This is a genomic window from Shewanella corallii, from assembly GCF_023349125.1.
Classification (GTDB): Bacteria; Pseudomonadota; Gammaproteobacteria; order Enterobacterales; family Shewanellaceae; genus Shewanella; species Shewanella corallii.
Window position 1 is genome coordinate 57,672 of sequence record NZ_JAKIKT010000010.1, and the last position, 57,671, is coordinate 115,342.

Below are 57,671 nucleotides of genomic sequence, written 5' to 3' on the forward strand. Positions count from 1 at the left end.
GCTTACTGACCTATCAACTAAGCTACCCGTAAACTTTTGCAGATGTTCACTGCCCTCACCTTCGCGATCAGCGTAGCTTGATTACTGTTCAATATGGTTTGACCAAGAAGGCAGTTTGACGAAATTACGTGCCATGATTCAGCCCCCTTTAACCAATTACACGGCGAACAGCCGGGATCTTGTTGGAGGTTTGGCTTTGATGTTGGTTACGAAACCTGGAAGGTATCTAAAGCGATAGCGTTAAGAATTAGCGCATAGTGATATCCCCAAGGGAAAGTGGCGCCTCACGGCGTGTATTGGGGATACTATAATCAAGTATTCTATTTTACTACTTTGTCTGTTAACGGTTCCGGCGGTTGGCTCTTGACCTCTTTGCGTACTAATTCAGTTATTGCATCAATCAGTTTTTGATGCGTCTTACTCTCAAAATCTGGCTCTTTTAGCTTGGTAAACGCACTATCGCTATTTAAGTTCCAATTCTCAAATATAGACTTTACATCCTGTTGGTCAACCTGAGAACCATATATTTCTAAATACATTTTACCGAATCCAATAGCGTGAATCCTGTCAGTTCTTTTCAGAGACTCATGTGTATAAGCGCTGGCTACTCCATATGAGTATTTAGCGACTGCAGCCAATATAGAAACAACCAACATTTCTTTAAACAACATGATTCCATACAACCCCCAATCTATATCGTCGGAATAAAATAATGTTAGAATCAGTGAGATGATCACAAACGTAGCAGATACCCCCACGGCCACCCAAATAGCTTTCGTGCCTTTAGCATTCCATTTTCGCGCTAACAGCCTGAAGTACCTTTCATGTTTCTCCAAATCATTTTTAGCTCTATCAACAAACAATGGTACTTCGGTGTCAATCTTAGACTGTAATTGCTTTTCTTTTAGTTTCTTATTTTCTAACTCTAGCTTACTGTTACTTCCTTGTAAGCTGTCTATATTAGACATTAATACAGCGCGTTCAGTAGCAACTTTATAATTCTCTTGCTCGGCCTCGTTACATTGTTTCTCTCGCCTGGCCAAAGTGTCTTTTAATGTTTGCACCTCTCTTTCATAGCTACTTTTTAGGAGAGATATTTCTCTTTTATAGTTATTTACATCACTTTCATAGCGCTCGGCCAAAGTATTTTCAGTGTTATCATTATTAACGGTTTGTAGTTGCTCTCGATGATGTTGGATTGCTCCCGTTAAGAATAGTTGGTCTAAGGCTTTCTCAGCTCGGAATATATTTAGGCTATCTAAGCATCGACGTTTCACCAGATCGAAATTTAGAATAACGGCTTTCTGTTCCGAAGGTGATAATTTGGTTAACTTACTTTCTAAATAGGTTCGACTGAAACTGCTTAATGTAGTCCAGAATCGTACAGCAAACTCAAAGTCCTTGTCAGACTGGTCAGTAGTTGTATCGGTGGGGTTGAAATTTGTCTTTGGTTTCTTGGTTTCCATTACCTAACAATCATTAAATTAGTCCTTTCCTGATTGGATGCTATCATTATTTATGTTGCCTTTGTATGGCATATCTGTGCATTAGGTCTCAGAAGTTACTAAAAACTATGGTTTTATCCTGATTTTTTGTAAGGAAGTTTTAATGTTAAGCGCCATCTATCTAGCGATCACAGTACAAGTTGTATCAGTATCTGACGGGGATACGGTGAGGGTTGTAATTCCTGATTGGCCAGATGTAGTTGGTCTTAATATCCCGGTTCGAATAAGGGGCATTGATACTGCTGAGACTGTCGGTGGATGTCCTAAGCCTAGAAAAATGGCATTAGAAGCAAAGACTCTTCTGTCAAAGATTTTGTCTAAAGCTCAAAATATTGAAATAAAAAACATTGAAAGAGGAAAATGGTGAAAGAAATAGATAGTGTGATTAATGTCTAATAAGCTTAATCACTCCGAAATCTTAATTTTGCGGTGGTTTAGGCGGAGCTTTAACTCCCCGACGCAAAGGCTTTATTTTGGTATGTTCTTCCAGATTTTTATTAATTTTATCGCGAAGATAGTTTTCTGCTTCTGTTTTAGTGTAATCCTCTACCAAGTTCTCAGGTGTAGATCTATGGGCTGAAAGAATCCCCCCAACTAAGGATTCCAGTTCATCTTGTTTAACGTCAGTTCCCTTCATCAAGGATTGGATGAAAATAGCATCTGACATATTTCCATCTCTCATTAAACTATAAAGTTTATGCATGGCATTGAGATTTCTCTCAAGTTGATGAGTTTTATCTATATAGTTGTTCAATGCCTCTTTTAGCTCTTTTCTATTGGTAGACTGATGATCTATTTCTCGATCCGCTTCTTGCAGCGCCTGTTTAGTTGCATCCAATTCTTGAGACATAGTACTGAGTTGGTTGCTTAGTTGGACAGAGTTGGTTCTTAGCTGATCTCGATCGTCTACAACTTTGTCATAATCCGTGCTAAAGCTTCTCTCACGTTCTTTTTCGATATATATCTTGTCAACTCTAGTCTTCTCATTTATAAAGCTTTTTTCTTCTCGCTCATTAGAACGCTCTAGTCTAGAGATCGCCATCTTATGATTAACAGAATCAAGCCATTGCTGATATTTTGAGTTGAAAAACACTGGGAGATAAAGTAACGCGACAAACAAAACGGCCTGAATTAAAAAATCATAAATAGTCGTATAGTCCTTTATCCAGTCAATTTTATTGGCAGCAGTCCCATCACTTGCCAATAAGTAATAGTACACCTCCCAATGAACAAATATGGATGATATTAGTAGCGCACTGAAAAACGGAGTTTTCATTCGTTCTTGCTGGGAATCCATTAACTGAAGCAAAAATTCTTTCAAAATAAGGTACCAAAATGCCAAAGTAGACAGATTTTATTCAAGTTAAAAGTAACTTTCAATGATTCCATTGCTTTTCAAATATCCAGTAGTGCTACCAATCATCTAATAAAGCCTATTGTTGCGGTGTTATATATCGCATCAAATGTGAAATGCTGGAGTGAAATAAGGTTTTTTATTTCAACATCAGAACCATCTATCTCATTGGCCATGTATTTTCTATCCTTAGATCTACTCATTCGTCCAACAACCATTAAAGTCGAATTACCTATAGTAGTTTTATCCGATTCACTTGGCCTCTGAGTTAGCGCAAAAATGGGTGCTAAACCTCTTGCCCTGCCCCTCCGAATTACCATTCCCCAGTGGGGTGGCGCTTTGCCTGCTGTAGTCATGTTTGCCAGATCCCTAGGACTGGTTAGCCTGACGTTTGCTCACTTCCACTGGTAAATGCGAAACTATTAGCAGTAAAGCCTGAGTAAATGCATTCAAGCCACCGGGAAACGATATAAACCGGGATTCTGAAGGGAATAAGTACAGGGAGATTTTTTGACAATGGATAGAGCTTTAATCACTCTGACAACGGTTTTGGTATTAACCTCTTTTACCGGTTGTGCGGATAACAAGTTGCTCATGGCTAAGTTTGGCAATGCTGGAACTACAGACGGTCGCTACAGCATCAGAGAAATAATGGTTTCTGATACCTCAGGTTGGTTTTCAGATTTTGGTTATGGAGCCGTAAGTGGCTACCCTGGCGCTTACGCAACGATTTCAGGCTTAGGCATACCCACTCACGTTAAGGGTCACTGGAGCAAGAACCCGGAATCTACAACAGACTCCTTAGTTTATTATCGAATTGATAGTGTCATAGACAGCACATTGGCTCTTGAAAAGATGAAAGCACTTAACAATGCGTATGAAAACTTTGAGCCTTCAAATGCAACTGTACAAGTCGTGGTAGATAAGGCTCATCTCAGGATTTTTTATACCTTTAATTGCTTCGACTCTTATGATGACTGCTCTAAAAAAGAAGGGAGCGACCCAAACGGTTGGATAGTGAGAAGCCCGACAGACTTGACCGATGTCGTTGTACTCTTCTCTGGCAATGGAGAGAGTTCACTTACTCCCTTCCCTACCTCCCCCTATGACAAGCGGATAATAAGAGCCGTCAATGTAGGCGAAACCGTTGTCAGCGAAGCCACTTTTCAGGATGTCGATTCAGTAAATCACCAAGTCACCGACCAGATTGTATTACCTACTGCATTCTCGGTAGTGTGGCGGAAGAAGCTGAATCCAGACGCTGGATTTTCTGATTGGCAATTTGATAACTACCAGCTCGATGGCGACTTTCCTGCACAGGATATGATGGAGGAAAGCATTCAGGCCTACCGTAACGCCATGGTGGGTTACGTCAAAACCAGCACATTTGATATCTTCGCTGAAGAAGACAACCTGTTTATCACCTACAGCGCGGCTTGTTTAACTGAGAAAGCTGGAGAGCGCTGTAAAGTCATCGAAGACCCACAAAAACGCTGGCGCTACTTTGACGAGCTTGGTCGTTATGCCCTTGTACTGTTTGAAGGAAAAGGCGAACAATTCGCTGGTGAGTAAGGTTAGCATCAAACATAATTCACCCTTATTAACACCTCACATACCTTACGACTCGTCGTCAGCAGGTGCCAAAATCTATCAATTAAAGTGATCTATCCGGCGGGAACGCCGTATCGAGATAAGTTAACGAGACCCATCCCAATTCCTCGTTAACGCGGCCCCTGCGATTGGTGCTGTCAGGGGCCGCACCTAATGCCCCCTTAACCGTTTTAAAAGACGGGAACTCGTTTCCCGGTTAAACCCCGATTGGGCACTCTCTGCTGACGTTCAGCATCAACTTATCGAATGAAATGGCGTGCAGGACATACTTGGCGACAGACTCCTGAGAGTTGTTGTAGCGGTTGATCATCTGCTTGGGGTCACCATCATGGTTGTGTTCAAAGAAGTACCACTTTCTGATTTTTGAATGGCCCTGGAACTCATAGGTGCGCAGGCTCTCTTCCCCCAGTATCGACTTTAAGCCCATGGCGTACTGCTCGCCTGAGGGGCTGATCTCTATTCCCAGAAAGCCACTGTCCCACAAAATTGAGATAGCTTCGTTGGTGTCGATACTCAAAGGCTCCAGCCTGTCCTTAAGGTCTTTAAACTCGAACGGGACTTTAAGGCAGTACAGGCTTTCCATTATCTTTTTGAGTACCGGATAGCGGCGCGTACCTTCAATCACTCGCTCATCGTAGAGCACAGCGCTCTCTTTCTTGATGGCGTCTTGAATGGTGGTGAAAGGGATTTTCCAGCCCCCTCTTCCAATCAGAACGTCTTCAACATCCTTATCGTGTACTTCAACGGCGTGTTCGACGATTTTCCTGGCGAGGCGCTGTATATCCCGTGATCTGTGGTGGGTGTGTCTGAGCACATATTTGAAGCTGCATTCTGCATAACCCACATGACAGTGGTCGTTGCGGACGGTAGCACCATACAGGGTATTCCAGGGGTCTACATTTTTGCGGTTATAGCCCCGGGCGGCCTGCCTGAACTCATACTCGATGCGCTTATTGATGAACTCGCGAAGATCTGTCTCGTTCCAGCGCATGCGTTTGACCTTTGAGGTCATCTTTTGCGGGAAATTCAGGTCTTCTTTGCGGTATCTGTGCCAGGGAATGGTAATAAAGATCTCTGCGCCATTGAGCTTATTGGGAGTGAAGTAAGCCTGGTAGGTGTTCAACAGGGACGAAACCGTAAGCTGGGCGATACCTGATTGTGCTTCAAGGGGTGAATTGGGTGTCTCTATGGGTTCAATGGCGATTTTGGGCTTTATCTTTTCGGAGCTGATATCACCAATACACTTGATCACATCGGAATAGGTTTTGTGGTGAAACACCGCAGACAGGTCGGACTTAACCTCATCGGCTTTGTTCAGATCCACTGCCGAGTTGGTGGCGATTTCCACGGCGATTTTAATGCTTTTCCAGATAGGGAATTTAATCCTCTCGATAAGGGACAGCTTATGAATCGCCTTCCAGTGCAGGCTGTTCTCCAGGTTGTAGTATTCCTGAAGTGCGCCCAACTGAATCACCAGGGCCCGGATGATCTCAGCCCTCCACAGGTCCTGCAGTGCCACCTCAAGGTTGTAATTGCTGTCGGCGTGAATGGCTTTGAGGGCGACCATCTCTTTGATATCGAACGCGTGCTCATTCATATACCAAAGATCGAGAGGATTATCCGCCTTCAGCTGTTTCGCCAGCTCTTTGCAACTGTCAAAAATCGATGCGGTTTTACCTGTTCCCCACTTACCTGTGATGATAGGTTTTGAAATCCGGAAACTCTTTCGGTCCAGAAAACACTCGGACAGAAGATCATCATCTTCTGCATTATCATCCCCAAAAATCAGCCGCATACACTCCCCTTATTTGTATAACACCACTCACCCTATTAGTGAGGGCCGGGAATTGTCCAGTATGCGTCTCTCTATATTTGTCAGGCCGAACTGTGCATTTGTACTAACCCAGCCATAGTTGTTTCGCACTATATGCAAGCGGGTTTTCATTACTTTTCGAGGCGGGTTGCGGCTCGTTGTAACATCATTTTCGCTCCTTAATCAGTGAGGGCTTTCAGGCAATTGCGTTGATTAGCTGTTGAATCCTGCGTTTGCTTTTACCGGGATAAAACCAGGCTCAATGTTGATTTGCGAAACAACGATTGTCAGCCGCTAAATACCTATAGGTGCTGCAGGAATGGCAAAAAATCATAAATTAGTGGGAGAAGATACCGACTGGTCCTTGCCCTGCCCTTACCAGTAATGCAATAAGCCACCCAATCAGCTATTGCATTACCGACAAAAAGGACAGATCAGCTGGCGGGTCGCCAGGCAGAAACACCATAGTAGGCAGCAACGATGGCGGTGAGGAAGCCCTCTATCCAGCCAATGATGGTCGCGTTTTCATGTATCTCAGTCAGTATGCTGGTATTGGCGAAGTCGTCGACCACGGCGGCAATCAACATAAATATCAGCGAACCGATAATGGTATAGAGGGACATATAGGCCATTTTGCGACGGTTTTTAAATCTTTCCTGTGAGTATTGGATAAGCGCCGTTTTATCTGCGGGAGAAATATCCGGGTCCTTCACAATCTCAATCATAATCCTAAGCGGATCTCTTGCGGCATCTGTGGTTTCTATCTTTACCGGGAATACGGATGCGCTCTGATTGTCCTGATCCTGAGCATTGTTATCGCCAGTGTTTGTATCAGTCATATCAAACTCCAATTGTTTTTTGGGGAGATGAATACTGCTTGGTGGGTTTACCGAGATAACAAGCTACATGACACAAAAGCAAAATGCCCGAGCTAAGCCGGGCATAAACGGGGAAGATTCATACGTCTTTCTGAAAGCACTGGCGCTATTTTTACCCAGTCATCTGGCGTTGTTTAGTTTATGAGTGAGCCAGCTCAATATTAAACTTCAGTGTGTCTAACGCTGTGTCCGTCTCCGATAGCCCAGCTTGTATCAGGTTATCCATCGTCAATTTTGCACACTCCTGGTTCAGGATAAGTCCTAATAGCTCAAGCCTGGGAAGGTGCATTTGGTTGATGATTTTTTCTCTGTTATCACCAAGGACTTCGCTCATTTGACTGATAAAGCGAGTGTAGGTTGGGGACGCTTTAAGATCGGTGGCTGACAGCCAGTCCCAGGGAAGAGGACTGACATTCCATAACTGATCGACCATCAATCCCGCCGGCGCAGATCTTAACAGTTGAGAGATCAATGCCTGTTGCTGCTGAAGACTGAGTCTTGTGGCCAGTGTTTCCAATTCAATTCGAAGATCAAGGTTATCTTCAATCATACTGGTGACCAGATTGTCGAGTAGTAACGCCAGATTCTTGTTATTCAACGCAGTGACAGCGTTGTTGACTAACACACGGTTGGGATTTGAAGTGCCCTGTATACGGTTATCCATGAATGACCAGGCTCCCAAAAATTGCTCCATCGAGAGTGACATCTTTTGGGCCAACATGCACAGTGGCACGCTTGCAAGGATATTGGAGAGATTCCGGATATGTGCGCTATTGAGCATGGGCGCGTAAATCTGCAGCCGTCTTTTGAACAGCCCTTTATGTTTTTTGACCAACCACTGACTGACTTCCATCAGATCTTGAGAATAGTCAGCGTCGGGATACTCACCAAGCCGTAACAGCATAAGCGCGATGACTGCTCTCACTTTAGCTGATTTGTCCTTCATTGCGTGATGAAGCAGTGGCAAGTCGTCGTGATTCAGACCTTGATGTAATACTTTATAAAGGGCTGCACGATTATCGGGCTTCTCCCCCAACACAAACTGCTCAATGAGCGCTCTGGCATATGCCGGGTTGCGCTTTCTGATGTATTGCAGCAATCTGAGCCGGATTGACGGCATGAGAGCCTGCCATTGGTCATGTTCCAAACCATTTTGTTCTGTTAGTTGTACATTGTTATTGTTCCCGACCAGCTCAAACACAAGAGAGTCTGGTATCAGGGTGAACTGTGCGTTGGGAGACCAGTCCTCAGGATGCGGCGTCCATCCCCTGCTCTCAATCAGAACCAGAAAACGATTTAGCAAAAACTCGTTCTTTTTTAACTGCTTCAATAGCCTCTTAAATGCCGGTCGTGATTCTGCTGTGAGTACGGGCAGTTGTGTATCGAAAAGATTATCCATAAGCTCCATTACTTGCCGTAGGCCCTAACGACTCAGGCGAACCGGATGCCAACTGATCCAGTATATTGTGGCCATTATTTTGCCCACTCCCTCTGATGACACATTATGTCAGTGAGGCGATTCCGTCCAATTGCCAGAAAGCACTATTTCAACATGGCAGGGGCTGTAAAAGCAGATGGTGGTATTGATAGCCCGTCACTTCCCTGTGGTCGGGGCTTAATTTGGTGGGTTACTGTTAAAGCATAGACCATGGCCTGAACACTTTTGTTCTTGTATTGATTGGTTGCCGGTTCCTTTGGAGCATAGGCGATGGCTCTGACTTCCCTGTCTGACCTCGGTATTTACCAATGCCAAAGAAACCGGCATAACTGTAATTTGGGTAGAAAGTAGCCCGTCACGTCCCTGTGAACAGAGCTTAAGCTTGATAGTTGGGACTATCAGTTGGTGCTTGCGAAAACTTCTCCGTAGGAGTAGCTGGTGGCCGTGTAGCTGATGTTATTCAAGTTGCCCAGAGGGCTTTTGAATACCAGCCATGACGCTGAGGTACCCGCTCCTGCATCAAGATCAGACACAGAGGTGCTTGCGCTTGAGGAGATCAGGCTGACGCCTGCAGGCAGCGAAATAGACGCCGTAATGTCGTGCGCTTTGATGCTGCCAAGATTGGTGATATTAACCCTCACCGTGTAGTAACCAGGCAAACCCGCATAGGTATAGCTTTTAACCAGGTTGAATGAAGGTGCCACGGCGCGCTCAAAGTTCTCCTCGGTAGCCAGAGCTACACGTTCACTTTGAGAGCTGTTCCAGGCGTAAACCTTAATCACCTTGCGACCACTTGAGGTTGCTGCAACCTGATGCACGTTATCTTTGGACGAGAAGTCAGTATCTTCGAGGCTTTCCGAATCTTCATCGTAAAGGCGCATATTGATATCACTGAGGTTTTTATAGCTGGTTGGGGTACTGGCATTGTTGTAGTCAACATCCCGCTCCCACACTATGGTGGACTTGTCACCCACATAGTTCTGGCCAACATACAGTTTGTAGTCCCCTGAGTTACCGGTTTTGGCAATGGTATCGATGAAGTAATCATCTTTGTGGAATTCAGCATGGCGGGCATCCAGATAACCCCAGCCATAGGTACGGTTCCACTCTTTACCCGTCACCTGACTGTCGTCTGCTGTGGTTTGGGTGTTGGCATCATCCCAGGAGTCGGCGGTGTTGATCATGGTCGCCTTCATTGAGATTGGATAGTAATGGCCTGAGTCTCTCAGCAGCAGAGAGACAGCCCCTACTTTTGGTGCCGCTGAGCTGGTACCGCCCAGATTGGCGTAGCTGTTACCTGTAGTACAGGTGTAGGTTTGATTACCCGGCGCGGCGATATCCGGCTTTTTACGTCCATCATAGGCAGGACCACGGCTACTGCTGCCGGTGATCACATCGTCTGAACGGGTCACAGTGTTCTTGTCATCCATGTTGGCCACTGTCATACCGTTATAGTTCTCGCCTGGCTGGGTCATGGTCGTGCCGGCACCATATCCCTGGTTACCAGCAGATTTCGCCCAGATCAGGTTCTTGCTGTGGACTATGCCATCAACAAATCGTGCCATGCTGCCCCAGGTCGTGGTCGAGGCTGAGCCGTTACCCCAGGAGTAGTTGATCACCTCAGGGTCATCGGATGCGGTGCGTACCATCCAGTCGGCACCGGCCATAGAGGTTGACGCTGAACCTGCATTGTCGACCAGGATCTTATCCAGGCCGTAAGCCAGACCTTTGTAGGTGTTGTTGGTACTGGCATACATACAGGCCACGCCTGTGCCATGGGTACCATTAACGGCATAGTTTTCGATAAAGGTGTGGCTATTCAGGGCGCTGTGAGTCTCTTCCACACCGCTGTCTAGAATACCTACATCCCAGATGCCGCCATCTTCACCATCGTTCCAGAATGACCCTACACCCAAAGATTGAGTCTGGTTATTCAGTTCAGGTTCGCCAGGGTTATCCAGGCTCACCGCAATGACCATAGGGTTCTTAGCCAGTCGCTTTAAGGCATCTGCTGGCATGGTAATGGCTACCGAATGGTTGGTATCGATAAACTGGGTTACTTCGCCACCGAGGGACTCCACCATGGCAGCAAACTTTTTCTGGGATGGCGCCAGAATGGACTCAGCTTTATCTTTAAACTGGCTGCGAATATCCAGCGCGACCTCTTCACGCTCCATATTCAGTTGTTTCATGCGTTCGGTAATGGCCTTAGGTTGACTGCCTTTGGCTGCGGACCAGGCATCCAGCTCTTCATCCTTGGTGGCAAAACTGCCTTTGGGTTCATATTCCCTGACCAGAGCGCGGATCTCCTGGCTCACTTTCTCTACCGCTTTGGCTTCCTGCTCCCTGGCCTGCTTAAGGATGGCACGATATTCGGGGGAGTTAAGCTCGACGATTAATGGCAGAGTTGGATTATCAGCGGCGAAGGCTTTCACCGCGGGGTCGATTTTGTATACAGGCTGGGGAGCCTCTACAGGCAACGCCTTCTGCCCTTCCAATACCTCAGGTCCACGCTGTTTGAAGTTTGAGGTTTCTGCAAATACCGGGTGGGCGTCCATACCCAAAGACAATACCAGGCCAACGGCCACGGAAACTTTACTGATCACCATCATGTTGAATACTCCATTCTCATCTAGATTCAGTCACAGGCTGCTCCAGCCTGTTGTGCTCATGGGGTTCGCCGGTGCAAATACCTGGGTTGCCCCCGGCGAGTCCATGCTGCGATAGAGATAGAAAGTTCCATGCCAACTTATATAGTGTTGTTTTTGTTCAGGTTCCGAATTATACACACTTTGGAACCTGTGGTAATGACATGTCAAAACCGGTTTCTGACATTGCGATTAGATGCCAAATGAGCATAAAAAAGGCCCCGAAATACGGAGCCTTTAATTGAAACTGGGGTTACTGATAACGACCGGATGAGATGAACTGGTTGAAGGACTCACACCAGACGATAGCTGTGGTGTAGCGGCTGATATCCAGATGTTCCGGCAGTGGCAGCATAAAGCCTTTAAATGAATTGATATTGCCTATTTCAACCATCTTGTCTTTGTTGGCCAGAAACTGCTCTTCATTTTCCACATAGACAGGCGACAGATACAGGCGGTAATCAGGGCCCGGAGCCAGATCTCCTGCAAATGCCACGGTATCGGGTGCAAAGTACAACATGCCCTCACCCCAATGCAGAAGATCGCTGCCACTGCGGTTACGGTCAAACTCGGCAACATAACTTGCGTTGGTTTGAACACCGCTGAGCTCAGAGGCAGAAGGCGGCTGTTCCTGGATCAGGATGGGCAACAAAAATATGCCCAGTGCAATGCCTAATAACAGTGCGGCACCGTGGGTAATTAATCTGGCTAACCATTTCATTTCACTTTTCCTTTTGGTCAGTTTCCATCGATTCCTGCGAGGTTATCCATGACCTTAGCATAAGCAGATTCATGACGCTCTATCTGACTGGTATGCAGGTATTTTGAGGTGGTATCAATGCTGTCGTGGCCTGCATCAGCCTGCACATGGGACAGCGGCCTGCGATTGATATTGATGTCATGGGTAATACCTGTATGTCGGATATTGTGTGCGCTCATGCCTGCCATGGCATTAGCATCTTCATCCAGACCATCCTCCCGGGCCTCTAGTGCGGCCATTTCCAGTACCTGCTGAACTTCCTCTCTGAGTTGGCGGATCCCCAGGTTGGCGTTGAGCACACCGGTTTCCCGGCCCCGGCCCGCGGCTCTATGGCGAACAAACAGAGGTGTGGTGTCACCGGCAGATGGCAAGTCTGTCAATCCAAGAGACCGGCGATACCGGGTCAATGCTTTCAACAGGGCTTTGGATACCGCTACGCTGCGACGTTTACCGCCTTTGGACTGAGGTACTTGAAAACTCCAAACGCCGGTTTGAGGATGGCGCTTGAACTGACCCATTACCGGAGAAAAGCCCGCTCTGGCGCCGACTTCGGAAATACGCAGGTAACAGGCGTACAGCAGGCTTATCAGAAACAGACTGCGCTCACCTGACCTGGGTTGTTCCCGGGCCAGCTTTTCGGCACAGGCCATCACATATGACCACTGCAACTCAGTGAATGCGGGCAGTTCGTCATCCTGCTGCAGGGCGAACTTACGGTCACGGTTATAACGGCTGTGGTTCATCCAGATCTGTGGAGGGTTTCGCTCGCAATACTCTTCACCGACCAGATAAGCGTAAAAAGATGAGAGGATGGCGATTTTGGTTTTGAGCGCATTCTCAGAGAGTTGATACGGGGCTTCCTGTCCCAGCGTCTTCTTGCCGGTAAAAGGTTTCCATGCCGGATTGGGACTTCGCTCACCACTACTTTTATCGGCTTTGAACTGGGCCACATTAAAGTAGCCAATCAACTCTGCTGGAGGTTGCTGACAGTAGCCCACGTACCGGGAAATATCTTTACGGGTAAGCTGCGCCGGCGACATGGCTGCTACATCGAAACACCAGTGGAAAAAGGTGGTCAGCTCACTGCGATAAGCCTTGTAGTTGTTCTCGTGATGACGCTGCTCCATCAACCAGTCACAGGCGTGTTCATACACCAAACCGGCATCACTGACCTTATCGATACTGATCCCTGTGATGTATTGATTGACTTCGGCATTGCCCTGTTCCAGATACTGAGGGCCATCAAACAGGGGGATAACGCTGGGCATTTAGGTGTTAATTCCATAATAAACAGAAACATAATATTACCTTACCCAGGCACGAACAGCTAAGACGTTTAGTACCGTGCTGCGTGGAGCCTGGCAGCCGTTAAATCACATCCGCCGATAACTAGCGGTTGGCCATTGCTCTACTACACTGAATCAATAGGCTTTAGATACGAGGTCACGGGTAATGTTGAATATGGGAAGCAACAGAAAAGGCTCTTTATTTACGGGGAAAGCAAAGCCCGCGGAAGCCAATTCGTTACCACCATGGAAGATTCTGATTATTGATGATGAGCGGGATGTCCACACAGTCACCAAGCTCGCGTTGTCCCGCTTTAAGCTCGACGGTCACGGCCTGGAGTTTATCAATGCCTACAGCGCCGAACAGGCGAAAACCCTGCTGCTGGAAAATGATGATATCGCCATGGCCTTTGTTGATGTGGTGATGGAGACAGATCACGCCGGTCTGGAGCTGGTTCGTTGGATCCGGGAAGATTTGCAGAATCAGGCGATCCGCCTGGTACTAAGAACCGGTCAGCCCGGTCAGGCACCAGAAGAGGATGTGATCGTCAATTACGACATTAACGACTATAAAGCCAAGTCTGAGCTCGATGCCCGCCGCTTACTCACCTGTGTTTACACCTCTGTTCGCGCCTACCGGGATATTATTGAAATAGAGAAGGCCCGCAAGGCACAAATGCAACACAGAGAGGGGTTGGAGCGGGTACTGTCAGCATCATCCGGCCTGTTTGAGTTCCGAACTCTGCATAAGTTTGCCGAAGGGCTGCTCAGCCAGGTGGCCAGCCTGCTCAATATCGATACCCAAACCCTGTTTTTACGTTGCAGCTCGTTCGACGCTGTGGTGCTGGCACCCAATGAGATCTCCTTCGATGTGCTGGCCGGCACCGGCAGGTACTCGGGCGTCAACAGTGATGTTATTCCCGATGACATCAATGAAATGATGAAAGAGGCTATCGCCGCTGAAAAATGTATCTACCGAGATGACTGTATGCTGGGGTACTTCCCGACCCAAAGGGGCTGGGTGAATCTGCTATATCTGGATGGTGTTGGCAATATCAGTGAATTTAATCGCAAGTTGATTGATATCCTCGCGGTCAATGTCGGGATCGCATTTGAAAACCTGATGCTCAACAAAGAGGTGGAAAACACCCAATCAGAACTGATCATGCGCCTGGGTGATGTGGTGGAAAGCCGTAGTAAAGAAGCGGCCAATCATGTTAAGCGTATGTCCGAATACTGCTTTGAGCTTGGGATGCTCGCAGGAATGACGGAAGCTGAAGCTCAGTTTCTGAGACGCGCCGCGCCGATGCACGATATCGGTAAGATAGCGATTCCCGATGACATATTGCTGAAACAGGGCAAACTGGATGACGAAGAGTGGGAGATTATGAAGCAGCATCCGGAGATTGGTCATCAGATCCTGGGTGACTCTGAGCGTCCTATTTTAAAAGTTGCTGCTCAAATTTCGCTGGAGCACCACGAAAAGTACGACGGCAGCGGCTACCCCAACAATCTGAAAGGTGATGATATCAGCCTGTACGCACGTATTGTTGCCATTGCTGATGTGTTCGATGCCCTCACCCATGCCAGATGTTACAAGGAGGCGTGGCCATTGAACGAAGTTATCGATGAGATGAAGAAAGGCGCAGGAACCCACTTTGACCCCTTCCTGCTGGCGCTGTTTATGGAAAACATCAATACCTTTGTCGCCATCAAAGATCAGTGGCGGGATATCTGACATCCTCCCCAAATGCCACCCAATATAAAAAAGCCTCCTTTGCTGATAACGCGGGAGGCTTTTGGTTTGAGAGTCTTTCTATTCTTTGCAACTGGCCATAATGTCCTGGCTCTTGCGGTAGATTTGGGTGTCTACATCCATCAAACCAAGCACAGTATCAAACAGGTTATCGTGGGAGAACCCGCCAGCTTTGGCTTTAACCGCAATACAGGTGCGTGACAATTTGCTGTCGTTAAGAAAGCTGTTGGAGAACCAGGCAAACATAGGGATATGGGTTTGTTCATCCGGCGCTATGGCATAAGGTGCTCCATGAAGATACATGCCATCTTCACCCAATGACTCACCATGGTCGGAAAGGTACAGCATACCTGTCTCATACCGATTGCTTTCCTGCTTCAACACCCCTATCACCTCACTCAAAATATAGTCTGTGTATACCAGGGTATTGTCGTAACTGTTGACCAGCTCCTGATGGGAGCAGTTTTGTATGTCTCCGCGCTTGCAATCAGGCATAAACAGCGCTTTGTCTTTAGGGTAACGTTGGTAATAAGTGGGTCCGTGGCTGCCCATCATATGCAGTACAATCAGGGTGTCCTCCGGGTGTGCGTCCATCTTCGCCAGCGTCTTCTTGAGCCGGTCAACCAGCACCTGATCCTGGCAGGATTCGCCATTACAAAATTCAGGGTCTGCATCCAGCGCAATCAACTCATGGGGGATCCGGTCGCAAACACCTTTACAGCCGCTGTCGTTATCAATCCAACTGAGCTTGATATCAGCATGGTGAAGCACATCCATCAAGGTATCTTCGGCGTGGGCATGCCTCGCGTCGTAATCTTTACGATTCATGCGGGAGAACATACAGGGTAAAGATACCGCCGTGGCTGTACCGCATGAACTGACATCATTAAATACCAGCAAATTATCTTTGGCTGTGTATTGGTTCGTGGGCCTGTCGTATCCATAGTTCTGGAAGTTTTTGGCTCGGGCGGTTTCTCCCACAACCAGTACCAGCAGCTTTGGCTTGTGGTGCTTTACCGTTTCGTGGGCGTCCAACCCAAGCTCATGGTAAGGCAATGGTTTTTGAAGGTAAGTGATATTGATGTACTTGACCAGCGAGCCGACAAAATAGGTGGGTACTATGGAGCGCTTGAAGTTGTCGTTATTGCGACCAAAAGTCACATAGTTTTGCAGGAACAACGCGGCAATCAGCCCGATAATCATGGCATTGACCAGAATAAACAGCCCCTTTTGCTTGAGCATTGTTGAGGCTTTTGGGTATTGCAGCGGCGCTTTATAAATCCAGATGGATGGCAACACACCGGTCAGCAGGAAACTTAGCACTGAACTGATGTTCAGATAGGTCTGCGCTTCGGCGGGATTGGTTTGAAAAATGTTCTGCATCATACCGGCATCAAAGATAATGCCGTACTGCCATTGACCGAAGAACACCAGAGAACTGACCAATGTCAGCAGGATAAAGAAAGGTTTAACCAGGTACCTGACGCTGAACAGAGAAAACAGAATCGACAGTGCGCAAAGCAAGAACAGAGGAATGGAGCCGACAAACCACCAGTTGACTGCTGACTGTGCCGCCAGGCCTCTTTCGACTACAGAAAAGAACGGAATGTTAAAAATACAGACGTAAAACAGTGCCAGCAAGAAAGTGAATCGATTGATACTCGTCGGCCAAATGCTGAATCTCAAAATAAACCCCGGTGAGATAAAAAGAGCGTGAAAGAGCAACAATTGTAACCTTATTATTCGTACTCGCTCAGTAAGATAGCCCTTTATTGACAAAGATTAACCCTGGGTAAATCTAGCAGTTTTTGGTCACTATTTATCCTGTCAAAGCCAATAGGGAAACAATCACGCCAGGGGGCGCTGACCCGGTACAAATTAGCAGGCTATAATGCGCCTTTTATCCTGAATGGAAGTCCAGCATGTCTTTGTCTTTTATCCTGGTTGAACCCGCCCGGGCAGCCAACGTAGGTGCCGCAGCCAGAGCGTTGAAAACCATGGGGTTCAATGAGTTGATCCTGGTTAACTCAAGCGCGCATCAGGAAGATGAAGCCAGGTGGGTTGCCCATGGCGCAGCTGACATTCTGGATAACATTCGCGTGGTTCCCTCGCTTGCATCACTTCGCGAAGAGTTTGACCTGTTAATCGGGTCCACCGCCAGAGAGCGCGGCAGTGCCAAGGTATTTCTGACCCCGGATGAGCTTAATGGCAGACTACAGCAGCATGAAGGTGGGAAAGTGGGGCTGGTGTTTGGCCGCGAGGCCAGTGGTTTGAGCAACGAAGAACTTAACACCTGTGACCTTTACACTTATGTGCCACTTAAGAATGAATACCCCTCGATGAATCTTGCACAGGCGGTCATGGTTTACTGTTATGCATTGAGTAACCTTGATGCCCGTATCGGCATTCAACAAACCCAGGCACCTGATGCTCAGGTACAGGCGTTGAAAGCCAAAGCTGAAGTATTATTGGAAAAGTTGGCAGTGACACAGGACGACAAATTGCGGGCATGGCTGTTGGATGGGGTGGCTCAACTACAATCCAGAGACTGCAAGATGGCTCATCAATTAGCCAGTGATTTGTTGAAGCACATTGATTGAAAAGAGAATTTACCATCAAAAAAGGACGCTGCATTGGCGTCCTTTTTTGTCAGCTGCGTCTTAATCTGACGACTTTCATTATTTCCATGTCGAAACCGGCAACGGTTTCTGAGGCTGGATAGTAGGTCAGGTTAACTACCTGGCCTTCAAGGGATTTGTACTTTTTGGTTCTATGGTACTTGAACGGTACGTCATAACCCTTGATCATCAGGGTATTGATAAAGCGCTCACCCTGCTCTCTTTGTGTATGAGATTCCACAGTACGATCGACACTGTGAACCAGCCCGGGATGTTTTTCCTGTAGTTTTTCAATATCTGTTTTCATACTTTCCATCCTTTAGTTGGCCAGTCAGTATAACCTATTTAGCGCACAATTTCTCGCCAACAGTGTCCCTCTGTCGTCAGTAATCCGTATAAACTAATTCAGAAGGAGGAGTTGATGAAACCAGCACTTATTATCATCGCTTTGGGGCTAGTGACAGCCTGCACACCTGCGCAGGATGCGAAAGGGGTGTGGGACAATTATATGAGTCGGCTTGAGACGGTAATGGACGACAGTGCCCCTGCCCCGAATTATGCCGTCCCCCTGTTTCAACCACCCATGCTTCCTGAGACAGATAGCTCTGTCAGCGTGGGGGTCCTGGACCTGTTTAAGCTGGACAAATGCCGTTTGGGCACTCTGGTCAGCGAGCGAAACAGTACCCTTGGCAAAGTCTCCACTGCCAGTCAGCAATTTATCTACCACGTTCGCTTTATTCAGCTGACCCCGGAATGCCTTTCTATCCTGTCGGACGAATCTCCTGAACTGACCAAGTCTCTCAATCTGGCATTGGTGGACAAGCAGCAAACTGCTGTCAGCGCCTTTGACCGCATGCTTGTTAATGACGCCAGCCTGAGGCAAAGCCTGTTTGCAGGCTCAACCAGTATGCAGCTGGACAATGCCCTGGCCGGGATTACTGAATTGGAAATGGCCGTAAAGAGCCTTCTGCAAATGAAACAGGCATTGGATGATGGGGAATTTGACCGGGTTGATACCGAGCTTGTAGAGTCCAACCTTGAGCAGTTTTATCGACACAGTTTGCTGCAACGTTATATGGCAGGAAGCCGGGATAGCCTGGAAGCGCTGGAGCAGGTCAACCTCCTGTTGGCGGCCAATCCAGACTTCAGAGAGTGTGCTAAGCGCGGTAATAACCGTTCCCGGGAGATCCTGGCTACAGTGTTTCGCAAGTATTACCTGCCCGGCGCTCAGGCCTACTTGTCCAGGTTAAGACAAATCCAACTGAGGTTAGGACCTGACTTGATTGCTCTATTCAAGGGAACCGCTATGGCCGAAGGCGTGAATTTTTACTTCGCGGAGGGCGACGGAAATACCCTGCATGGGCGGATGGAAACTCAAATCAAACAACATGTTGCCTGGTGGCAGCGGCTTCAGGATTCCTGTGGAAATCTATTCTGACCTGCAATAAAAGACCCGCCGAAGCGGGTCTTTTCCCTTTCAAAAACTAATGACTATTAGTAGCTGGCTTCAAGGGTCAAACCTGAGTATGAGCTGTAGCCACGCAACATGATGTGGTACGTGGTGGCCGAGCCATTGGTCAGGTTGCAGGTCTCGTTATTACCATAGCGGTATGGACGACAATCCCAGTCACTGGTGGTTGGTGCGCCGCCTGCTTTAACATACAGATCTGCGTCACCGCTACCGCCGCTGCTTTGCACGGTCAGAGCCATTCCCGCTGGAACGTCAATGGTGTAGAAGGTTTCTGACCTTCTTGAACCACTGATGTTGGTTTCAGGAACACCATTTTCCAGGCAGTTATCAGAAGTACAGCCACCGCCGCCTCCACCAACTGTATAAGTACCGGTCAGCGTTGCGCCACTGTAACTGCTGTAGCCTCGAACCATCACGTACCAGTCGCCCGCAGCTGGGTTGCTGAAGTCACAGGTTTCGTTATTGCCGCTTCTGTAAGGACGGCAATCCCATGTAGAAGTGGTTGGTTCGGCGCCATATCTTACATACAGATCACCGTCGCCACTGCCACCTGCCAGAGTGACCGACAGATTGGTTGCATCAGCAGGAACACTGATAAAGTAGCCGGTTTCAGAGCCAGAGCCACCTGACACGCCGACGCCCTGACCATTGGTCAGCTCATTGCCATTACCCGGAGGACAATCTGTGGTACAGCCGCCACCGTCGCCATCCAGGGTGTAAAGCAGTTTGTTTGGTGAACCTGTTTTGGCATCACTGACTTTACCGTCAGACGCACGCGATGCCAGAGTCGACACAACCTGTGCCGGGGTCAAACCAGGAGTTTGATCCAGCAACAATGCTGCAGCACCCGCCACATGAGGTGCTGCCATAGAAGTACCACTGATGGTGTTGGTTGCGGAGTTGGAAGTGTGCCAGGTCGAGGTAATGCTGGAACCCGGCGCATAAATATCCAGACATGAGCCGTAGTTGGAGAAGCTTGAACGGGCGTCATTGTTGGCGGTTGAACCAACAGTAATGGCGTCGGCGGCACGAGCTGGCGAATAGTTACAGGCGTTGGAATTGTCATTACCGGCAGCAACAACAAAGGTTACACCTGCCGCTACAGCTGCGTTAACAGCGTCGTCCACGGCCTGAGAAGCACCACCACCAAGGCTCATGTTGGCAACAGAAGGGCCGGATGCATTGTTTTTCACCCAGTTAATACCGTCAATGACGCCTGAATAAGAGCCGGAACCCTGACAGTCCAATACTCTCACGCCAACGATATCGACGTTTTTAGCTACACCCCATGTGCTGCCACCTATGGTGCCGGCAACGTGTGTACCGTGACCATTACAGTCAGATGCATCACTGTCATTGTCGACAAAATCATAACCACTGGTCGCGCGGCCGCCGAAATCGGCGTGGCTGTTTCTTACACCGGTATCGACTACATAAGCTGTGACGCCAGTACCGTCATAATCATAGTGATAGTTATTATCCAGCGGCAGATCTCGTTGATCTACCCTGTCCAGTCCCCAGGTCGCACCGCTTTGATCACCGGCGGCCAGAGGGGCAATTGTGACCATTTGGTCTTGCTCGACATATTTTACATTTGGGTTCTTTTTCAATGCCTTGAGCTGAGCTTTGTTGGCCTTTACCAGCACACCATTCAGCACATCACCGAAGTGTCTCTTCACCTGAACTGAGTACTGATTTTCAAGCATTGCACCCTGCTGGACAGCAAAATCCTGCACTGCCATTGGGGTGTTAAGGCTTAGGACAGTTGGGGTCTTAAAGACAACAATGTAGTTGTCCGGGATAAGTTTGGCCTGTACTTCCTGTTCAATTGACACCTGGGCCGCCTGAACACAAGGCAGAAACAGAGTGGCCACAGAGGCCGCTATTATCTTCTTGTTGTACATGTCTATCTCCAAATACTTGCCAAAATCGGCGATATCTAAAGTACGTGGATTGTGACATTTGTCTGCATTAACCGACGGATCCAGTCTGGATTAAACACGTGGTTTGGAAAGTATAGTTGACAGAAATAGGTATAATTTCAAAGATAAATTTTGTACTAAGCCGTTACTATTACTACCGTAGGAAAGTATGAAAACAGTCCCCGAGCCTCTAAATGTAACAGTTTGTAACGATTTGGGCGCAACTCAAATTAGACTGACAACTATACCTCAAGGGTTAGTTAATCAGTCGTTTGAATGATTCTGCTTTATAAGCACAATAAAAGATTACCAAGGGATTTCCTGACCGGAAAAATCCATGAATTCCCCGGTGTTAAGTGGCGAGATAGTATCCAATATTCGTTTCAATCCGATGACCGAAGCCTCGATATCGATAAGCGCATTTGGACCGCCCATATCGGTAAGTACCCACCCGGGGTGCAAGGCAACGACGGTAATGTCATCCTCCGCCAGATCCAAAGACTGACTTTTAGTCACTGAATTTAATGCGGCTTTTGATGACCTATACAGGTAACCACCGCCTGAATGATTATCTTCCATGCTGCCGACCTTGGAGCTCATATTGGCGATACAGGCTGTATCTGCCAAACAAAGGTTGGGATGAAATGCTTCTGCCATCTTCTGTGGCGCAATAGTATTGACTGTGAAAACCTTCTCCCATTCACTGACATTCGTGTTACCAAATGAGACGCCTTTCGGCCCATAATAGCCAGCATTATTGATCAGCAGATCCAGAGGAACACCTTTTAAGGCAGAAGCAAGGCTTTGAATTTCATCATAATTTGTAACGTCCAATCCGTAGACTACCAAGTCATCATCCAACTCCATCAGTGAAGTCAATTCGATAGCATCTTCCGGACTGCGGCAACAGGCGGATACCCGCCAGCCATCATTTAAGTAGGCTTTAACCAGACCTAAGCCAATACCTCTGTTGGTGCCGGTTATCAAAACATGCTTCTGAGTTTTACTCACCATAGCTACAACCTCGCCAAATATTGAACGGTAAGATGTGACACTTTGTCATGGAGTTGATCTTCAAAATCGTCGAGCTGAAGGTCAAAAACCTGTAAACAGTTTGCGGCCTGATCATGGGATAATTTTTTGTTTCCCATGCTGTAACTGATTTCAGGTAGCGATTTGTCGTACCTGGGTTCCATTCGGCAAGTAACCATATCAGTCATAAAATGAGAGATAGCTTTATTGGCCAGTGCACAAAATGGTTCGACATGTTCAGTACCTGTTGGGCCAAGACAACCTGGCTCCAATCTATACAACACATCAATCGTAACTTTCCGGGACATGTGAATTACCTGGGTAAGAATGAGAATGAAGGGAAGCGGCAAATATGGGCAACTGCCCTTTCCCTCTTCCCTAAGTATATGGCCGAATATTTGGCTTCGCTGATTCCTTTACTCCTCTTCGACAGAATCCAGCAATTGCGCTGCGGCATGCTCGGATAAGAGATTATCCAGAGCTTGATCAAAACTATCGAAGCTTTGCTGCTCCATGTAGAGTTTCAATCTATTAATAATGTCTTTACTGACTTCGATATGCGCTTTCTTTTGGCGCTTTTTAATTTGTGATATTTCTTTACGGGCTTCGCGCCAGCCAAGATCGCTGAAAAACTGATTCAGCAATATATTGGTCGCTTTCAATTGCTGAGCAACCGATTCTGATTTTTGCCTGTGGCTATTAACCAAAGCTCTTAGGCTATCAATCAACTCATTGTAAATTGGATGCTCTGTTAGTCGGTTTGCCGAGGCAACTGAGACAAGATACCAATCCGGTTTCCGTTGGATATTTTCGCTGGTTAAAAACCGATAAATCATAGGTACGGTCAAACTGATTTCATCAGCCTGGATCAGTAACAGTTTGCGACCGGCCCGGGGCGCATCGCCGTGATATCTCCACTCCACTTTTTTTCTCCTGATAAAATGGTTACACCATTTATATTTCAGAAATTATAGGGCCAGGAAATATCGTTTACAACAGTCAGTTACTCACAGCATCAAGGTATTTAGTGGTTACACCATTATATCTGGGGTGTGTTATCACACCTAAAGTCAGTGAGGATTATCTATACAAATAAAATGGCCAACCAGCGTTTATTACTATTAGACAGGCAATATAGAGTATCAGTATTTTTCAATGACCTCGCCGGATGAAGTTGAGGCTTCAGCATAAACAGATTCAGTCAATCCTAATTGAATTACAGCTTAAGGCAGAGAAAGGATCCAATTTCGCCCTCCGTGATTTTTCTGTTTAACGTTCTGGATTGGTCAGGAACAGTCCGGTATCCATTTATTGTCAGTATGTAAGCGCGCCTTTTATACAGAATAAATGGTTCACCATCCATTTATCCATTATGGTGAGCAAGTCAACTGCCCTACTGATTTAAACCTGAGTCGCTCAGTAAATATACCACTTTAAAGCGATAACCCCCTTCCTTGAGACGCACAGTTCAAGGAGTAGTCAATTGACGCCGCTACCAGTGATAATGACGATTATCACTGGTAGTAATTGTCTGATTTAAGTACAATTTGCGCCACTATAAAGGAGATACCAGAGGTACTTAGTGTCTTATCCTTATTCTGGCTCACCCGGTCGAGCTCTGATCAACAGTCAGGTTCCTGAGCAATATCATCAGGAGTCCAACCTGCCCAGCAGTATTTTGGATGACTTCCATAATGCTGCCGCTGAAACAGAGTTTGAAGTCTCCGCAAATACCCGGCGAAACTACGCGACCAGCTTTTCGATTTTCCAGGATTATTGCCAACACCATGGTATGAGTGCGTTGCCGGCAGACCCGAGAGCAGTGATCTCCTTTATTGGTCATCAGAAAGATCTTTACCTGGAGTCCGGTGTTCAATTATCAAAGGCGACACTGATCACCCGGCTCGCAGCCATCCGCTTTTACCATTTACAGGCAGGGTTTCGTACGCCAACGGATCATCCTATGCTGCTTCGAATTATGCGCGGCATCAGTCGTAACCAGTATCGACAGCAAGCTCATTATGATCAGCAGCCTATAATGTATACAGAGTTGGCCCGATTACTGGCTGCCGTAGATTCGCAGCAAAGTGGACTGTTGAAAGTGCGAGATAAGGCTCTAATTACTTTAGGTTTTCAGGGTGGATTTCGACGCTCTGAATTAGCTTCATTACAAACCCAACATCTTACCTTTCTTCACGACAAGTTGAGAGTTCGGCTCGCCTTTTCAAAAAGTAACCAACAGGGGGGCAAGGAATGGAAAGACCTGCCCTACTCTGAGCAGTTCGCAGCGGCAGACTATGTTCGTCGCTGGTTGGAGATCAGCCAACTCAGTTCCGGCCACCTGTTCAGGTCCATCAGCCGATGCGGTAAATTTACCCGCCCCTATGAGCGCAAAATGCCAGGTAGCAGCGGTCGAAACTCAGGCTTTTTAAATGGTGATGACGTTTATCGTACTGTAAAAAAATATTGTAAAATTGCTGGCTTAGGCGAATCCTGGTTTGGCGCACATAGTTTGAGAAGCGGCTGCGTCACTCAGTTGCATGAGAACGATAAAGACACACTTTATATTATGGGCCGCACAGGTCATACCGATCCCAGGTCATTAAGACATTACCTTAAACCGAAATAATTATGCCCGGACATACTTATACAGAACTCCTTAGCCAATATTGGCCTGATGCGAAGCCAGAATATATCGAAACCATCCAATCTTTATGGAGTGGCTATGGCGAACTGTTCAGAGTACGGGTCAAAGACCAAAGGTTTTGTGTAAAGTACATCCAACTGACTGATAAAGCTGTTCATCCCAGGGGTTGGGATACGGATATAGGGCATCAGCGAAAATTACTCTCCTATCAGGTTGAAACCAATTGGTATGCTTTCCTGGCAAATACTCAGTTGTCACTTCCACCTATCCCATCCTGTGTGGCACTGATTGATTTCGATTCCGGTCGTTTTATCATCATGGATGACCTTGAAAATCTGGGATATTCCCCGACTTCTGAGACCAATGACAGGGGCAAGATTGAAAGTACGATAGAATGGTTAGCCATATTTCATGCAGCTTTTATGGTCGACACCCAGGTCTCCCCCGTACCAGATAAAAACCAGCTATTGTTGGCGCCAGCATCCAATCAACTCTGGCCTGAAGGTTTATGGCGGCGCGGTACCTATTGGCACCTCAGTACCCGCCCTGATGAATTCGCCTCCATGCCGGATTCTGAATTGAAACAGGCCGCAGCTGATATAGACATGAGTTTAAGCTCTGCCCGTTTTCAAACCCTGGTTCACGGGGATGCCAAGCTGGCTAATTTTTGCTATCACAAGACTCAGGAGTCACGGGTTGCTGCAGTTGATTTTCAATATACTGGCGTAGGCATAGGGGTTCAGGATTTGGCTTACTTTCTTGGGAGCGTAATGGATTCAGAGCAGTTGTTTCAGTCAGCTCCTGAGTTGCTGGATTATTATCTATCCCGGTTATCGGCTTCCTTGCAGAACAAATTTTCAGCAGCTGAGATTCGCGACCTTAATCAGGAATACCGTCAACTCTTCCCTGTAGCATGGGCAGATTTCGACAGATTCCTCGCAGGCTGGGCTGCAGAGCATCCAAAGTTGAACGCCTTTTCTGCTGCCCAGTGTGATAAAGCACTTAAAATAGTGTACGAAATCAAAGGGTAAATTCGGGGTAAATTGCCCTTTTTGCCCGCTGAATAGATCGAACTTTACTCCATGACATTCCATATTGAGCTTGCAGTTGTTAAGCACATTATCGTTTCATGGAGAAAGTACAATGATTAATAAATCCAACCTACTCAAAATCAGCTCACTGCTGTTAGCGACGTCGATGGCGCCATTGGCTCAAGCTGTTCCCTGGTGCCATGGCGGTACCATAGTTCAAATCGCTGATGTTTCCTGGACTCAATCCCAGATTATGGCCAACTTTTCAGGTCCTATTCCCGGTGGTGTTGCCGACCCGGAATATTACACAGCGGCGACGGCCACCTTTAACTATGCCCAGACATTTGCCGGCGGCGGTGGAGGTTTCGGTGGATATAGTGTTCCGGGCTCAGGCCAGGTTCGGGTAAGACATTACGCTCCTTACACCTTTACCAACATGGTGGGCCCTGGTTATTACTACACCAGTCAGGGTATCAAGTTTAAGCTGGACAAGTGTTATACCATCCCACCTATGACGGCTCACCATGAACTGGAAGTTGCCCTGCCAGAGGATCCTGATGGTGGCGACATTAAAGTGACTCCTTTGGAGGGGCTGGAAGAGATGCCGCGCTACTGGCGCGAAACCCGCGAGCGTGAACAGAGGTAGCAATCTGTAAATATATATTGCTGCAATAGAAGGTATTTTTAGCCGATAACACTTAATCAAGGTGTCTGCGGGTGCTACAGTAATGACCACTGAATGCTCCCGGAGACACCTTTTTTATGCGTCGTTACCTGGTAATTGGCTTAACTCTATTGGCGAATATCTCAACAGCAACAGAAGCGGACACTGATGAGGTATGCGTTAATGACCACAGGTCAGTAACAAAATCCATTGAGACTTGTCGCCGGGTATTGGCCGATAAAAATTTGCCTTTGGACACAGAGGTTAATGCCAGCATTAATCTGATTGCCCTGTATACCCGTAATGGTGATTTTGAGCTTGCTAATCAGATGGATGCCCGTCTGAATAATCAGTTGGATAAAGAGCTGCTGACTCCTGAGCAGGCATTCAATTACCTCAGGCGCAGCGGGATTCTGGCCTATCGTCAGGGTGAATACGCGCAGTCACTCGGTCGGTTTCAAGCTGCAGAACGGATCGCTGAAGGTGAGCCACAACAGGCCCGGGTATTTAATGATCTGGGAACCGTTAATATGGCCATGGGGCAATTTTCCGATGCCCTGTCAGCCTTTCAATCCAGCCTGAAGATTAAACAGTCCCTGAACAACCCCATCAGTACCGCCGTCACATTTAACAATATTGGCACTGTTTATCTGAAGATGTCTGAGTGGTCCGAGGCTGAGTTGTACTTCAAAAAAGCAGCGGATATTTATCGTGATAACGATGCCAGCAGCCGACTTTCCCATACCAACGAAAATGTTGCTAAAGCGCTATTTAATCAGAGTAAATATCTGCAAGCGATCGATGTCCTTGAAGACAGTCTCAGTTACCACAGAGAGTCACAGGACAGGACTGCCATGTTGCGAGTGCTTATCCACTTATCGGAAATCTATTTGGCGCTGGGTGATCCTGAATCTGCCGAGGGGCATTTGAAGCTGGCATCGGTAATAGATACCGAGCTTGGACAGAATGCCCAGAGTATCCTGCTCAAGTTGGTTATGGGTAAGTTCCTCAGTAAGCAAGGCGAGTTTCAGCAAGCTGATGCGCTGCTGAATGCCGGGCTGGCCGCGGCCAAAACCGCAAGTGCTCCTGAAACCGTTAATGAATTTTATGATGCGCTGATAGCCAATGCAGAGGTGTATCATCGCTGGCAAACCAGTGCCGGGTACCTGAAAAGCAAGGCTCAGTTTGCATCCAGCCAATTTCAACAAACCTATGATGAAGCCCTGGCCAGAGTCAGAACTGAGTTTGAGTATGAGCAGCAGCAACAGGCGTACGAGATCCTCGCACAAAAGCACCAGATTAAAGCGCTGGAAGCCAACGACCGAAAGCATCAACTGATCTGGCTCACCGCATTTTCGTCTCTGGCGCTGATCTTATTGATGCTGATGATTCGTTACCAGCAACTTAAGCGTCGCACTGAAAAACAAGAACTTAACTCGCAGGTCGAGCTGCACCGAAGTCAGGTCAACGCTCTGGGTGTGTCGCTCGATTCGCTGCAAACAGCCATGAGTACACTGCATCAGGCGATGTTAGTTGCCGACAATCACGACAGAGTGATTTTTGCCAATCAATCATGCTGCGCCATGTTGGAGATGTCCTCTGAGCAACTGGATAGCCTTGAGCTGAACAACTTAATTACCACGGAAAATGAAAGCTTCTGGCTTAGTCTGTCATCGGATTCTGAATTGGACGAACTCAGGTTTCATGACATTAGGCTCAACACACCTGTGGGCGAAAAGCTGTGCCAGCTCGAGGTTTCCCATGTTGATGGTACAGGCTCGGTCACAGTGATCCGCTTTATGCAGGCCAATGATGATTCACTGCCCCATGCCACCGCCCTGCTCAGCGAAACAGAGTTTCATCAGCTGTTGGTCGACCTTATGGTCTATACCGTGGAGTCATGGGAGCAATCGACCCAACAAAGCCGTATAGAATTGGCGGAACAAAGTGGTATTTGGCGTGTTTCTATCGATGAAGGCAGACTCAGAACCCGCTCTCTGGACAGGTACCTGTCGATTCGAAGCCTGCCGAAAAAACCCAGATGGCGTGAGGTTCTTAGAACCGGCCACTATGTGCTGGCTGAGTGTGAACTGACAAAAGAAAGAAGAGAAGAGTTAGACGCCAAGCTGGAAAGAGTAAATCAACATCTCCACGCCAGGGCACTGCTATAGGAGATGATAAAAGGCAGCTCCGAACCCGCTGTGGCGGTGGGCGTTAACGGAGCTGCAAAAGACTATCGTTGATTAAACTTACTTCTTCCGCTCCAGTTGCTTGGTTTCACGGCGTTCAACGGGCATTTCACACAAGCCGCAGGCAAATACCACCCCCTGCTTCACGCTGTACAACTCGTGATGATTTGGGTCGCCATCTCTGAAGCTCGCTGGCTCATAAAAGATAGGTTTAACCGTACCGTCATCGCCTCTGCCTACCCTGTAAGCAAATTGGCTGCAAAGGTTGGAGGATGCACTGCGACCAACGCCATATTCGTCATCAAACTGACCACAGGTTTTGGTGCTGACACCGTCATCACCGCCAGGGCATACGCCATTCTCTTCTACATAGTTGGCGTACCGCTGGAGCTGATTGCCGTGCAGGGTAAATTTTCCCAGCAGAACAACTCTGCCACCTTCACACCATTCAGTATCAATTGGTTCTTCATGTGCCTGAGCGAGGCCGATGACCCCCACAAGACCCGCTGCGAACATCCATGCATTGCGCATAAGGTTACTCCCTTAATTTCAAGACCAAGTCTGACCCTAGAGAGTATTGCTGCACATTAGTATCATTTTTGCGGGTAAAAACAGGGAAAAGTTGAGCTATCCATTTGTTTTTAATTAGAAATAGGTGAATGACGTCAACTTATGATTCAGGATGATGAAAGCAAATTCAGAACTCACTTCCAATTACTTCAATCACAACAGTTGCTTAAGAATTTGGATCAGGAAAAATTTAACTTATCTTAACGTGCAATCCCATGGTTTGTTGCACTAGCATTAATTGTTTCATCCTAATTCCCACTTCAGGGAGGAATTGTGTCCACATACCATCTGCTCTGTCTGTTGGCCGCGGTCAGCATTTTTATCGCCTATTTCAATCAGAAATTCAGCAAAGTACAAAACACCATTGCCATTACTGCAGCCGCTTTAATGATTTCACTCGCTGTAGCTTTGGTTGGTCAGTTTGAACCCGCCCAACTTAAGATGATGGCAGGCGTGCTTCACAGTGACTTTGACTTCAGTGAATTCTTACTCAGCGGGATTCTGGGCTTTTTGCTGTTCGCCGGAGCTTTGGGGATCAAACTGAATAACATGAAGGACCAGAAGTGGGAAATTGCGGTGCTTGCTCTGGTCGCAACCCTAACCTCCACCTTTCTGGTGGGATTTGCCCTGTACGGGATTTGCAATCTGATCGGCGTTCCGCTGGATCTGGTGTATTGCCTTCTGTTTGGAGCACTGATCTCCCCCACAGATCCTATTGCCGTACTTGCCATTGTTAAAAAGCTTCATGCTCCCCAGCGGATTTCGACTCAGATTGAGGGAGAGTCTTTGTTCAATGATGGCTTTGGTCTGGTGATTTTCGTGACTATTTTTACCATCGCCTTCGGCACCGAAACGCCGACCATTGGTGGGGTTACTGAATTGTTTTTGGTTGAGGCGATTGGCGGTATTTTCTACGGCATTTTGCTTGGCGCCCTGTTCCACTGGCTAATCAAAGGCACTGACGATCCTTATATGGAACTGCTGCTGACTTTACTGGTGCCATCGGCTGGCTATGCCTTTGCCGAGGTCATTGGTGTGTCAGGCCCGCTGGCTATGGTGATGGCGGGTATTTTGATTGGCAATATCACCCGGGAACAGGGGTTAACAGATGCGTCCAAGGTTAACTTAAACCATTTCTGGGAACTGGTAGATGAGTTCCTCAACGGTATTCTGTTCCTGATGATAGGTTTGGCCATGTTGACCTTTGTGTTCCACTGGCAGGATTGGATCATGATGGCTATCGCAATCCCTCTGGTGTTGGCCTGCCGCTATATTAGTATCAAATTCTGTTATCTGGGGCTGGAGCGATTCAGGATCTATAACCCTATGTCTGTGAAAATTCTGACCTGGGGAGGTCTGCGTGGTGGACTGGCTCTGGCGATGGCAATGTCCGTTCCTGCGGGGGTTATGGTGATCCCCGACAAGCAGATTGATGTGCGGGAAATACTGCTGGTGATGACCTATGCAGTCGTGCTGTTCTCGATTCTGGTTCAGGGCTCAACCATTACTCCCATGATTGAAAAAGCCAAGCGGCTCGAATAGTCAGCCCGGCGGAAGATAAAAAGGCGACCCGATGGTCGCCTTTTGCTTTGTTCCTGAATCAAACGCTCATCCTGAGCATTTCAAATTGTGCTGTCGCTTAGAAGTCGAAGCGTACACCCAGAGACACTATGGTGTCGTCAAAGCTGTTGTACTGTGCCTGATCCGCGCACAATTGAGTTGCACAGGCAAAAGGTGATGAGCAAAATGTCAGCCGGTAGCGTTGCCGAGCTCACCTCTATGATGAACGCTGTCCATTAACCCTTTTAGACTTTGCACCCAGCTTTAAAAAATTATTGTATGAACATCCCCTGTAACTTCTGCTGGATTACTCCTGACGACCATAGCTCGCCTATACAAAATGAGCCCCAGCAAAATGAGAACCAGCAAAAACAGCAGTCCAGAGAGGTCAAAAAGCTGTATCAGGCCTATATGCCCTGGGCTAAACCAAAAGGCAGAGAAAAGCTAGCTATCGTCGCCATTAATGATCTGGACAACGAGGATACGGACCAGGCAGATAGCGATGACAAAAGGATAATTGCCGTGGTTCGCATTCGTCCAATCGGTGAGTTTGAGTTGGTAACAGGTATGCTGGTACATCCTGAGTATCGGGGACAGGGTATTGGCAATGATCTGCTTGAGTTCATTTCACCTGAACTCACCTCAGGGAAAAGCTTTCTGTATGCCCTGCCTCACCTTGAAAACTATTACTCCCGTGCAGGGTTTCAGCTGCAGGCGATCGACACAGTGCCCAATGATATCGGTCAGCTCTATCTTAAATACTCAAGCCAAAAGCCTTTGGTATTAATGGGCTGGAAGGGCCAGCTCACGACTCCCTGGTAAAGAGATAAAGCGATAAACAATAAAAAGCCCGCCATTGATATGACGGGCTTTGGTTATAGACCATCAGCAAAGAGTTTAAGGCTTGGCCAGGCCACCATATTGCTCAAACCACCAGAGGATATATTCAACCTTGGCCATCAGGTTGGATGGTCTGGCGGTGATACCATGACTGGCGCCCGGAATACGTACCATAGCAGTGTCCACCTTCTGCAGCTTAAGAGCCTGATACAGCTGCTCGGATTCGCCAATCGGTGTGCGGTAGTCATCTTCACCGGTCAGCAGCATAGTCGGGGTAGTGATATTTCCAGCAAGACTGATGGGTGAGCGCTTCATGTAGTGTTCGGTATTATCCCAGGGCATACCCGGGAACCAGTATTGGGTAAAGAAGGGATAAAAATCTGCCGTCAGCACAAAGCTATACCAGTTCATCACTGGCTTGGCGACAACCGCAGCAGCAAATCTGTCTGTATTGCCAACTATCCAGGTTGTCAGGGTGCCGCCACCCGAGCCACCAGTGACGTAAAGCTTCTCTTCGTCGATAAAGCCGCGCTTAATCACTTCATCCACACCGGACATCAAATCATCGTAATCCTGGCTTGGATAGTTGTGCATTATGGTCTGGGCAAACTCCTTACCATAGGAGGAGCTGCCTCTTGGGTTCATATAGAGCACCACATAACCGCGGGCGGCAAACAGTTGAAGCTCCATTGAGAACTGAGGACCATAGGCAGCAGTAGGACCACCGTGGATTTCAAGCAGTAAAGGATACTTCTTACTCTTGTCGAAGCCTGGTGGATACATGATCCAACCCTGCACGTTCAGACCGTCATAACTGGATTTCACCCAGAACTCTTCCACCTTTGCGGTGTCTTTGCCATCGGTAAAGTCAGCATTGAAATCGGTCAATACGTCATATTTACCTGCCTTACGACCGGATACAGAGGTGACAGCTAACTCGGCCGGTCTTTGGGTATCTGACAGGGTAAAGGCCATCTTGCCATTATCTGAGATATCAAAGTCACCAGAGGTGTAAGGTCTGCCCAGGCTGGTTCCGCCAATCATATCTGTGACTTCTGTGCGATTACGTGGGCGCTTACCTTTCACAGACACTTTATCAAGGCGGGTTTTGCCCTGATCGTCATAGCTGATATACAGGGCATCTGAATCGCCGTCCCACTGGAACGTAGATACCGAACGGTCGAGATCTGCTGTCAGTGATTTCACCTCGCCTGACTTCAGATTCTTAAGATAAAGCTGGTGGTTCTCGTAATTTGTACCTTTGTCGTCATAGCCTGTGTAAGCAAGCCACTTACCGTCGGGTGAAACCCTTGGCTGACTGTCAGGACCATTTCTGTCGGTTATCGCTTCTATCGCCTTTGAGGTCATATCCAGGCGATAGATTTCTGCGTTCAGCGGCTGATATTCAGCGTCGTCAAACCGGGAAGCGGCAAAGTACAGTGTGTTACCGTCGGGTGTGAATGACAGCGTGCCACCATGATTATAGGGGCCATCCGTTAACTGGCGGGCATGGCCGCCGTCGGCAGCCAGGGTAAACAGTTGGGTATTGCCCGGCTTACGGTAACCGCTGCCATCCAGACGGTAAATGGTATCTTCGATAAATATGGCGTCATCAGCCCAGGTGGCGCCTTTGGGTTTGCCAGAAAGAGACACTGGACGTTTTGGTGCAGCCGGAACAAACATGGAGAACACCAGCGACTTGCCATCCGGGGCCCAGATCAGCCCAGAGGGTGATGAAGTGAGACTGGAGATCTTGACCAATTCACCTGACTTAAGCCACTTAATGTAGATTTGAGGACTGCCACTCCGATTTGAAATAAATGCCAGACGGGTTTCATCCGGTGACAGCACAGGCGACCAATCGTAATGCTCTCCTGTCGTGACAGGAAGAAGGTCATCGCCGTCACTGCTTATTTTCCAGATATTGCCTGTCTTGCTGTCTTTAAACTTGTCCATCTGCTGACGCACAAAGTAGACGGTATCGCCATCGGCAGTAATATCCGGACTGGAGACATACTCAAGGTTAAAAACGTCTGTGGCACTCAGAGGCTGATGATTATCAGCCATCGCTGCAGGAGTCAGCCCCAGACTCAGACTCAGCGCCAGACTGAGCGATAGTTTAGAGGCAATCAGGCCAGGTGCTTTTATTATTGAGAGTTTTGAGCTTGGCTTTTTCATTTTCATCCCTGTCATCATTAACATGGATGCAGCATGCTAAAAGCAAGCGCTTAACTCAAGATGAAAGCCTGAATTGCATTCAATATCAGCAATGAAAAAAGTAACAAAGTGTTGGAAGAGGATTCAGCTATCCACTTGTCACCGGAAAACCTGAGTTTAAAGCTGCCAACAAGGCTTGTTATGAAGGTTAAGCGAGTCGTCTGCATGACGCCCTGACGCTATTTGCTGAGCGCCTGGCCGAGCGGCCCGAAATATCCCTGCAGAGCTAAATGGATCTCCTGCCTGTGGGCATGGTCCGGATAAACGGGCATGACATCCGGCTTGGTGGTACCTGATACCAGATAAGGGTTGTCTATCTCAGTGCAGGACTCCACCACAGCCTCAAAGGCGCGCGCCATCATCTCGGTCGGCAAAGAGAAGTAATGGGCACCTGCGGCCTTGTCAGCCTTTACACTCCGGGCAACATAATCATGCTTATCCAGACCGTCATGACTCAATAGTGCAGCATTGAATACTGAAAACAATCGGTCGTTCAAGGGATGTGGCAGGGGCAACTCATCTTTAAGCCAGCAATCACTGGCAAACAGAATGCGTTTACGGGGACCAAAAGCATCACCAATATCAAATGCCTTGTCAGCAATGTAATGGTCAAACGCATGCCAGAACTCATGGGCCAGCGCCCCTGCCCCGGCATTTTTAGCCAGCGCCAACTCCCTTTGGTTGGGGGCATAGTGAGCCTGCACGCCTTTACGGCCACCACTGCCGAAGGCCAGGCTTAAACTGCCGCGAAGGCCAATCGCCTCAGGGGGTAATGCCAGAATGTAAGCAAGGTCTGCCAGGGAATCGAAAATCAGATTGGCCGCCAGATCCTTCTCTTCCCGGGTGACCCAGCTGCCGACACGAATGTTCCCCATACCAAAGGTTTGCTTGATATCCATAAACGACATCTGCTCGCCATGTCGATAGTCAGGGCCTTTACGGGTTTTGTATTTAAAACTGGTTAACTTCAAGGCTGTTCCTTTGAGTTCATCTTTGAGTTCATCTTTGGGTTCAATCTATATGGATGAGGCTCGTTGTTCTGCCGGCAATAAAAAGGCCTCCCGAGGGAGGCCTTGATGCTACTGACTGGGCTGCGGTTTGTCTATCAGGACAAAGCAGAACCAGGAAGGATTAACCAGCGGCTTTCAGCTCAGGCTGAGGCGTGATCAGATTCAGGTCGAAATCGAACTCATCAACCCTGATTGCGCGCTCACGTTTCACATTATATGCATGTAGCTGCTTGGCTTCGCTTGCATTGACTACACCAGCTGCCAGCGCGTTATCTATGGTTTCACCGAAGCGAACACCAGCGCGAACCTCTTTCTTGCGCAACGCTTTCTTCAGGCGGGCCAGCAGATCCAGACACTCAATCTTGGCCAGATAGGCTTTTTCATTGATGTCGTTACCGTCTCCTGCTACCGGACGGATCAGATGAGTGAGCTGCTTCTTGAACGCAGTATTCATCTGCGCCGCCTCTGCCAGTTCACGTACCAGATCATCTGAAATCTTTGGCATACGCTTACCGTAAGTGATGGTCAGCAGGCGCATCGCCTGGCGGGTTGGAGCGGACGGGAAGTTATCCAGGAAGTCATGGATAGCATTCTCTGCCTGCTGCAGCGACCAACGGGTAGCGTAATGGAAGTAAGGTTCAGCATCCTTACGGGCCGCTTCAGATACCTTGGTCTCGAAGTAACGAATCGACGCCATGGCAGCATAAAGGTAGCTCATCACATCGCCCAGACGGGCTGACAGCATTTCGGCTTGCTTAAGCTTGCCACCCAGTACCAGCAGCGAGAAGTCAGCATATACCGCAAGCTTTGAAGCCAGTTGCTGAACCGCTTTCTCGTAAGGTTGAACCTGTGGCAGTTTTGATTCTGCTCCTGCGGTAAATGGCAGCAATCCCAGGCGGAACGAACGCAGGCTGTTACCCACACTGTAACCCACGGTTTTCGCCAGAATGCTGTTAAAGGTTTTATCAGCATCCTTCTCTTCGCTGTGGATCGCTTCCACCATATTTTGCAGGTATGGATGACAGCGCATCACGCCCTGACCAAAGATCATCAGGTTACGGGTCAGGATGTTGGCCCCTTCAACCGTAATGGCAATGGGTTGGGCTACATAGCCAGAAGCCAGGGTATTTTGCGGGCCACACTGAATGGCTTTACCTGCCTGAATATCCATGGCGGAATCCAGCACATCACGGCCAAGCTCTGTCATATGGTATTTGGCGATAGCGGTTACTACAGATGGCTTTAGACCCAGGCCCAAACCTTCGGTAGTCAGTACGCGCATCGCTTCCTGCAGATAGGTTTTACCTGCGATATCTGCAAGCTTCTGCTGGATACCCTCAAACTTACCGATAGACAGGCCGAACTGCTCACGTACTGCCGCATATTCGGCAGAAGATTTAAAGGATGCCTGAGATACACTCACGCCCAATGCTGGCAGAGAGATACCACGACCGGCGCCAAGACAACTAACCAGCATCTGCCAGCCACGGCCTATGTTTTGCTGGCCGCCGATAATGAAATCCATTGGGATAAAGACGTTCTCACCACGGGTGGTACCGTTGTAGAAACGCACCCCCATAGGATCATGGCGATTGCCCAATTGGACACCGGGGTGAGATTTAGGGATCAGCGCACAGGTAATGCCCAGGTCATAGGTATCGCCCAGCAGACCATCGGGATCCTGCACTTTAAAGGCCAGACCAAGCACGGTAGCAATTGGTGCCAGCGTAATATAACGCTTGTCCCAGGTGACACTCAGACCCAGCACTTCTTCGCCGTTATATTCGCCCTTGGTCACCACACCGATATCCGGGATACCACCTGCATCACTACCCGCTTCCGGGCTGGTCAGGGCAAAACACGGAATATCCTGTCCACCTGCCAGGCGTGGCAGCCAAAAATCCTGCTGCTCTCGGGTACCGTAATGCATCAGCAGTTCACCGGGACCCAGTGAGTTAGGCACCATGACAGTCACCGCGACAGCGCTGCTCTTGGCAGAAATGGTCGCCACAATGGTGGAGTTGGCGTAAGGGCTGAACTGAAGACCGCCGTAAGACTTAGGGATAATCAGGGAAAAGAACTTATGTTTCTTGAGGAATTCAAGAATGGAATCAGGAATGTGTTTACTGTTCTGGATCTCGAAGTCATCGATCATTCCCAGCAGTTCCTGAACAGGACCATCGAGGAAAGCTTGCTCCTCAGCTGTCAATTTCGCATCGGGTACGGCGCGAAGGGAATAAAAATCAGGCTTACCCTGATAGATGGAACCTTCCAGCCATACATCACCTGCATCCAGCGCTTCCTGCTCTGTGGTGGAAATGCTGGGCAATATCTTCCTTAGTTGGGTTCGTAAACTCATATCCATTACTCATCTGACCAGAATACACATGTCTACATTACGTCACAAAATGCGATCGAGTTCAAACAATTTAAACAAACGTTTGAATAAATTTTTAAAATGACACAGGAAATACATCTTTATAGCACACCTATCACATTGTAATTTATATCGTTTAGCGAACTATCACCGCTTTGATTTACCGCAATAAAAAATCTTCAATTCGTCTACATCCAAAGCTTTTAGGTGGACAAAAAATAAGCGAACACTTGTAAGCTTAATAAAGTGTTGAGGTTAAGCTCTGATGATCCAGAGAACACAAGTACTCCCGCTGAAACCCTTGGTGGGCGCGGAGACAACAAGAGTGAAGAGTTTGAAAGTTAAGGACACGCAGAGTTTCCGGCAGACTTAACGGATGAACTTAGGGGGCAGCTACCTTGTCCCGCCAGTTTTAGGACTTCAACGCCCGGAACTTAGAATATGACGTCAAACCAGTTACAGATACACAGATTTGTACCTGATATTGCGGGCACTTCCAGAGAGATTATGCCCCGCCAGAATGGAGTCTCAATGGTTACTGCGACGTTCGCGCTATGGATGGATAGTTAACAGGGAAAACCGAGTGACATAAAAGATGAAACCAAGCTAGATGAATGGTTAATCACGATTTATGCAAAATCAAAAGTACCAACCCCGAGATTTTTCTAACCTTTATTCATTTCAGGTAATATCTATTCAATTCAAACAATTGGCTTCATCGAATTTTGACAGCATCGCAGACAATCTATTGCTTAGCTCTACAATTGACCGTTGTTATTCGAACAGCGCCATTATCCAGCCAGTAATGCTTGATATTGGCGTGGTATTGCCATCGAGGAGTGAGCTTGCGAGCCTGCCGTTCAAAGGACATAGGGACAGACAAATACAAAAAAGCCCGGGTTAACTCGGGCTTCAGGGAATATTGTCGATGGGCTATTGAGCAGGCTGCTCTGCAATAACAGGCGCCAGAGGGGGCTGAACTTCAGCTTCAACCATTTCACTGGTTTGGGTTAGCTTGCCACTGCAGTCGTAGGCGTTAGCCATCATGGTCACTGAGCCCAGGAAACCGAAAGGACGGAACAGATAGATGGTGTCAGCGCCCTTCTCGTGGGCTTTAATGCGCATTTCGTTTAGAGTGCCCCATACCATGTCGCGGTCGGCATGCAGCCAGTAATCGTAGAAATGTCCCTGAGAACCCAATACCGTGCCTTTGTGTTCACAACCACGCAATGCGTAGGTGTCATCCCACAGCACTTTTACTTTTTCAGATTCCATGGTTGGAAAAGTTACACAGGCAGACAAACTGGCAGCACCGGCCAGTACCAACAGGGTTTTTAGCAGTTTCATCACACACCCAAAGACAGTTAACAAGAGAACAAAATACAAAGGGCGGCGAGTGTATGCTCAGTGATGAAATAAGGGAATTGGCGTGGTGAAAAATTGAGATCCACGCCACGGGCATAGCGTTAAAAACAGGTGGGTCAGCAAGTTGTAGCGTTCACCGGAACGAAGCGAGTGTCAGCTGCGTACTTTAGATAGTATAAAGAGCAACAATACCGCTCCCACAGTTGCACTGATAATGGAGCCAATAATGCCGGTGGCAGCAAAGCCCAACAAGCCAAATACAAACCCACCAAGAATTGAACCAATGACTCCAATCAGAATATTAATCCAGAGTCCGAATCCAGCCCCTTTCATCAATTGACCGGCCAGCCAACCAGCAATACCACCAATAATCAGAAAAGTAATTAAGGAACTCAGCGTCATAGCACTGCCCTCTTTTGTAACCATAAGAAGCTCTTCAAAAGTTACGCAGTTAGCGGCGTGAGCTCAATCTCAATATTAAGTTTCCTCAGCAGACTGAACCATGCTTCTGATTTTATGCCGGTTTACCTAGATTAAACTGTGTTAACCCTATTGAAGTTCAAACTGGCTGAATAGACACTGGAAACTCAATGACGAACCTAAGCCAGACCAGCGTTTACTGCACCTACCAGCTCATCACTAGAGTAAGGGCACTGGCCATTTTCGAACCGAATCATGGCTTTGATGACTTTCGGATAATCGTCCTGAGACAAGGGTGTATTGGCACTTATCCCGGCCTGTCCCGCGACATACTGGATATAGCTCTCAGTGGGATTGTTATCCTCCCGAGGTGCCCAGCGTTCAACTATGCCCCGGATGGTATTGATCCCGTACTTTAAGCGGTAAGTATTCATTGTGCGGGCAGCGGCGCGAATGCCAAAAAACGCGGAGGAGAAAACCACAAACCGTCCATCTGTACCACAGGCGCCTTCCCAGTTGCAGCCTTTCTCAATGTTCAGTGGATTATGGTTGCGGATGCCTCTGGGAATGTCTTTTCGTCTGGAGTTGGAGCGAAACGACTTACTTCCGGTCTGTTTGCATTTCATGCTGCCCGGCAACCCGGCCAGGAGCTTACATTCAGTCCGCTTTGGCATTAGTTTTATAAGGTATTGGCGGCACTTTTTAATAATTTTGTACAAGATATCGTCACAGCAATAAGATAATCAGACTTATCAGTGACACTAGCGACGAAAACTTAAAACAGGCTTGAAAATTAAAGCCCATCAAGTGACCTAATCCACAAAAGGAGCTGTTTATGGCATTGAAACCCCTCGTCCTGAGTATTTTGTCAGGACTGGCATTAGCCGGCGCATCTGTTGGTACGGCAGATGCCTGTACCGGCATTACTTTGAGCACAGAGGCTCACGCCAATATTCACGCACGCACTATTGAGTGGGGGGAAAGCAATCTCAACAGCAAGCTGATCATTGCGCCAAGAAACTATGGTTATGCCTCTACCATGCCCAATGGTAAAACCGGGCTCAGTTGGGACAGCAAGTATGGCTTCGCCGGGATTTCAGTCTCAGATGACAGGTTTATTGCCGAAGGGATCAATGAGGCAGGACTTACCGCAGGCCTTTTCTATTTCAAAGGCTACGGCTCCCTGGAAAAGTTCGACCCGGCCCATACTGCCAACAACATTACCGATATGGATTTTGTGCGTTGGATGCTGAGTCAGTTTGATACAGTTGAACAGGTCAAGGCAGCCATTAAGCAGATTAAAATCGTACCTGTATACCTTGATGCCAAAGGTAATCCATCACCAACGGCACACTGGCGGGTAACGGATAAATCCGGTGCCAATATCGTTATCGAGATTGTGAATAACGGCGAGATCCACTTCTATGACAACCCTGTAGGTGTGCTGACCAACTCTCCGGATTTCCCCTGGCAGGTCACCAATCTGAATAACTACGTCAATCTGCAGCCCGGCACCTCTGCACCGGTTAACTTTGGGGAGTATCAAGCCAGGTCATTTGGAGTAGGTACAGCTTTTGCGGCTCTACCTGGCGATATCAGTCCTCCGGCCCGCTTCGTGCGAGCAGCCTTTTTCGTTGAGACAGCACCCGCGATGAAAACAAATAAAGACGCTGTTTCTCAGGCGTTTCATATTTTGAATAACTTTGATATTCCTATAGGGACTGAATTCAGCACTGAACATAAAGCCCATATCCCTGACCTGCCCTCTGCGACCCAGTGGACTTCAGTGATCGATCAGCAAAATCGGGTGCTCTACTACAAAACTATGTTCGACAGCGGAATTAAATCTTTTGATCTGAATTCCGCTGATCTGAATGGCGCCAAAGAGACCAAGCTGGCGCTGGACAATGGCAGCTTTACCACTCACAAGGTGACTCAGTAGTCTTTGCTGAAATTAAAAAGGCCCGAGCGGGCCTTTTTATTTCATATTTGTGGCTGGTTCAGGCACACCAATCATCCAATACCCTGTCGAATTCCGGGTACTGGTTATGGGCTCTTTCGATAATTGCTGACACTGTGCCTCTGTGGTCATGGGCGTAAGTTTGCGCGAAGCGGGCAAACTCAGGTTTACCCTGTCTTTCCAGTGTCGGATAGGCAATGGCCTCAAATGGTCCAATACCATTAGCCAATAACCAAACATAATCATAAAAGTTCGCTGCGATAAGCCCGGCTTCACCTTCTGAGCCAAAAAATACCACAGGTTGTTCCAGCACAGGTTGATCTGGATTTACCAGCCAAAATGCAGCATAACCACCTGAGCCGTCCTGTCCGAATATCAAGAATTGGTCGCCACTCAGGGTTTGATTACAGGTCCACAACTTAATCCATGCATCTGTTTGCCCCGAAGATACAAACTCCTCATAGGGTTCAAAGTCGATACCATCCTCATAATCGATAGCAATTTGATGCAGCATTTTGAGTTTTTCGGGAAAATGTCTGTCCATAAACAATACCTCTCCTGACCGTGTTTATGACCTGATTACCAGGCACCCTTATCTACCTTAAAAAACTTATCAAACCACTCATCGGCGTCGCTATTACCCAATATTGCTATTTTGTGTGCGAGATCTTCCCTAACGCCAAAATAAAGGCCACACATTTGTGTGGCCTTTGGTGATGTTTCTATATCAGTAGAAAAATTAGAAAGTGATACTGGTTGAGTCCTTAAGGCCTCTGTTATCTGTCACTTCCAGGGTTACGCCTGTAGCGTCACCTCTGTAAATGAATACGCGTCGGTTGATTACCTCTCCATCATCGAATGTCCAGCGATGGCTGACCACTCTACCGTCACTATCTTTACTTCTTGAGCGGAATAGATGGATCCTTCCAAAAAAGAAAGTTCGGTGTTGGATAATCGCCTCAGGTGGATGACTGACAACAATAGACGCCGTCGCTGCGGCACTATTGAGACGTGTATCAGATGCTACCACCTCAAACTGAATATTAGACGCAGTAGCCGGAGCGTTGAAAGTGATGCTGTTGTTGTCTTGGGTGTAACTCACCGCAGGACCACGAGTTTGGGTGAAAACGTACGTCAGTTCATCACCATCTTCATCACTTCCGATCGCAGTAAGTATGACCTCACCTTGTGTCGGTACCACCAAACTATCATTCTCAAATGCAACCATAGGACGGGTGTTATTGACAGTTACTTCAAAATCAGCAGGCTCGGAGCGATTACCCAGGGTATCAATTGCCACCACTGTACCTGTCATGGTCTCAGTAGATTGGTCAATCTCCATGCCAGGCGCGACTTTCAGGCTGCCATCATAATCAACGACCAGCACATCAGAATTGGCATCTGTCATCTCATAGTTAGCAATTGGGCTGGATACGGCGTCGTCGTCTACGCCATTGAAGCGAGCAACAACTTCACCCTCTCCGGTACCTTTATCGACACTGGCTTCGAGGTCATCCACACGAGGTGCTGAATTGGCGTCCGGAGACATATTGAAGGTCAGCGCCACACCACCCTGATCAGACAACATGACATAACCCAGCTCTGAGTAACTGGCGTCAAACAGACCGGTTTCTCCCTGAGCCAGTGAGCTGATTGGGTTACCGGCTTCATCGAACAGGTTCAGAGCTGTATCGTTTGGCTCCAGCGTAACAGTTGCGGTAATTTCATCACCTTCACCGGAAGCGCCAGCCAGGATCCAGCTGTCTTCCTCTACCCGGAATCGGATGTTCACTTCACTGCCTATATCGCTCTCACTCAGGCCCATATCACCGAAACAGGCAAAATTGCCTATGAAGTTATTGCCCGGGGTATGCAGTACTTCACGAATGAAACCTCTGGTTGCATTGGGATAGCCATGGACAAACATGCGGGCACGATTGTCACCTCGACGGAACCAACCATAGTTAATGGAGCCTATCTTGTAGTCCCAGGTACCATCCTGATCCAAATCGAAGTCCACATTGTGGCTACCCACCAATGGATGGATAATTGGGTCACGGAACACCATGGTGTTAACTATGGCATAGCCACCGCTACAACCGGCAAGCTCGATAACCTCCAGGCTACCACCCACCATATCGTGACGACGTTCATCTTCTACCGGATCTACGCCTGTCAGACTGGCAGCGTAGACATTGGTCAGATCTGTCGCACCAGTGTTGGTCACGCTGCGCACCGTCTCACCTTCAAATTGTGCGACACCAACACTGGCCTCAGCGTCTGCCTTGGGCAGCACATGGTAAATCAGCTTAAGTGCTTCCTCATCACCCTGCATAAAGCGAATGGCACCGTCATACTCTGACAGGGTCAATGCCTGAGTCTGACCAGCTACATCAGTATTGCCACTTCGCAGGCCCCAGGCCGGCAATGCAGATGGGTCAAGATGCATGGTGACATCAAACTCTGCTGTGGAACCCGCTCCCACCGTGATACTGGATGGCATATCCATAGCAACAGCGCCGGACGCGATATCGTCCGCATATCTCTGGTGAAGTTCCAGGTTAAAGGTGTGATCGTTTCCGGAGAAGTTCTTTAAGGTCACAGTCTTGGTCACACTTTGCATCTCAGTGCCTTTAACCAGACCAAACGCCAATGCCGCTTGCAGGGAGTCTGAATCCCATGCGATCACCTCTGACTCTACTGCTCTTTCAAGGTCAACCAAACCTGCACCTATGTAGGAAACCGGTGCCAAACCTGCATCAGGGTTCTGCGCTGGTGGCGCCAGGTAAACATCACTGTTGGCGGTGTTCATCAAGGTCGCTTTGACTTCGAAGGCATTACGGTCCGGGAAGGTTTCCCTGACAACAGACACTGCACCCGCGGTAATTGGTCCGGAGAAGGAGGTACCGCTGGCTGGCGTCAGACCATCACCCAGACCTGGGTGAGCCGTCAGAATGTTTACACCCGGGGCGGTGATTTCAGGCTTCAGCAGTCCGGCTACCGATGGCCCTCTGGAAGTGAAGCTGGCAATACCATCGGCCAGAACCACAGACTCAGATTCAATGCTGTAAACCGCATTGTTATTGTCCAGCGCCCCCTTAAACAGGTTGCCATCAGCCAATGAGATCATCACTGATGGGATAGTGACATCTGGATTGGAACCGCCCATTGCAAACGGAGGCGTATCCACATTGTTGGCAACGATAACAAAATCAGCGCCCTTGTTTTGGGCATTCAACACCTTGGTCGTGAAGTTACAGCCACCGCGATCCACCAACACTGCGTTGCCGGTAAAATCTATGTCATCACCGAATGCATCACAGGCGTCTGCATTATCGTTGGCGGTGGAATAGACAAGCGGCGAACCAGTAGAGTCAAAAGCAAACTCATTGGTGGTATTAAAACCGGCGCCAACTGCAACGAAAGGCGTACCATTCAGTTCTGACTCGATTTTGCCACCTTCGTTTACCGGGTGGGTCATCGCCCCGACTGACATGGCGTTTTTAGAGGTACTTGGACCACCGACAACAAATGGACGCGGACCATCATTACCTGCAGAGATCACCACATTGATGCCCTGCTCTACCATTTCGTTAATCAGCAGCTCAACTGCATCACCATCGTTGTCACCGAAGGCGCCACCCAGAGACATATTGACCACATCCACATGATCTGAAGTATCACCGTCTCCATTCGGGTCCATCGCGGCTTCGAGTGCATTGAACTGGGCCACACCCGGGCAACCGCCAGCACACACACTGTACACATAGAACTCAACATCTGGTGCAATGCCGGATACAGAGTGACTTACGTGGGTACCGTGGTTGGTAGTTGCATCTATGGGATTAGGGTCATCATTCATAAAGTCATAACCGCCTATGACTTTACCCTGTGGCCATGAAGGCGCTGTCGCTTGAGATGCCACTGCAGCCGCATAATCATCAGGATTGCCCGAACCACCCAGAGCTGAGTGGGTATAGTCGACACCTGTATCCAACACTGCCACTATCTGGCCTGCACCAGTAGCGCCACCAGCGTTGGCAACAGCCGTGGCACCGACGTAATCACGACTGGCCGCGACATGCAGCTGCCTGTCATAAACCGGCAGGATCTTTTTAATATCAGGATTCTTTTTCAGACGCATCACAGCCTTGTGGTCACCGGCAACAATCAGACCGTTAACCAGTTTTGAGGTCGAAGATAGTACTTGAATATCTTCCCCCATAGCCGCGATTTGAGATTTCATTTTTGCCTGGGACGCCATTACATCCTGCATGGCGGCCGCTGGGCTTGATACGCTTCTGGTTTTGAGTTGTTTACTGACGGATTCCTGATTCAACACCACCATCCAGGCTACGACGCCTTGATTTTCCTGCAGTAGGGTTTCTTCGGACTGAGTTGAATCCAGATATTGCTCCAATTGATACTTGTCGATGGTTGAAGCACCGACAAGCCCTGTCATCAGCGAAGCAGAAATTGCGATTGCAAGCTTGTTAAACATGCCAATTTCCTTATTTGATTTTAATAGTCTTATTAAATTCAGGAAAATCAAGCACTCTAATACCGCTTAACTTAGTACCACCTATTTTGGTTTTCCTAATATGGGTCTTCTAACTGTACTAACATGGTCTTGAACTTGCGCCCTTTTTGCAGGCGACAATCGTTATAGTCGCAACTGTTCAAATTTGATTCAATACTTATTCAATATATGTTTCAGGCTCAACCAAATATAGTAATTTTGACTGCAAGACCGATTAAATAACAAGTTTTAAATAAACGTTTAATTGTTTGAGTTGAGCACTAAATAACTGAAACTGCATGTGTTAAATAACATGTTCGGAATAAGGTTATATAGCCGTTATTTAAATCAGGTTTTATATCTATTACTGAATAGTATTTTATTACTACAAAAAAGCCTGCTTCTCAGCAGGCTTTTAAAATTGTCTGATTATCAGGACTCGATGCCCACAATCAACCATGGAGCATTAGGCTTGGACAGGTCACGCTCAAGATGCCAGATATCAGTAATATCCTCTTCCATCGCATCCTGAGTTTCTTTGTACTTGCCTGAGAACTTAAGGCTCAACTCCGCTAACGACTGGTTATAGTCTGCGCGAACCAGTTCAGCATTAATAAACAGAATCTGGTTATGCAGTTCCCCGGGCGTTGCAGCGCGGTCTTGCTCAAGGGCCTGATACAGATCTGCAGAGACATATTCGCGGATCTTGTCCAGATCGTTGGCATTCCACGCACGCTGGATCTGCATGTAGTGATCACGGGCACGGTTAACAAAGCCGTTGGCATCGAAACCCGGCGGCAGGTTGAAAGGAACGTCGCTGGCCTGAGCACCGAAGCCACCACCAAAGTTACCAGTCTGCTGAGGCTGAGCCTGGCGTTGATACTGATGCTGACTTTGAGGACCCGCATAAGCTGGTTGGGGACGTCTCTGGCTCATCGCCTTTTGCGCCATCACTGACTTGATAATTTTAAAGATAATAAACGCCAGCACGCCGATGATCAGGATATCCATAAACTGGATCCCCTCAAAAGCACCACCGGCAAACAGAGCAGCCAGCAAACCACCCGCCAGTAATCCGCCTAACATGCCGCCCATCAGGCCTTTTTTAGCGCCAGATTGCGCTGCGGTGCCTTGCTTTTGAATCGAGTCAGTACGCTGTGCCTGTTGCTGTTTAGCAGGTGCAGTTTTATGGGACTTACCATAGGACTTGCCACCACCAAAACGCTTGGCATCTGCATGGGGAACCACAGCAAGGCTAACAGCCATCACCAAGGTAAACAGGGTCAATAACTTCTTCATATTTCTTCCTGTATTAAAAGAGAAAATGCATGTTATTGGAGGCCCGGCCTGCTAGCAAGTCTGATATCGTTAAAAAGTGTGAGTATACCAATCCGCATAGGAGTTTAGTCACTCAGCGAGAATTTAAAGGCGTGGAGACAATCGGAGCGAGCAAAGGTCTATCGGGATAAATCAAGCGAGCTCTGGGCAGTATGCGCACCTTTAAAACTCGCCCTTCGGGAGCCTGTCAGCCACACGATTACTGCCCCAAATTGTTTAGTCATAGAACCACTATGTCGTCATCAATTTGGATTGTACTCGAATGGCTGACATGGCTCTGATGAGATCAATCTCCTATGCGGATTGGTATTATAAAAAAGCCGGGCGTGTGTCCGGCTTCTGTCTGATTAGGGGCTGAGTGTTAAGTTTTAGATGATTGCCAGCTTTTGTTGAGCTGCTGATAGAAACGCTGGTCATCTTCCTCTGCGTGAGGCACAAACAGGAGAAAATAACTCTGGTCTTCCAGAGTAATAGTGATCACTGAGTTATCGTTATCTGAGTCGGCATACTCAATCTCTATCTCCGCTACCTGCTCGAAAGGCACAGATCTGGAATCAAACTGGCCTTCATCCTTCCAGTAAGAGAACACCCGGGTGTCAGTAAAGCCGTTGCCATCATCCCGAACATTGAAAAGCGCATCACTGTAGAAGAGTACAGGTGTTTCGTTCGCGCCGAACAGCTGCTTTCGCTGCATATAACTGATATCTCTCTGCCACAGCTCATCACCTTTAACGACTCTTTCTGACGGCATCAGGCCAATGGATTGGGTTACGGCAAATACCGCCAGAGGCACTGTGACTATAGCGATGGCAATGTGACGGGCTCTTGGCCTTGAGTTATGGGCAATAGCCTCTCGGCGACCAAGATTTAGCTGGTTGACATATAACACCAGGGGAAGCACACACAAAGGGAGCAAGAGCTCACTGAACCAGCCCGCTTTTTCTGATAACTGATGAGACGCGTTGAAGACGAAAAACAGAAAACACAATACTCCCATCACAAAAGTAGACACAGGGAAACTAATGTTCCGGTCCGAATGCCTTTGCTTTAACGTTAAGTAAAGTGGGTAAAGCCAAAACACGCCGAAGAGTGCCCTTACAAATGGCCAGATATCTGAGTCGTCTCGACGTTTGATATATTGCCAGCACTTGTATTGCCAATAGAAAGGGTAAATACCCAATGTCACCAGAGACAGTAAATAGAAACTGATTGGAGAAACAGGATAATATTCAACCTCCCCATCATAATCTTTGGCAACCAGAAAGCTGGAGATAGCTAAAACCAAACTAAACAGCATGATAACCAGGATAATGACAATCCATACCGCTTCAGATAACCCAATATTGTCAGGTACGGCTTGTGAGTCAGACGAAGTGGCTGATGCAGGAGCTGAGCGGGTTAAACCAATACTCAAGGAATCTCGAACTTTTAATATTGCGTCCGAATAAGCTTTTAACTCTTCAGCTGATATCAGATCTGTGTGGGTTTTAAAGCTGTATTCCAACATCAGCTTCCTACCCTTTTTATCGAATGTTAATTGATACTGATAATCGAAAAATGGATTGGATTCATTGATACGCTCGTCAGTAAAGCTCCAGTCTTCAGATTCCAGCTCAATCCGAATCAGACCATTAATTTCGAGTGGAAAAGTTTGCCCCCTGGGCCTTGGGTCGCCGGCATCGGGAACCTGAAGATAGGATGACACCTGGTTCTCACTGAAGTAAATAGTCAATGCCCCTGCTTCATCGATCTCCCAGGCCTCATCCATATTGTAGGACTCATGGTAGGTCAACTCACCGTGGTTACCGTGAACGACCTCGAGAGGTTCGGCGATTGTTATGGTCGGAAAGCTATTACCGTAATACTTGAGGTACTGTTCAGAGACCCCCTCGAGTCCGTTGCTGCTTAAAGTTGAACGGCCATTAATTGCATCTACGCCTCCATAGGTGGTCACCACCCTCAAGCTCAATGGATTTTCGTTGGTATCAGGTAGTTTATAGACCTCTTTATATTCAACCCGCGAGCCTGAGTTGGACTTGGACATGAGCTCAAGCTGATGGCCTGTGTCGTCCAGCACAAGTGCATACCCATAGTCAGGCTGGTATCCGGTAGCCTGTTGATGAAGTATTGTAGGATCGATCCACTGCACTTCTCCCGCGACTTCCGCTTTTACGATCGCATGGTTAAATCGCTTAGGTGAAGGCTGCATGGTATCCAATACCTGGCCCTCAGTGGAGTGCACCAGAACAGGAGAAGCCTTAACACCCATCGCCCTCAAAATCGCCGCTAACAACACAGTTTTGTCTTTACAGTCACCATAACGTTTAGTCAGGGTATCCGGCGCCGACGCAGGCATATGACTGTTGCTGCCCATCTCAAGCCCCAAATATCGGATCTCCTCCTGTACAAACTGAGTTGCTGCCGCCACCTGTTGCTTCTGGTCGCCGCTCTCCTTAAATCTTTTCGCCAAAGCTGTGATTTCATCATCTGCAACTGTCTGACGCTCAAAAAGCGGTCTTGCCCAGTCAGTTACCTCTTGCCAGCTATTGACCTCATTAATAAACACCCTCGCATAGGGACGGTACCAGGATGGAGTATCATTGGGCACTCTGACTGCAGGCACCTGATTTAACATCAACTTATACTCTGTAGTGTCTCCTAGGCGGATTTGCTCCATCTCCATCTCACCGTCTGTAAAATGGATATTCGGGGGCGTTTCTTTTTGCCAAACCAGACGATAGTGCTGATCGTGAACCGGTACCGACCATTGCAGGGTTCGCGCAGCAGAAAATATGCCCTGATACACGGGATTTTGACCGATACGGGTGAAATGATATTCGAAGATATCACCAACTCTGACATCATTAACGATCCAATAGGCTGACTTATTCTGCCTGACCAGGAGTGCATCATTGCCTCTGCTGTCCTGCAGCGAAAAACTGACATCCCGGCTTTTATCCAACCACACCCCATCACGCTTTAATCTGACACCGTGGAACAGAATCTTTTCGTAGCTGGGATCAAACTCAATCTCAATCTGTGAGGCCGTCTCCAGCCCATCACTGCCGGTAATCTGTTTTGCATAACGAGAGTAATATTCGGGAGCATCCTCTTTCGGAACCCTGTATTGGTTGTCGACCAACAGGGTGTAGATGCCGTCTGTGACCTCATCTTTAGGTATCTCAGACACTGTCGGTATCTTGATAGCCGACACCCAGTCGGGAACACCTGTGAAATATAAGCCCTGAGTTTCATACTGGCCGGATGCCCATTCAGTATCCAATTCATGGCGGGTTTGAATCTCATTGTTGCCCAAAGCTTGAAAGGGCAAAGCCAAGAGCATCAACAGGCTGTAAATTGAGTGACATTTTCCAATGTGAGGATCAAAGTTAAAGCCTTTATTAAATAGACGAGTCAGCGTTGTGATTATGCTTATTGGCATCTTGGCTAATGGAATCGAATACAGGGCTTTTTATCTTCACGAATAGCCGGATTGCGCGCAACATATAAATAACATTTTGTTCAGACTCAAATCAGAGGTATCTTGATTTGAAATCAACAACCAGAAACCAAGTGCATTCCAGTTTGTGAAACCAAATACTCCTTCATTTGCCAGATATATCTTTCTCATTGTCGCCATAGCAGTGGTTATCTGGCTATTGCTCACCGACACGCGCAAGGACTCCCGCGAGACTTTGCTGATGGAATATCAACAGTTATTTCAAGCCTCATACGACGCAGTGGTTCTGGAAGCTAAGATCAAGGACAGAGATCTGGGCCAGGCAACCGTCAAAATAGATGGCATAAAAGTGAACCTTTTAAACGGTTATCCCACACCCAGAAGTATGCTCAGTCTGCTCGGATTACCTGATTGCAGTATTAAGCAATCTGATGTGGCAGTTTGTATTACGCAGCTAAACGATCAACTGGAATTGAGTGTTAGTGGCAAAGGCACCGACACCCGCATCATCCTCTACCCTGCCGGTATGGACCCAGCTCAATGGTGGCAAGCCTGTATGCTGATCTACTATCGGCCCCAGTCCCCAACACACTCAGAATTTAAAAAAACTCCCCATTATCAGAGCCAACTGTATATAGATAAATGCCAGTAGCAGCCCCCCTATGTCGAGATAGGCAACTCCCGTGTTTGTGTGACATTTCAATGAATTATTTGCGACACCCATAATGCAAAGCCTGTTGTGACAGCGCTCACAGCCAGCGTCATATTAACGACCAATTCCTGAAACCTTTCTTTAACAAATGTTCTTTAGGGTTCCGTCTGAACTTTTAACAACTCTGCCGGATCTCGGAGAACATAATGAAATTGCACAATATCTTTGCGCTCAGTGCTTTATCTACTGCACTGCTTTTGGCTGGCTGTGGCGGCGACATCAATATCAACACCGGAAATGATGACAATGGAGGCTCCACTCCAAACCCAACGCCTCCAACAGAAACTCCTCAGCAAAAAGCCTACAAAGGTTTCGCAACCAAGAGCACTTCCCTTGCATCTGTCGATGGTAAGGAAGTTTGGGTACTCAAAGGCACTTTGGCACCGTCAACAGGCAGCTCAACGATTGGCAGTGGCACCACAGGTGGACAGAATGGCGCAAAGATCGTACTTGGCAGTGATGTAGTGTGGCAACTGGACGGCGCAGTTGTCGCCGGTGGCGACCAAGAAAACTCGGTCGAGCTGGAAATCATGGAAGGCGTTAAGGTACTGGGTGGCAATGATGCCTATCTGGTCGTCAGCCGTGACTCAGAAATTAAAGCAGAGGGCACTGAATCTGCACCTATCGTATTTACATCTGTAGAAGCCGGTATCGGTCAACAGGGTCAGGCCGGTCAATGGGGTGGTCTGGTGCTGCTTGGGAATGCGCCCGTTAATACCTGTCCGGATCTGAACGATTGTGACGTGGCTTTCGAAGTTGGCAGCCATCAATACGGTGGTAACCAAAGTGACGACAGCTCAGGCTCTTTGAAATATGTTCGTGTTGAGTTTGGTGGCTTCAAAATCAATGACACTCAGGAGATGAACGGTATCTCCTTCGGTGGTGTCGGCAGCGGTACCACAGTGGAATATATCCAGGTTCACGAAAACAACGATGACGGCGTTGAGTTCTGGGGGGGTAATGTTGCTATCTCCAATGTGGTGTTGACCAACAACTTTGATGACTCACTGGACTGGACCAACGGTTGGCAAGGCAGTGCCCAACATGTCTACATCAGCCAGAAAGACAACGGTTCCAACCGAGGTATTGAAGCAGACAGCAATTCAAGCGCTGATGCCGAGCCACAGTCAATGCCGGCACTGGCAAACTTCACCATCGAAGTGGCAGACGGTGAGAACTCCGGAGGCGATGACGCCGAAGGTATTCTGTTCCGTAAGGGCACAGGTGCTCACACCTACAACATGCTGGTTAAGGGTGGCGTAGACTCTGGCGAATGTCTCGAAATCAATGACGACAACACTGTGGTGGCTACTGAAGACGGTAACCTGACCATGAACAACAGTCTGATTGACTGTGTTGAACCGTTCAAAAACACCAAGGCTGATCCAGACAAGGGCAACACCATGACACTGGATGTTGAAGCCTGGTACAAAGGTCAGGATGGTAACCTGGTGGGGGCAGCCGATCTCGATGGCTATATGCCAAATGCAACGTCCCGGGCGCTGACCGGGGGTAAAGCGGATCTCGCCAACGTAGACAGCCGTTTCACCAACGCCAATTACATAGGTGCATTTGACGGCACCAATGACTGGACCCAGAACTGGACTACCGGCATTCACGGTGACGCCACTCCCCCCAACACAGAGTTGCCTACCCTGACCTCCTGCCCTGTTGGGACCACCTCTGAAACTGTGACAGCTGGCCTGTACAAAGACAGTAATATCACTCTGGTCTGCGCTATGAGTGGCAACATGACGTCAGATGTTACCTTGCTGGCCGGTAAAAACGTGCTGTACAAGATTGACGGTGGCCCACTGGTTGTTGGCGGCGACAATGAAAACTCAGCCACTCTGGCCATTCAGGCTGGCGTAAACCTGTTTGGTACAGATAACTCCTATATTGCAGTGTCACGGGGCTCTGATATCAAAGCCGTGGGCACAGCAGCCAAGCCTATCATCATGACCTCTGAACAGGATGTGATTCAAGGTGCAACCACGTCCCGTGGTCAATGGGGTGGGCTGGTACTCCTGGGTAATGGCCTGACCAACAAGTGTGATGATCCAAATTCCTGCGATGTTGCCTTTGAAGTGGGTGACCACCCTTATGGCGGCAATGACAATGCCGAGAGCTCAGGTCAGCTGTCTTACGTTGTGGTTAAGTACGCCGGATTCAAGGTCAACGACACCCAGGAAATGAACGGGATCTCCTTTGCTGCTGTGGGCAGTGGTACTCAGGTAGACCATATTCAGGTTCACGCCAACGGCGACGATGGTGTCGAGTTCTGGGGCGGCGCAGTCAACCTCAAATATGTGTACCTCAGCGACAACTTTGATGACTCCTGGGACTGGACCAATGGTTGGACAGGTAAAGCCCAGTTTGTCTTCATCACCCACGAAGATGGCCAGGCTAACCGCGGTATTGAAGCCGACAGCCACAAAGGCACAGGTGACACTCCTGTCTCGAACCCTACTTTGTCAAACGTAACCATACTGCCGGGCGTGGATGTAGAAAACGCCAGTGGAGACAAGGGTGAAGGTATCCTGCTTCGGGTCGCAACAGCCGGTGCGCTGCACAACGTACTGGTACAGGGTCGTAAAGGCGCGACGTCAACCACTGAAACCGGTGAGTGTCTGGAGCTGGACGGCACCTACTCTGAACTGGTTGATAACGTCAATGACGGCAAGCTGGTGATGACCCACTCGGTAATCGATTGTAACGAGCCTTTCAAATACAGCTCTGACAATACCGATACGGCAGATGCCATCAATGTCGCCAACTGGTTCAGCGGACAAACAGGTAATCAGGCCACCGCGGTTAACACCAATGACGGTATCCCTTCCGCTGGTGAAACCAAGCTGCTGGGCGCAGGTGTCGATATGAGCACGAGCGACAGCTTCTTTATGTCAACTGACTATATCGGTGCCTTTGACGGTACCACCGACTGGCGTGAAGGCTGGGCATTCATCGAAGAATAAGCCCGGCGTGTCCCCGGCATAAACAGGTGTTTGTGCCGGGGTGAACCCAGCCTAAAAGAATCAGAACGACAAGCCGCTTGCTGCGGCTTTTGCCTGACAGGAACAGGATTGTACACATATGAAAACTCAGCCTGGTTTTCCAGCCAATAAGCTCAGCCTTGCAGTGACTTCTGCTTTGTTAGCCCTGTGCGGCGTCATGCCTTTGAATGCACAGGCGGCTGATAATGAAGAGCCCGCTGTCGATGGCGATGACTTTCCTATCGAGCGCATTGAGGTCATGGGCCGTCTGCGTGCTTCAGCTTCTGCCGCAATGGAAGAACGCCGGGAAGTCCCAACTGTGTCTGACTTGATGGGCGCAGAGCAAATCTCACGCACAGGTGACAGTGACGCCGCGTCAGCATTGCGTCGTATTACCGGCCTGACATTGAAAGATGGCAAATTTATTTATGTACGTGGTCTGGGAGAGCGCTACTCAAGCACGACCCTGAATGGCGCTAATGTCCCTTCTCCGGACCCTACCCGAAATGTGGTCCCGCTGGATATGTTCCCGGCATCAATTATCGACACTCTGTCGGTACAAAAAGCCGCATCCGCGGATCTTCCTGCAGCCTTCGGTGGCGGTCATGTCGATATCCGCACTAAAGCGATTCCCGCCGACCTGCTGTTCAAGGTCTCTGTCGGGGGACGCCTTAACAGCAATGACTCCCAGGATACCCTGACCTACCCTGATGGTCTGGACGCCAGTGGCAAGGACGATGGTGCCCGCGCCATGCCCTCCAGCATCAATGAAACCATCCAGGCTTATGGTGGTATCAGCCCCATTGATATTGTCACCAACTCCAAGGGCACCATTAACTTTTCCCAGGCTCAGGCCATCAACCGCGCCCTGGCCGAAGACCTGAACCGGGATATGGATTTCAACCGTGAAACCACAGATCCCGGCCTGCGGGGTAATATCGCGGTGGGGAATCGCTGGGATATTGGCGAAGACTGGGTATTTGGTTTTATCGCTGCGGGCTCCTATAAAGAGCAGGCAGAAAACTACACCAAGAAAGAGGTGGAACTGGACGGTGATGCCACTGAAATCCAAATAGAAAACCAGCAGGATATCGAAGGGACTGAATATGTCGTTCAGACTTCAGGTATGCTGAATATGGGCATCGAGTTCACCGAAGACCACAGTATCTCCACCTATACCACTTACCTGCGGGATACCTCAGATGATGTGTCCATTGCTATCGAAGAGACCATAGACACCATAGGTGAGCCGAATGCACTTCAGGTGTTTGAAATTGACTATGAAGAGCGTACTTTGATCTCCAACCAGATCAAAGGGGAGCACTACTTCTATGACTGGTGGGATATCGAGTTTAACTGGATGTACTCAGACGCCCGTTCCCGTCGTTACGCCCCCAATGAACTGGTATACACATACAATGTGGTATTTGATGATGAGGGTAACCAAACCACCCGTAATCTCAACACTCAGGACGCACCCAAATATGTGTTCTCCAACCTTGAGGATGATACTGAGAACTATGGCTGGGATCTGTCTCTGCCATTGGAGCTGGGTGACAATATCATCACTCTCAAAGGCGGCTATCAGTACTATGAACGTACCCGGGAAAGCTATGCCACCCGACTTGCACTGGACGTCAACCTGACACCAACGGATACCAATGGTGAAATACTGCGCCAGGCCTTCTCAGCGATTTTCTCAGACTCAAACATCCAGAATAACCTGCTCAAACTTGAACTGAAGGATGCCTCGACCGACACCGAAGATTATGTCGCAGCCGAGATCACTGAAGCGGGCTTTATGAGCATTGATGTGGATCTGGACGACATCTGGCGCATCTATGCCGGTGTTCGCTATGAAGACTTCAAGCGCGCAACTCTGCCGCTCACGCCGGAAGGCGAAATCTCTGATGAAGGCGGCCGTTATCAATTGACCGACTATGTTATTGCTGAAGATGGCTGGTTCCCTTCCCTGTCTCTGACCTGGAAGAGTACCGACGAGCAGCAATGGCGTTTCGGCGCCAGTAAAACTGTGGTACGTCCTGACCTGCGGGAGGTCTCACCGGTACGTTTCCAGGATCCGGTAACGGGGTTTGATTTCTTTGGAAATCCGGAGCTGAAAAGCTCAGACATCTATAACCTGGACCTCAGATGGGAATGGTATCCGGGTCGCACCAATAACTTCAGCGCCGGTCTCTTCTATAAAGATGTTGAAGCACCCATTGAACCTATTCAACGTATTTCTGAAGCCGGGCGTCAGCTCAAATTCTATAACGCCGAAAGCGGTGAAATATACGGACTTGAACTTGAATTTCTGCAGGGACTTGGCTTTATCGGTGGTGATGACAGCATCTGGGATGCCTTCTTTGTTGCCGGTAACCTGACCCTGAGCGATTCAGAGATCAATATCAAACCCAATGGGGAAATTGACCCTACCAACGAAACACGTGCCATGACAGGTCACTCTCCCTGGGTGGCCAACCTGCAGTTGAGCTTTGATTCACCGGATGAAGCACACAGTGCAACCCTGGTATATAACGTGTTTGGGGAAAGAATTGCCTACGGTGGACGTGGCGGCCTTGATGACGTGTTTGAGCAGCCGTTCCAAAGCCTGGATTTTACCTATAGCTATACGCCGGTAGAGTCCTTTGCCATGAAACTGAAGGTGAAAAATATCCTGGGCTCCGAGACTGAGTATGAGCAACAGGATAGCCAGGTGTACGCCAAAGATCCTGGCACTGAGTACACCTTGCAGTTCAGTTATACCTACTGATCTGCGTTTTTGCAGCAGCCAAAATCCGGCCTTCGGGCCGGATTTTTTTCGTTATAGGAGGGTAAATATCTCTGACACAATTTGGCAATCTCAGGGTCATCTGTTTTCAGCCAAACTGTCATCTTCCCCCCTTAGTGTGTAGCGCATCGCAGTGTGAGCTGGCTCTCATTGCTTCATCAAAACAACAAAATGCGTTAACACTCAGGAGTGTCCAATGAGCAAAGCAACCCATGACCCAAGGTGCTACAACAAAAGTAATAATGAAACATTTAATCAGGTGCTTGAACGTCATCTTTCCCGTCGCCACTTTGTTAAAGGTGGACTGGGTATGAGCGCCATGGCCGCCTTCGCCGGAGCTGGCCTGAGTGGCTGTAATTCCAGCAATGAAACTGTCGTTAAACCTGCGCCAACGCCACCACCCGCACCAACCCCGGCCCCACCGACACAAGCCTCGGTTAAACTGGGTTTTGATTCTATTGCCGGCTCTATGACAGATGCTGTTGCCGTTCCTCAAGGTTACAGCGCCCAGGTATTGGCTCCCTGGGGCACGCCACTGAATGATAAAGCCAGAGAATGGAAGTCTGACGGCACCAATACGGCAGAAGATCAGGCCAATGCCATGGGGATGCACCATGATGGTATGCATTTCTTCCCGCTGAATGACAGCAGTGAAGATGGCCTGCTGGTGGTAAACCATGAATACCTGGATTTGGATGCCCTGCATGCAAACGGTCCAACGCTTGATGCTGATGGCAAGCGTACTGTGGTGGATGAGGTACGCAAGGAGATCAACGGACATGGCGTTTCAGTGGTACGTATCCGTAAGAATGGCAGCCAGTGGGAGGTGGTTAAGAACGACCGCCATAACCGTCGTTTTACCGGTGCCACCATCATGGATATTGCCGGCCCTCTGGCATATACCTCTTATCTGGAA

At 48.2% G+C, this 57,671-nt stretch carries 40 protein-coding genes (1 of these 40 only partly in view); 16 read left to right on the forward strand and 24 right to left on the reverse strand.

Features of this window, described 5'->3' with window-relative positions; genetic code table 11:
- Window positions 1–320: 320 nt before the first annotated feature.
- Window positions 321–1,466, reverse strand: coding sequence for a hypothetical protein (locus L2725_RS20100; protein ID WP_249250608.1), 1,146 nt, complete (start codon window positions 1,464–1,466; stop codon window positions 321–323).
- Window positions 1,467–1,608: 142 nt separating this feature from the next.
- Here L2725_RS20100 and L2725_RS20105 point away from each other — a divergent pair, with 142 nt between their 5' ends.
- A complete protein-coding gene (locus L2725_RS20105) occupies window positions 1,609–1,872 on the forward strand; it encodes a thermonuclease family protein (RefSeq protein WP_249250609.1) in 264 nt (87 codons plus the stop codon).
- Window positions 1,873–1,923: 51 nt separating this feature from the next.
- Here L2725_RS20105 and L2725_RS20110 read toward each other — a convergent pair whose 3' ends face one another.
- Window positions 1,924–2,781, reverse strand: coding sequence for a hypothetical protein (locus L2725_RS20110; RefSeq protein WP_249250610.1), 858 nt, complete (start codon window positions 2,779–2,781; stop codon window positions 1,924–1,926).
- A gap of 594 nt (window positions 2,782–3,375) precedes the next feature.
- Here L2725_RS20110 and L2725_RS20115 point away from each other — a divergent pair.
- Window positions 3,376–4,431, forward strand: coding sequence for a hypothetical protein (locus L2725_RS20115; protein ID WP_249250611.1), 1,056 nt, complete (start codon window positions 3,376–3,378; stop codon window positions 4,429–4,431).
- 235 nt (window positions 4,432–4,666) lie between these two features.
- Here the strand turns inward: L2725_RS20115 and L2725_RS20120 are convergent, their stop codons facing one another.
- The 6 genes from L2725_RS20120 to L2725_RS20145 all read right to left on the reverse strand — a co-directional run bounded on the left by L2725_RS20120 (window position 4,667) and on the right by L2725_RS20145 (window position 13,275).
- Entirely contained in the window at window positions 4,667–6,265 is a 1,599-nt protein-coding gene (locus tag L2725_RS20120; protein WP_249250612.1) for a P-loop ATPase, Sll1717 family, read from the reverse strand.
- A 452-nt stretch (window positions 6,266–6,717) separates the two neighbouring features.
- Window positions 6,718–7,122, reverse strand: coding sequence for a hypothetical protein (locus L2725_RS20125; protein ID WP_249250614.1), 405 nt, complete (start codon window positions 7,120–7,122; stop codon window positions 6,718–6,720).
- Window positions 7,123–7,300: 178 nt separating this feature from the next.
- Window positions 7,301–8,560, reverse strand: a complete 1,260-nt coding sequence (locus L2725_RS20130) for a DUF5691 domain-containing protein (RefSeq protein WP_249250615.1) — start codon at window positions 8,558–8,560, stop codon at window positions 7,301–7,303.
- Between the two features lie 437 nt (window positions 8,561–8,997).
- Window positions 8,998–11,211 (reverse strand): S8 family serine peptidase, encoded by a 2,214-nt coding sequence (locus L2725_RS20135; RefSeq protein ID WP_249250616.1) that lies wholly within the window; start codon window positions 11,209–11,211, stop codon window positions 8,998–9,000.
- Between the two features lie 289 nt (window positions 11,212–11,500).
- Window positions 11,501–11,968: a DM13 domain-containing protein gene (locus L2725_RS20140; protein ID WP_249250617.1), complete on the reverse strand. Its 468-nt coding sequence runs from the start codon at window positions 11,966–11,968 to the stop codon at window positions 11,501–11,503.
- Window positions 11,969–11,985: 17 nt separating this feature from the next.
- On the reverse strand, window positions 11,986–13,275 hold the full coding sequence (locus L2725_RS20145; protein ID WP_249250618.1) for a tyrosine-type recombinase/integrase: 1,290 nt from the start codon (window positions 13,273–13,275) through the stop codon (window positions 11,986–11,988).
- Between the two features lie 193 nt (window positions 13,276–13,468).
- Between L2725_RS20145 and L2725_RS20150 the strand changes: the two genes are divergently transcribed.
- Entirely contained in the window at window positions 13,469–15,031 is a 1,563-nt protein-coding gene (locus L2725_RS20150; protein ID WP_249250619.1) for a response regulator, read from the forward strand.
- A gap of 78 nt (window positions 15,032–15,109) precedes the next feature.
- Here L2725_RS20150 and L2725_RS20155 read toward each other — a convergent pair whose 3' ends face one another.
- Window positions 15,110–16,735, reverse strand: coding sequence for a phosphoethanolamine transferase (locus L2725_RS20155; RefSeq protein ID WP_249250620.1), 1,626 nt, complete (start codon window positions 16,733–16,735; stop codon window positions 15,110–15,112).
- 236 nt (window positions 16,736–16,971) lie between these two features.
- On the opposite strand from L2725_RS20155, the gene L2725_RS20160 reads away from it, so the two are divergent.
- Window positions 16,972–17,649, forward strand: coding sequence for a tRNA/rRNA methyltransferase (locus L2725_RS20160; protein WP_249250621.1), 678 nt, complete (start codon window positions 16,972–16,974; stop codon window positions 17,647–17,649).
- A gap of 49 nt (window positions 17,650–17,698) precedes the next feature.
- Here the strand turns inward: L2725_RS20160 and L2725_RS20165 are convergent, their stop codons facing one another.
- Window positions 17,699–17,974, reverse strand: coding sequence for a hypothetical protein (locus L2725_RS20165; RefSeq protein WP_115136790.1), 276 nt, complete (start codon window positions 17,972–17,974; stop codon window positions 17,699–17,701).
- 114 nt (window positions 17,975–18,088) lie between these two features.
- Here L2725_RS20165 and L2725_RS20170 point away from each other — a divergent pair, with 114 nt between their 5' ends.
- Entirely contained in the window at window positions 18,089–19,105 is a 1,017-nt protein-coding gene (locus L2725_RS20170; RefSeq protein WP_249250622.1) for a DUF3080 family protein, read from the forward strand.
- 56 nt (window positions 19,106–19,161) lie between these two features.
- Here the strand turns inward: L2725_RS20170 and L2725_RS20175 are convergent, their stop codons facing one another.
- From L2725_RS20175 to L2725_RS20185, 3 genes are all read right to left on the reverse strand, one after another.
- Complete coding sequence (locus L2725_RS20175) at window positions 19,162–21,042, reverse strand: S8 family peptidase (protein ID WP_249250623.1); 1,881 nt, start codon at window positions 21,040–21,042, stop codon at window positions 19,162–19,164.
- 324 nt (window positions 21,043–21,366) lie between these two features.
- Window positions 21,367–22,074 (reverse strand): SDR family oxidoreductase, encoded by a 708-nt coding sequence (locus L2725_RS20180; RefSeq protein WP_249250624.1) that lies wholly within the window; start codon window positions 22,072–22,074, stop codon window positions 21,367–21,369.
- A gap of 434 nt (window positions 22,075–22,508) precedes the next feature.
- Window positions 22,509–22,940 carry a hypothetical protein gene (locus tag L2725_RS20185; RefSeq protein WP_249250625.1) on the reverse strand — a complete coding sequence of 144 codons (432 nt, stop codon included), beginning with the start codon at window positions 22,938–22,940 and terminating at the stop codon, window positions 22,509–22,511.
- A 734-nt stretch (window positions 22,941–23,674) separates the two neighbouring features.
- Here L2725_RS20185 and L2725_RS20190 point away from each other — a divergent pair.
- The 4 genes from L2725_RS20190 (at window position 23,675) to L2725_RS20205 (ending at window position 28,605) form a co-directional block, all read left to right on the forward strand.
- A complete protein-coding gene (locus L2725_RS20190) occupies window positions 23,675–24,721 on the forward strand; it encodes a tyrosine-type recombinase/integrase (protein ID WP_428985307.1) in 1,047 nt (348 codons plus the stop codon).
- Between the two features lie 2 nt (window positions 24,722–24,723).
- On the forward strand, window positions 24,724–25,770 hold the full coding sequence (locus L2725_RS20195; RefSeq protein WP_249250626.1) for an ecdysteroid 22-kinase family protein: 1,047 nt from the start codon (window positions 24,724–24,726) through the stop codon (window positions 25,768–25,770).
- Between the two features lie 112 nt (window positions 25,771–25,882).
- On the forward strand, window positions 25,883–26,416 hold the full coding sequence (locus L2725_RS20200; protein ID WP_249250627.1) for a hypothetical protein: 534 nt from the start codon (window positions 25,883–25,885) through the stop codon (window positions 26,414–26,416).
- A 116-nt stretch (window positions 26,417–26,532) separates the two neighbouring features.
- The gene (locus L2725_RS20205) at window positions 26,533–28,605 is read left to right on the forward strand and encodes a tetratricopeptide repeat protein (protein WP_249250628.1); all 2,073 of its coding nucleotides are present in this window, start codon (window positions 26,533–26,535) and stop codon (window positions 28,603–28,605) included.
- A 78-nt stretch (window positions 28,606–28,683) separates the two neighbouring features.
- Here the strand turns inward: L2725_RS20205 and L2725_RS20210 are convergent, their stop codons facing one another.
- On the reverse strand, window positions 28,684–29,154 hold the full coding sequence (locus tag L2725_RS20210; RefSeq protein ID WP_249250630.1) for a hypothetical protein: 471 nt from the start codon (window positions 29,152–29,154) through the stop codon (window positions 28,684–28,686).
- Window positions 29,155–29,466: 312 nt separating this feature from the next.
- Between L2725_RS20210 and L2725_RS20215 the strand changes: the two genes are divergently transcribed.
- Both L2725_RS20215 and L2725_RS20220 read left to right on the forward strand, forming a co-directional pair.
- On the forward strand, window positions 29,467–30,735 hold the full coding sequence (locus tag L2725_RS20215) for a cation:proton antiporter (protein ID WP_249250631.1): 1,269 nt from the start codon (window positions 29,467–29,469) through the stop codon (window positions 30,733–30,735).
- Window positions 30,736–31,032: 297 nt separating this feature from the next.
- Window positions 31,033–31,575 (forward strand): GNAT family N-acetyltransferase, encoded by a 543-nt coding sequence (locus L2725_RS20220; RefSeq protein ID WP_249250632.1) that lies wholly within the window; start codon window positions 31,033–31,035, stop codon window positions 31,573–31,575.
- Window positions 31,576–31,650: 75 nt separating this feature from the next.
- Here L2725_RS20220 and L2725_RS20225 read toward each other — a convergent pair whose 3' ends face one another.
- The 6 genes from L2725_RS20225 to L2725_RS20250 all read right to left on the reverse strand — a co-directional run bounded on the left by L2725_RS20225 (window position 31,651) and on the right by L2725_RS20250 (window position 39,608).
- Window positions 31,651–33,660 carry an alpha/beta hydrolase family protein gene (locus L2725_RS20225; protein ID WP_249250650.1) on the reverse strand — a complete coding sequence of 670 codons (2,010 nt, stop codon included), beginning with the start codon at window positions 33,658–33,660 and terminating at the stop codon, window positions 31,651–31,653.
- A gap of 329 nt (window positions 33,661–33,989) precedes the next feature.
- A complete protein-coding gene (locus L2725_RS20230) occupies window positions 33,990–34,781 on the reverse strand; it encodes a CLCA_X family protein (protein ID WP_249250633.1) in 792 nt (263 codons plus the stop codon).
- A gap of 160 nt (window positions 34,782–34,941) precedes the next feature.
- On the reverse strand, window positions 34,942–37,179 hold the full coding sequence (locus tag L2725_RS20235; protein ID WP_248936192.1) for an acyl-CoA dehydrogenase: 2,238 nt from the start codon (window positions 37,177–37,179) through the stop codon (window positions 34,942–34,944).
- Between the two features lie 951 nt (window positions 37,180–38,130).
- Window positions 38,131–38,544 (reverse strand): DUF4156 domain-containing protein, encoded by a 414-nt coding sequence (locus tag L2725_RS20240; RefSeq protein WP_249250634.1) that lies wholly within the window; start codon window positions 38,542–38,544, stop codon window positions 38,131–38,133.
- Between the two features lie 171 nt (window positions 38,545–38,715).
- The gene (locus tag L2725_RS20245; RefSeq protein WP_240317051.1) at window positions 38,716–38,988 is read right to left on the reverse strand and encodes a GlsB/YeaQ/YmgE family stress response membrane protein; all 273 of its coding nucleotides are present in this window, start codon (window positions 38,986–38,988) and stop codon (window positions 38,716–38,718) included.
- Between the two features lie 173 nt (window positions 38,989–39,161).
- Entirely contained in the window at window positions 39,162–39,608 is a 447-nt protein-coding gene (locus tag L2725_RS20250; RefSeq protein WP_249250635.1) for a virion protein, read from the reverse strand.
- A gap of 209 nt (window positions 39,609–39,817) precedes the next feature.
- Between L2725_RS20250 and L2725_RS20255 the strand changes: the two genes are divergently transcribed.
- Window positions 39,818–40,924 carry a linear amide C-N hydrolase gene (locus L2725_RS20255; protein ID WP_249250636.1) on the forward strand — a complete coding sequence of 369 codons (1,107 nt, stop codon included), beginning with the start codon at window positions 39,818–39,820 and terminating at the stop codon, window positions 40,922–40,924.
- Window positions 40,925–40,982: 58 nt separating this feature from the next.
- Here the strand turns inward: L2725_RS20255 and L2725_RS20260 are convergent, their stop codons facing one another.
- The 4 genes from L2725_RS20260 to L2725_RS20275 all read right to left on the reverse strand — a co-directional run bounded on the left by L2725_RS20260 (window position 40,983) and on the right by L2725_RS20275 (window position 50,142).
- Window positions 40,983–41,486: an SMI1/KNR4 family protein gene (locus L2725_RS20260; RefSeq protein ID WP_115136809.1), complete on the reverse strand. Its 504-nt coding sequence runs from the start codon at window positions 41,484–41,486 to the stop codon at window positions 40,983–40,985.
- 195 nt (window positions 41,487–41,681) lie between these two features.
- Complete coding sequence (locus L2725_RS20265) at window positions 41,682–45,443, reverse strand: S8 family serine peptidase (protein ID WP_249250637.1); 3,762 nt, start codon at window positions 45,441–45,443, stop codon at window positions 41,682–41,684.
- A 450-nt stretch (window positions 45,444–45,893) separates the two neighbouring features.
- Window positions 45,894–46,760, reverse strand: a complete 867-nt coding sequence (locus L2725_RS20270) for a Tim44 domain-containing protein (protein ID WP_249250639.1) — start codon at window positions 46,758–46,760, stop codon at window positions 45,894–45,896.
- 400 nt (window positions 46,761–47,160) lie between these two features.
- Window positions 47,161–50,142 (reverse strand): DUF3857 domain-containing protein, encoded by a 2,982-nt coding sequence (locus L2725_RS20275; RefSeq protein WP_249250640.1) that lies wholly within the window; start codon window positions 50,140–50,142, stop codon window positions 47,161–47,163.
- 244 nt (window positions 50,143–50,386) lie between these two features.
- On the opposite strand from L2725_RS20275, the gene L2725_RS20280 reads away from it, so the two are divergent.
- The 4 genes from L2725_RS20280 to L2725_RS20295 form a co-directional block, all read left to right on the forward strand.
- Complete coding sequence (locus L2725_RS20280) at window positions 50,387–50,911, forward strand: hypothetical protein (RefSeq protein ID WP_249250641.1); 525 nt, start codon at window positions 50,387–50,389, stop codon at window positions 50,909–50,911.
- Window positions 50,912–51,117: 206 nt separating this feature from the next.
- Window positions 51,118–53,946 (forward strand): hypothetical protein, encoded by a 2,829-nt coding sequence (locus tag L2725_RS20285; protein ID WP_249250642.1) that lies wholly within the window; start codon window positions 51,118–51,120, stop codon window positions 53,944–53,946.
- Between the two features lie 118 nt (window positions 53,947–54,064).
- Window positions 54,065–56,737 (forward strand): TonB-dependent receptor domain-containing protein, encoded by a 2,673-nt coding sequence (locus L2725_RS20290; protein ID WP_249250643.1) that lies wholly within the window; start codon window positions 54,065–54,067, stop codon window positions 56,735–56,737.
- 214 nt (window positions 56,738–56,951) lie between these two features.
- Window positions 56,952–57,671 carry the beginning of a PhoX family protein gene (locus L2725_RS20295; RefSeq protein ID WP_249250644.1) on the forward strand. 1,347 nt of this gene lie beyond the right edge of the window, so the window shows 720 of its 2,067 coding nt (coding positions 1–720); it begins with the start codon at window positions 56,952–56,954; the stop codon falls past the right edge of the window.

What these genes read in the sequence shown, in the direction of transcription:
- L2725_RS20250 (WP_249250635.1), bottom strand. Translation starts at nt 39,608, where the DNA reads ATGAAATGCAAACAGACCGGAAGTAAGTCGTTTCGCTCCAACTCCAGA.
- L2725_RS20195 (WP_249250626.1), top strand. Translation starts at nt 24,724, where the DNA reads ATGCCCGGACATACTTATACAGAACTCCTTAGCCAATATTGGCCTGAT.
- L2725_RS20170 (WP_249250622.1), top strand. Translation starts at nt 18,089, where the DNA reads ATGAAACCAGCACTTATTATCATCGCTTTGGGGCTAGTGACAGCCTGC.
- L2725_RS20205 (WP_249250628.1), top strand. Translation starts at nt 26,533, where the DNA reads ATGCGTCGTTACCTGGTAATTGGCTTAACTCTATTGGCGAATATCTCA.
- L2725_RS20100 (WP_249250608.1), bottom strand. Translation starts at nt 1,466, where the DNA reads ATGGAAACCAAGAAACCAAAGACAAATTTCAACCCCACCGATACAACT.
- L2725_RS20285 (WP_249250642.1), top strand. Translation starts at nt 51,118, where the DNA reads ATGAAATTGCACAATATCTTTGCGCTCAGTGCTTTATCTACTGCACTG.
- L2725_RS20260 (WP_115136809.1), bottom strand. Translation starts at nt 41,486, where the DNA reads ATGGACAGACATTTTCCCGAAAAACTCAAAATGCTGCATCAAATTGCT.
- L2725_RS20225 (WP_249250650.1), bottom strand. Translation starts at nt 33,660, where the DNA reads ATGGCTGATAATCATCAGCCTCTGAGTGCCACAGACGTTTTTAACCTT.
- L2725_RS20110 (WP_249250610.1), bottom strand. Translation starts at nt 2,781, where the DNA reads ATGAAAACTCCGTTTTTCAGTGCGCTACTAATATCATCCATATTTGTT.
- L2725_RS20105 (WP_249250609.1), top strand. Translation starts at nt 1,609, where the DNA reads ATGTTAAGCGCCATCTATCTAGCGATCACAGTACAAGTTGTATCAGTA.
- L2725_RS20240 (WP_249250634.1), bottom strand. Translation starts at nt 38,544, where the DNA reads ATGAAACTGCTAAAAACCCTGTTGGTACTGGCCGGTGCTGCCAGTTTG.
- L2725_RS20200 (WP_249250627.1), top strand. Translation starts at nt 25,883, where the DNA reads ATGATTAATAAATCCAACCTACTCAAAATCAGCTCACTGCTGTTAGCG.
- L2725_RS20245 (WP_240317051.1), bottom strand. Translation starts at nt 38,988, where the DNA reads ATGGTTACAAAAGAGGGCAGTGCTATGACGCTGAGTTCCTTAATTACT.
- L2725_RS20175 (WP_249250623.1), bottom strand. Translation starts at nt 21,042, where the DNA reads ATGTACAACAAGAAGATAATAGCGGCCTCTGTGGCCACTCTGTTTCTG.
- L2725_RS20220 (WP_249250632.1), top strand. Translation starts at nt 31,033, where the DNA reads ATGAACATCCCCTGTAACTTCTGCTGGATTACTCCTGACGACCATAGC.
- L2725_RS20165 (WP_115136790.1), bottom strand. Translation starts at nt 17,974, where the DNA reads ATGAAAACAGATATTGAAAAACTACAGGAAAAACATCCCGGGCTGGTT.
- L2725_RS20140 (WP_249250617.1), bottom strand. Translation starts at nt 11,968, where the DNA reads ATGAAATGGTTAGCCAGATTAATTACCCACGGTGCCGCACTGTTATTA.
- L2725_RS20160 (WP_249250621.1), top strand. Translation starts at nt 16,972, where the DNA reads ATGTCTTTGTCTTTTATCCTGGTTGAACCCGCCCGGGCAGCCAACGTA.
- L2725_RS20120 (WP_249250612.1), bottom strand. Translation starts at nt 6,265, where the DNA reads ATGCGGCTGATTTTTGGGGATGATAATGCAGAAGATGATGATCTTCTG.
- L2725_RS20115 (WP_249250611.1), top strand. Translation starts at nt 3,376, where the DNA reads ATGGATAGAGCTTTAATCACTCTGACAACGGTTTTGGTATTAACCTCT.
- L2725_RS20275 (WP_249250640.1), bottom strand. Translation starts at nt 50,142, where the DNA reads ATGCTCTTGGCTTTGCCCTTTCAAGCTTTGGGCAACAATGAGATTCAA.
- L2725_RS20270 (WP_249250639.1), bottom strand. Translation starts at nt 46,760, where the DNA reads ATGAAGAAGTTATTGACCCTGTTTACCTTGGTGATGGCTGTTAGCCTT.
- L2725_RS20135 (WP_249250616.1), bottom strand. Translation starts at nt 11,211, where the DNA reads ATGATGGTGATCAGTAAAGTTTCCGTGGCCGTTGGCCTGGTATTGTCT.
- L2725_RS20180 (WP_249250624.1), bottom strand. Translation starts at nt 22,074, where the DNA reads ATGGTGAGTAAAACTCAGAAGCATGTTTTGATAACCGGCACCAACAGA.
- L2725_RS20290 (WP_249250643.1), top strand. Translation starts at nt 54,065, where the DNA reads ATGAAAACTCAGCCTGGTTTTCCAGCCAATAAGCTCAGCCTTGCAGTG.
- L2725_RS20145 (WP_249250618.1), bottom strand. Translation starts at nt 13,275, where the DNA reads ATGCCCAGCGTTATCCCCCTGTTTGATGGCCCTCAGTATCTGGAACAG.
- L2725_RS20150 (WP_249250619.1), top strand. Translation starts at nt 13,469, where the DNA reads ATGGGAAGCAACAGAAAAGGCTCTTTATTTACGGGGAAAGCAAAGCCC.
- L2725_RS20125 (WP_249250614.1), bottom strand. Translation starts at nt 7,122, where the DNA reads ATGACTGATACAAACACTGGCGATAACAATGCTCAGGATCAGGACAAT.
- L2725_RS20235 (WP_248936192.1), bottom strand. Translation starts at nt 37,179, where the DNA reads ATGAGTTTACGAACCCAACTAAGGAAGATATTGCCCAGCATTTCCACC.
- L2725_RS20130 (WP_249250615.1), bottom strand. Translation starts at nt 8,560, where the DNA reads ATGGATAATCTTTTCGATACACAACTGCCCGTACTCACAGCAGAATCA.
- L2725_RS20255 (WP_249250636.1), top strand. Translation starts at nt 39,818, where the DNA reads ATGGCATTGAAACCCCTCGTCCTGAGTATTTTGTCAGGACTGGCATTA.
- L2725_RS20265 (WP_249250637.1), bottom strand. Translation starts at nt 45,443, where the DNA reads ATGTTTAACAAGCTTGCAATCGCAATTTCTGCTTCGCTGATGACAGGG.
- L2725_RS20210 (WP_249250630.1), bottom strand. Translation starts at nt 29,154, where the DNA reads ATGCGCAATGCATGGATGTTCGCAGCGGGTCTTGTGGGGGTCATCGGC.